At 72.2% G+C, this 54891-nt stretch carries 57 protein-coding genes (2 of these 57 running past the window's edge); 34 read left to right on the top strand and 23 right to left on the bottom strand.

The genetic code is table 11. The features are described from left to right. From ACZ52R_RS08385 to ACZ52R_RS08315, 15 genes are all read left to right on the top strand, one after another. Positions 1-945, top strand: the 3' portion of a protein-coding gene (locus ACZ52R_RS08385) for an NADH-quinone oxidoreductase subunit D (RefSeq protein WP_465616551.1). Its footprint begins 387 nt before the window's first position; only the last 945 of its 1332 coding nucleotides appear in the window; its start codon lies off the left edge, out of view; its stop codon occupies positions 943-945. Between the two features lie 17 nt (positions 946-962). After that, positions 963-1832, top strand: coding sequence for an NADH-quinone oxidoreductase subunit NuoE (gene nuoE / locus ACZ52R_RS08380; protein WP_465616888.1), 870 nt, complete (start codon positions 963-965; stop codon positions 1830-1832). After that, entirely contained in the window at positions 1832-3193 is a 1362-nt protein-coding gene (gene nuoF, locus ACZ52R_RS08375) for an NADH-quinone oxidoreductase subunit NuoF (protein ID WP_360494498.1), read from the top strand. Before nuoE ends, nuoF begins: the two co-directional genes overlap by 1 nt. Then, positions 3190-5760 carry an NADH-quinone oxidoreductase subunit G gene (locus ACZ52R_RS08370; protein ID WP_465753169.1) on the top strand — a complete coding sequence of 857 codons (2571 nt, stop codon included), beginning with the start codon at positions 3190-3192 and terminating at the stop codon, positions 5758-5760. Before nuoF ends, ACZ52R_RS08370 begins: the two co-directional genes overlap by 4 nt. Further along, the gene (gene nuoH / locus ACZ52R_RS08365) at positions 5757-7085 is read left to right on the top strand and encodes an NADH-quinone oxidoreductase subunit NuoH (protein ID WP_360494495.1); all 1329 of its coding nucleotides are present in this window, start codon (positions 5757-5759) and stop codon (positions 7083-7085) included. Before ACZ52R_RS08370 ends, nuoH begins: the two co-directional genes overlap by 4 nt. A gap of 6 nt (positions 7086-7091) precedes the next feature. After that, positions 7092-7721: an NADH-quinone oxidoreductase subunit NuoI gene (gene nuoI / locus ACZ52R_RS08360; RefSeq protein ID WP_360494492.1), complete on the top strand. Its 630-nt coding sequence runs from the start codon at positions 7092-7094 to the stop codon at positions 7719-7721. Continuing rightward, entirely contained in the window at positions 7718-8650 is a 933-nt protein-coding gene (locus ACZ52R_RS08355; RefSeq protein ID WP_465661392.1) for an NADH-quinone oxidoreductase subunit J, read from the top strand. The genes nuoI and ACZ52R_RS08355 overlap by 4 nt, the downstream gene beginning before the upstream one ends. Then, positions 8647-8946 (top strand): NADH-quinone oxidoreductase subunit NuoK, encoded by a 300-nt coding sequence (gene nuoK / locus ACZ52R_RS08350; RefSeq protein ID WP_030235394.1) that lies wholly within the window; start codon positions 8647-8649, stop codon positions 8944-8946. Before ACZ52R_RS08355 ends, nuoK begins: the two co-directional genes overlap by 4 nt. A 14-nt stretch (positions 8947-8960) precedes the next feature. Next, complete coding sequence (nuoL, locus tag ACZ52R_RS08345; RefSeq protein ID WP_360494486.1) at positions 8961-10874, top strand: NADH-quinone oxidoreductase subunit L; 1914 nt, start codon at positions 8961-8963, stop codon at positions 10872-10874. A gap of 34 nt (positions 10875-10908) precedes the next feature. Beyond that, positions 10909-12528, top strand: a complete 1620-nt coding sequence (locus ACZ52R_RS08340) for an NADH-quinone oxidoreductase subunit M (protein WP_360494483.1) — start codon at positions 10909-10911, stop codon at positions 12526-12528. After that, entirely contained in the window at positions 12525-14162 is a 1638-nt protein-coding gene (gene nuoN, locus ACZ52R_RS08335; protein ID WP_360494480.1) for an NADH-quinone oxidoreductase subunit NuoN, read from the top strand. The genes ACZ52R_RS08340 and nuoN overlap by 4 nt, the downstream gene beginning before the upstream one ends. A 311-nt stretch (positions 14163-14473) precedes the next feature. Beyond that, entirely contained in the window at positions 14474-15484 is a 1011-nt protein-coding gene (locus ACZ52R_RS08330; RefSeq protein ID WP_360494477.1) for a polyprenyl synthetase family protein, read from the top strand. Positions 15485-15642: 158 nt separating this feature from the next. Then, positions 15643-16305: a response regulator transcription factor gene (locus ACZ52R_RS08325; protein WP_360494474.1), complete on the top strand. Its 663-nt coding sequence runs from the start codon at positions 15643-15645 to the stop codon at positions 16303-16305. 233 nt (positions 16306-16538) lie between these two features. After that, positions 16539-18536, top strand: coding sequence for a 2-oxoacid:acceptor oxidoreductase subunit alpha (locus ACZ52R_RS08320; protein ID WP_465753168.1), 1998 nt, complete (start codon positions 16539-16541; stop codon positions 18534-18536). Further along, entirely contained in the window at positions 18533-19597 is a 1065-nt protein-coding gene (locus ACZ52R_RS08315) for a 2-oxoacid:ferredoxin oxidoreductase subunit beta (RefSeq protein WP_465661387.1), read from the top strand. The genes ACZ52R_RS08320 and ACZ52R_RS08315 overlap by 4 nt, the downstream gene beginning before the upstream one ends. A gap of 83 nt (positions 19598-19680) precedes the next feature. Here ACZ52R_RS08315 and ACZ52R_RS08310 read toward each other — a convergent pair whose 3' ends face one another. Further along, positions 19681-20061 carry a VOC family protein gene (locus ACZ52R_RS08310; RefSeq protein WP_465616564.1) on the bottom strand — a complete coding sequence of 127 codons (381 nt, stop codon included), beginning with the start codon at positions 20059-20061 and terminating at the stop codon, positions 19681-19683. A 190-nt stretch (positions 20062-20251) separates the two neighbouring features. On the opposite strand from ACZ52R_RS08310, the gene ACZ52R_RS08305 reads away from it, so the two are divergent. Genes ACZ52R_RS08305 through ACZ52R_RS08290 form a run of 4 tightly spaced genes read left to right on the top strand, consistent with a single transcriptional unit; the run spans position 20252 to position 22009 of the window. After that, positions 20252-20548, top strand: coding sequence for a type VII secretion target (locus ACZ52R_RS08305; RefSeq protein ID WP_360494465.1), 297 nt, complete (start codon positions 20252-20254; stop codon positions 20546-20548). A 24-nt stretch (positions 20549-20572) separates the two neighbouring features. Beyond that, positions 20573-20890 carry a hypothetical protein gene (locus ACZ52R_RS08300; protein ID WP_465616567.1) on the top strand — a complete coding sequence of 106 codons (318 nt, stop codon included), beginning with the start codon at positions 20573-20575 and terminating at the stop codon, positions 20888-20890. Continuing rightward, complete coding sequence (locus ACZ52R_RS08295; protein WP_465616569.1) at positions 20887-21513, top strand: hypothetical protein; 627 nt, start codon at positions 20887-20889, stop codon at positions 21511-21513. Before ACZ52R_RS08300 ends, ACZ52R_RS08295 begins: the two co-directional genes overlap by 4 nt. A 13-nt stretch (positions 21514-21526) precedes the next feature. Next, entirely contained in the window at positions 21527-22009 is a 483-nt protein-coding gene (locus tag ACZ52R_RS08290) for a hypothetical protein (protein WP_465753166.1), read from the top strand. A gap of 49 nt (positions 22010-22058) precedes the next feature. On the opposite strand, the gene ACZ52R_RS08285 is transcribed toward ACZ52R_RS08290, so the two are convergent. Together ACZ52R_RS08285 and ACZ52R_RS08280 are read right to left on the bottom strand one after the other, a co-directional pair. Beyond that, positions 22059-23708 (bottom strand): LCP family protein, encoded by a 1650-nt coding sequence (locus tag ACZ52R_RS08285; protein WP_465753164.1) that lies wholly within the window; start codon positions 23706-23708, stop codon positions 22059-22061. Then, positions 23701-24051: a DUF6542 domain-containing protein gene (locus tag ACZ52R_RS08280; protein ID WP_360494450.1), complete on the bottom strand. Its 351-nt coding sequence runs from the start codon at positions 24049-24051 to the stop codon at positions 23701-23703. The genes ACZ52R_RS08285 and ACZ52R_RS08280 overlap by 8 nt, the downstream gene beginning before the upstream one ends. 526 nt (positions 24052-24577) lie before the next feature. Between ACZ52R_RS08280 and ACZ52R_RS08275 the strand changes: the two genes are divergently transcribed. Next, positions 24578-25222, top strand: coding sequence for a TetR/AcrR family transcriptional regulator (locus tag ACZ52R_RS08275; protein WP_465616575.1), 645 nt, complete (start codon positions 24578-24580; stop codon positions 25220-25222). A 67-nt stretch (positions 25223-25289) separates the two neighbouring features. Here ACZ52R_RS08275 and ACZ52R_RS08270 read toward each other — a convergent pair whose 3' ends face one another. Both ACZ52R_RS08270 and ACZ52R_RS08265 read right to left on the bottom strand, forming a co-directional pair. Beyond that, positions 25290-26012: a hypothetical protein gene (locus ACZ52R_RS08270; RefSeq protein ID WP_360494444.1), complete on the bottom strand. Its 723-nt coding sequence runs from the start codon at positions 26010-26012 to the stop codon at positions 25290-25292. 250 nt (positions 26013-26262) lie between these two features. Then, positions 26263-26793: a GNAT family N-acetyltransferase gene (locus tag ACZ52R_RS08265; RefSeq protein ID WP_360494441.1), complete on the bottom strand. Its 531-nt coding sequence runs from the start codon at positions 26791-26793 to the stop codon at positions 26263-26265. Between the two features lie 91 nt (positions 26794-26884). Between ACZ52R_RS08265 and ACZ52R_RS08260 the strand changes: the two genes are divergently transcribed. Beyond that, positions 26885-27097, top strand: coding sequence for a nucleotidyltransferase domain-containing protein (locus ACZ52R_RS08260; RefSeq protein WP_465616578.1), 213 nt, complete (start codon positions 26885-26887; stop codon positions 27095-27097). Positions 27098-27171: 74 nt separating this feature from the next. On the opposite strand, the gene ACZ52R_RS08255 is transcribed toward ACZ52R_RS08260, so the two are convergent. Continuing rightward, entirely contained in the window at positions 27172-28056 is an 885-nt protein-coding gene (locus ACZ52R_RS08255; protein ID WP_465616580.1) for a CAP domain-containing protein, read from the bottom strand. 140 nt (positions 28057-28196) lie between these two features. Next, the gene (locus ACZ52R_RS08250; protein WP_465753162.1) at positions 28197-31124 is read right to left on the bottom strand and encodes an AfsR/SARP family transcriptional regulator; all 2928 of its coding nucleotides are present in this window, start codon (positions 31122-31124) and stop codon (positions 28197-28199) included. 128 nt (positions 31125-31252) lie between these two features. Here ACZ52R_RS08250 and ACZ52R_RS08245 point away from each other — a divergent pair, with 128 nt between their 5' ends. After that, positions 31253-32677, top strand: coding sequence for an AfsR/SARP family transcriptional regulator (locus ACZ52R_RS08245; protein ID WP_465753160.1), 1425 nt, complete (start codon positions 31253-31255; stop codon positions 32675-32677). 7 nt (positions 32678-32684) lie between these two features. On the opposite strand, the gene ACZ52R_RS08240 is transcribed toward ACZ52R_RS08245, so the two are convergent. The 4 genes from ACZ52R_RS08240 to ACZ52R_RS08225 all read right to left on the bottom strand — a co-directional run bounded on the left by ACZ52R_RS08240 (position 32685) and on the right by ACZ52R_RS08225 (position 34711). Next, positions 32685-33164, bottom strand: a complete 480-nt coding sequence (locus ACZ52R_RS08240) for a hypothetical protein (protein ID WP_465661376.1) — start codon at positions 33162-33164, stop codon at positions 32685-32687. Between the two features lie 155 nt (positions 33165-33319). Next, entirely contained in the window at positions 33320-33520 is a 201-nt protein-coding gene (locus tag ACZ52R_RS08235) for a DUF397 domain-containing protein (RefSeq protein ID WP_465753158.1), read from the bottom strand. 26 nt (positions 33521-33546) lie between these two features. Next, entirely contained in the window at positions 33547-33747 is a 201-nt protein-coding gene (locus ACZ52R_RS08230) for a DUF397 domain-containing protein (protein WP_465661372.1), read from the bottom strand. Between the two features lie 10 nt (positions 33748-33757). Continuing rightward, positions 33758-34711: a helix-turn-helix domain-containing protein gene (locus ACZ52R_RS08225; protein ID WP_465753156.1), complete on the bottom strand. Its 954-nt coding sequence runs from the start codon at positions 34709-34711 to the stop codon at positions 33758-33760. Between the two features lie 113 nt (positions 34712-34824). Here ACZ52R_RS08225 and ACZ52R_RS08220 point away from each other — a divergent pair, with 113 nt between their 5' ends. The 6 genes from ACZ52R_RS08220 to ACZ52R_RS08195 all read left to right on the top strand — a co-directional run bounded on the left by ACZ52R_RS08220 (position 34825) and on the right by ACZ52R_RS08195 (position 37358). Then, the gene (locus ACZ52R_RS08220) at positions 34825-35193 is read left to right on the top strand and encodes an ATP-binding protein (RefSeq protein WP_465753155.1); all 369 of its coding nucleotides are present in this window, start codon (positions 34825-34827) and stop codon (positions 35191-35193) included. Next, positions 35190-35450 (top strand): hypothetical protein, encoded by a 261-nt coding sequence (locus ACZ52R_RS08215; RefSeq protein WP_360494414.1) that lies wholly within the window; start codon positions 35190-35192, stop codon positions 35448-35450. Before ACZ52R_RS08220 ends, ACZ52R_RS08215 begins: the two co-directional genes overlap by 4 nt. A gap of 105 nt (positions 35451-35555) precedes the next feature. Further along, on the top strand, positions 35556-35837 hold the full coding sequence (locus ACZ52R_RS08210) for a hypothetical protein (RefSeq protein ID WP_465753153.1): 282 nt from the start codon (positions 35556-35558) through the stop codon (positions 35835-35837). A 17-nt stretch (positions 35838-35854) separates the two neighbouring features. Next, a complete protein-coding gene (locus ACZ52R_RS08205) occupies positions 35855-36304 on the top strand; it encodes a hypothetical protein (protein WP_465753152.1) in 450 nt (149 codons plus the stop codon). Positions 36305-36327: 23 nt separating this feature from the next. Next, positions 36328-36696 carry a hypothetical protein gene (locus tag ACZ52R_RS08200; protein ID WP_465753150.1) on the top strand — a complete coding sequence of 123 codons (369 nt, stop codon included), beginning with the start codon at positions 36328-36330 and terminating at the stop codon, positions 36694-36696. Further along, positions 36693-37358 (top strand): hypothetical protein, encoded by a 666-nt coding sequence (locus ACZ52R_RS08195; protein ID WP_465661364.1) that lies wholly within the window; start codon positions 36693-36695, stop codon positions 37356-37358. The genes ACZ52R_RS08200 and ACZ52R_RS08195 overlap by 4 nt, the downstream gene beginning before the upstream one ends. Positions 37359-37398: 40 nt before the next feature. Here ACZ52R_RS08195 and ACZ52R_RS08190 read toward each other — a convergent pair whose 3' ends face one another. The 4 genes from ACZ52R_RS08190 to ACZ52R_RS08175 all read right to left on the bottom strand — a co-directional run bounded on the left by ACZ52R_RS08190 (position 37399) and on the right by ACZ52R_RS08175 (position 39895). Then, positions 37399-38070: a DsbA family oxidoreductase gene (locus tag ACZ52R_RS08190; protein ID WP_465753148.1), complete on the bottom strand. Its 672-nt coding sequence runs from the start codon at positions 38068-38070 to the stop codon at positions 37399-37401. 125 nt (positions 38071-38195) lie between these two features. Beyond that, a complete protein-coding gene (locus tag ACZ52R_RS08185; RefSeq protein WP_465753146.1) occupies positions 38196-38927 on the bottom strand; it encodes a DUF6215 domain-containing protein in 732 nt (243 codons plus the stop codon). 186 nt (positions 38928-39113) lie between these two features. Further along, a complete protein-coding gene (locus tag ACZ52R_RS08180; RefSeq protein WP_465661361.1) occupies positions 39114-39626 on the bottom strand; it encodes a hypothetical protein in 513 nt (170 codons plus the stop codon). A gap of 116 nt (positions 39627-39742) precedes the next feature. Then, positions 39743-39895, bottom strand: coding sequence for a hypothetical protein (locus ACZ52R_RS08175; RefSeq protein ID WP_465616601.1), 153 nt, complete (start codon positions 39893-39895; stop codon positions 39743-39745). Here ACZ52R_RS08175 and ACZ52R_RS08170 point away from each other — a divergent pair. After that, positions 39884-41854, top strand: coding sequence for a tetratricopeptide repeat protein (locus ACZ52R_RS08170; RefSeq protein ID WP_465753144.1), 1971 nt, complete (start codon positions 39884-39886; stop codon positions 41852-41854). The two genes, ACZ52R_RS08175 and ACZ52R_RS08170, sit on opposite strands and share 12 nt — an antisense overlap. Here the strand turns inward: ACZ52R_RS08170 and ACZ52R_RS08165 are convergent. Beyond that, positions 41851-42045 carry a DUF6011 domain-containing protein gene (locus tag ACZ52R_RS08165; protein ID WP_360494385.1) on the bottom strand — a complete coding sequence of 65 codons (195 nt, stop codon included), beginning with the start codon at positions 42043-42045 and terminating at the stop codon, positions 41851-41853. The two genes, ACZ52R_RS08170 and ACZ52R_RS08165, sit on opposite strands and share 4 nt — an antisense overlap. Before the next feature lie 122 nt (positions 42046-42167). Between ACZ52R_RS08165 and ACZ52R_RS08160 the strand changes: the two genes are divergently transcribed. Further along, positions 42168-42935, top strand: coding sequence for a TetR/AcrR family transcriptional regulator (locus ACZ52R_RS08160; protein WP_465616605.1), 768 nt, complete (start codon positions 42168-42170; stop codon positions 42933-42935). A gap of 42 nt (positions 42936-42977) precedes the next feature. On the opposite strand, the gene ACZ52R_RS08155 is transcribed toward ACZ52R_RS08160, so the two are convergent. Further along, positions 42978-43373: a winged helix-turn-helix transcriptional regulator gene (locus tag ACZ52R_RS08155; RefSeq protein WP_465616607.1), complete on the bottom strand. Its 396-nt coding sequence runs from the start codon at positions 43371-43373 to the stop codon at positions 42978-42980. A gap of 101 nt (positions 43374-43474) precedes the next feature. On the opposite strand from ACZ52R_RS08155, the gene ACZ52R_RS08150 reads away from it, so the two are divergent. Next, complete coding sequence (locus ACZ52R_RS08150) at positions 43475-44329, top strand: SDR family oxidoreductase (protein ID WP_465616609.1); 855 nt, start codon at positions 43475-43477, stop codon at positions 44327-44329. Between the two features lie 138 nt (positions 44330-44467). Then, positions 44468-45445 carry an EamA family transporter RarD gene (gene rarD, locus ACZ52R_RS08145; protein WP_465616611.1) on the top strand — a complete coding sequence of 326 codons (978 nt, stop codon included), beginning with the start codon at positions 44468-44470 and terminating at the stop codon, positions 45443-45445. A gap of 54 nt (positions 45446-45499) precedes the next feature. On the opposite strand, the gene ACZ52R_RS08140 is transcribed toward rarD, so the two are convergent. The 3 genes from ACZ52R_RS08140 to ACZ52R_RS08130 are packed head-to-tail and all read right to left on the bottom strand — an operon-like array spanning position 45500 to position 48734. Further along, positions 45500-46408 carry an ABC transporter permease gene (locus tag ACZ52R_RS08140; RefSeq protein WP_465753142.1) on the bottom strand — a complete coding sequence of 303 codons (909 nt, stop codon included), beginning with the start codon at positions 46406-46408 and terminating at the stop codon, positions 45500-45502. Further along, on the bottom strand, positions 46395-47477 hold the full coding sequence (locus ACZ52R_RS08135) for an ABC transporter ATP-binding protein (RefSeq protein WP_465753140.1): 1083 nt from the start codon (positions 47475-47477) through the stop codon (positions 46395-46397). Before ACZ52R_RS08135 ends, ACZ52R_RS08140 begins: the two co-directional genes overlap by 14 nt. A 3-nt stretch (positions 47478-47480) precedes the next feature. Further along, a complete protein-coding gene (locus ACZ52R_RS08130) occupies positions 47481-48734 on the bottom strand; it encodes a LolA family protein (RefSeq protein WP_465616617.1) in 1254 nt (417 codons plus the stop codon). A gap of 181 nt (positions 48735-48915) precedes the next feature. Here ACZ52R_RS08130 and ACZ52R_RS08125 point away from each other — a divergent pair, with 181 nt between their 5' ends. Together ACZ52R_RS08125 and ACZ52R_RS08120 are read left to right on the top strand one after the other, a co-directional pair. Continuing rightward, positions 48916-51522 (top strand): bifunctional FO biosynthesis protein CofGH, encoded by a 2607-nt coding sequence (locus tag ACZ52R_RS08125; protein WP_465753138.1) that lies wholly within the window; start codon positions 48916-48918, stop codon positions 51520-51522. A gap of 139 nt (positions 51523-51661) precedes the next feature. Then, a complete protein-coding gene (locus ACZ52R_RS08120) occupies positions 51662-52777 on the top strand; it encodes an ADP-ribosylglycohydrolase family protein (protein WP_465753137.1) in 1116 nt (371 codons plus the stop codon). 33 nt (positions 52778-52810) lie between these two features. Here the strand turns inward: ACZ52R_RS08120 and ACZ52R_RS08115 are convergent, their stop codons facing one another. The 3 genes from ACZ52R_RS08115 to ACZ52R_RS08105 form a co-directional block, all read right to left on the bottom strand. Continuing rightward, complete coding sequence (locus tag ACZ52R_RS08115) at positions 52811-53026, bottom strand: DUF397 domain-containing protein (RefSeq protein WP_465616623.1); 216 nt, start codon at positions 53024-53026, stop codon at positions 52811-52813. Next, positions 53023-53886: a helix-turn-helix domain-containing protein gene (locus ACZ52R_RS08110; RefSeq protein WP_465616625.1), complete on the bottom strand. Its 864-nt coding sequence runs from the start codon at positions 53884-53886 to the stop codon at positions 53023-53025. Before ACZ52R_RS08110 ends, ACZ52R_RS08115 begins: the two co-directional genes overlap by 4 nt. A gap of 539 nt (positions 53887-54425) precedes the next feature. Further along, positions 54426-54891 carry the 3' portion of a GOLPH3/VPS74 family protein gene (locus ACZ52R_RS08105; protein ID WP_360494350.1) on the bottom strand. The gene runs 299 nt beyond the window's last position, so the window shows 466 of its 765 coding nt (coding positions 300-765); the start codon falls outside the window, past its right edge — the gene reads right to left on this strand; its stop codon occupies positions 54426-54428.

The following is a 54891-nucleotide window of genomic DNA, read 5'->3' as shown; positions in this document are numbered from 1 at the left end:
CGGGCCAACGTCGTCCGCGTGATGATGATGGAGCTCAACCGGATCGCCTCGCACCTGGTCTGCCTGGCCACCGGCGGCATGGAGATCGGCTCCACCACTCTGATGATCTACGGCTTCCGGGACCGCGAGCTGATCCTGGACGTCTTCGAGCTGGTCACCGGCCTGCGTATGAACCACGCGTACGTGCGCCCCGGCGGCCTCGCCCAGGACCTGCCGCCCGGCGCCGTCGACCAGATCCGCGAGGCGGTCAAGGTCTTCCGCTCCCGGATGCACGAGTACGACAAACTCGCCACCGGCAACCCGGTGTTCAAGGCCCGGCTGGTCGACGTCGGCTTCCTGGACCTGCCCGGGTGCCTGGCCCTCGGCGCCACCGGCCCGATCCTGCGCGCCACCGGCCTGCCGCACGACCTGCGCAAGACCGACCCGTACTGCGGCTACGAGGACTACGACTTCGAGGTCGCGGTCGCCGACAGCGCGGACTCCTACGGGCGCTTCCTGATCCGCCTGGAGGAGATGAAGCAGTCGCTGCGGATCGTCGAGCAGTGCCTGGACCGGCTGCGCCCGGGGCCGGTGATGGTGGCCGACAGGAAGATCGCCTGGCCCGCCCAACTGGCCGTCGGCCCGGACGGGATGGGCAACTCCCTCGACCACATCCGCAAGATCATGGGCACCTCGATGGAGGCCCTGATCCACCACTTCAAGCTGGTCACCGAGGGCTTCCGGGTCCCGGTCGGCCAGGCGTACGCGGCGGTCGAGTCACCCAAGGGCGAGCTGGGCGTGCACGTGGTCAGCGACGGCGGGACGCGCCCGTACCGGGTCCACTTCCGGGACCCGTCGTTCACCAATCTGCAGACGATGGCGGCGATGTGCGAGGGCGGCCAGGTGGCCGACGTGATCGTCGCGGTGGCCGGGATCGACCCGGTGATGGGAGGCGTGGACCGGTGACCAACGTCGAACTCGGACTGCCGGCGCTGCCGGCCGCACCGTACCCCGAGGAGGTGCACGCCCGGCTGGCCTCCGACGCCGCCGAGCTGATCGCCCGCTACCCGCAGTCCCGCTCGGCGCTGCTGCCGCTGCTGCACCTGGTGCAGGCGGAGGAGGGCTTCGTCAGCCGGACCGGGATCCGGTTCTGCGCCGAGCAGTTGGACCTCACCACCGCCGAGGTCACCGCCGTCGCGACCTTCTACACCATGTACCGGCGGCGCCCGGCCGGGAAGTACCACGTCGGGGTCTGCACCAACACCCTGTGCGCGGTGCTCGGCGGCGACCAGATCTTCGCCGAGCTCCAGGAGCACCTGGGCATCGGCAACAACGAGACCACCGAGGACGGCGAGGTCTCGATCGAGCACATCGAGTGCAACGCGGCCTGCGACTACGCGCCCGTGGTGATGGTCAACTGGGAGTTCTTCGACAACCAGTCCCCGGAGAGCGCCCGGCAGCTGGTCGACGACCTGCGCGCCGGTCGTGAGGTCCGGCCCACCCGCGGCGCCCGGCTGTGCGGTTTCAAGGAGACCGCCCGGATCCTGGCCGGTTTCCCGGACGAGCGCCCGGGCGCCAACGACGAGTCCGGCGCCGGCGGGGCACCCTCCCTGGCCGGTCTGCGGCTGGCCCGCGGCGAGGCCCTGCCCGGCACCCCCGGCACCAGGGTCGTCTCACCCCGCCACGAACCGCCCCGCGAGGAACCGCCGCACACCGAGGCGTCCCGCGAGGAACCGCCGCACACCGAGGCGTCCCGCGAGGAACCGCCGCACACCGGCGAGTCCCGCGACGAGCTGCCGCACACCGACGCGCCCCGCACCGAGGGCACCGGCCAGGAAGGGAGCGAGGCGTGATGACCTCCGCCGAGCCGGCCGAGAAGCTGCTCACCCCCGTCCTGTCCGACTCCTGGGACGACAGCCGTCCCTGGACGCTCGACACCTACCGCCGCCACCACGGCTACGAGGGCCTCAAGGCCGCCCTCGCCATGCCCCCGGACGACGTGATCGCCCTGGTCAAGGACTCCGGTCTGCGCGGCCGCGGCGGCGCCGGCTTCCCCACCGGCATGAAGTGGCAGTTCATCCCGCAGAACGACGGCAAGCCGCACTACCTGGTGGTCAACGCCGACGAGTCCGAGCCGGGCACCTGCAAGGACATCCCGCTGCTGTTCGCGAACCCGCACTCCCTCATCGAGGGAATGATCATCGCCTCCTACGCGATCCGCTGCGACCACGCGTTCATCTACCTGCGCGGCGAGGTCGTCCCGGTGCTGCGCCGGCTGCACGCGGCGGTCGCCGAGGCGTACCGGGCGGGCCTGCTCGGCCGGAACATCCTCGGCTCCGGCGTCGACCTCGACATCACCGTGCACGCCGGCGCCGGCGCGTACATCTGCGGCGAGGAGACGGCGCTGCTGGACTCGCTGGAGGGCCGCCGCGGCCAGCCCCGGCTGCGGCCCCCGTTCCCGGCGATCGCCGGCCTGTACGCCTGCCCGACGGTGGTCAACAACGTCGAGTCGATCGCCTCGGTGCCGCCGATCCTGGCCCGCGGCAAGGAGTGGTTCAAGGGCCTGGGCACCGAGAAGTCCCCCGGCTTCACGCTCTATTCGCTCTCCGGGCACGTCACCAACCCCGGCCAGTACGAGGCCCCGCTGGGCGTCACGCTGCGCCAGCTGCTCGACCTCAGCGGTGGCATCCGCGCCGGGCACCGGCTGAAGTTCTGGACCCCGGGCGGCTCGTCCACCCCGATGTTCACCGACGAGCACCTCGACGTCCCGCTGGACTACGAGGGCGTCGGCGCGGCCGGCTCGATGCTCGGCACCAAGGCGCTGCAGGTCTTCGACGAGACCACCTGCGTGGTGCGGGCGGTCACCCGCTGGACGGAGTTCTACGCCCACGAGTCCTGCGGCAAGTGCACCCCCTGCCGGGAGGGCACCTACTGGCTGGTCCAGCTGCTCAAGCGGGTCGAGGCGGGCGAGGGTGTCGAGGGGGACCTGGAGAAGCTCCTCGACATCGCGGACAACATCAACGGCAAGTCCTTCTGCGCGCTGGGCGACGGTGCGGCCAGTCCGATCGTCTCCTCACTGCAGCACTTCCGGGCCGAGTACGAGCAGCACCTGGCCGAGCGCCGCTGCCCGTTCGACCCGGCCGCCTCCACCGTCTGGGCCGACGGCCCCCGCCCCGGCCACCAGTCCGCCACCGAAAGGGAGGTGCACGCGTGACGATCACAGAGCCAACCGCCTCCACGGGAGACAAGCCCGCGGTCGAACTGGTCACGCTCACCATCGACGGCGTCGAAGTGCAGGTCCCCAAGGGGACGTTGGTGATCCGGGCGGCCGAGACCGTCGGCACCCAGATCCCGCGCTTCTGCGACCACCCGCTGCTCGACCCGGCCGGCGCCTGCCGCCAGTGCATCGTCGAGATCGAGGGCCAGCGCAAGCCGGTCGCCTCCTGCACGATCCCGGTGGCCGAGGGCATGGTGGTGCGCACCCAGCTCAGCTCGCCGGTGGCGGAGAAGGCGCAGCGCGGCGTGATGGAGCTGCTGCTGATCAACCACCCGCTGGACTGCCCGGTCTGCGACAAGGGCGGCGAGTGCCCGCTGCAGAACCAGGCGATGAGCAGCGGCGCCGCCGACTCCCGCTTCGAGGGCATGAAGCGCACCTACGAGAAGCCGGTGCCGATCAGCAGCCAGGTGCTGCTGGACCGCGAGCGCTGCGTGCTGTGCGCTCGTTGCACCCGTTTCTCGCAGCAGATCGCCGGGGACCCGTTCATCGACCTGGTGGAGCGCGGGGCGCTGCAGCAGGTCGGCACCGGTGAGGGGGACGACTTCGAGTCGTACTTCTCCGGGAACACCATCCAGATCTGCCCGGTGGGTGCGCTGACCTCGGCGGCCTACCGGTTCCGCTCGCGCCCCTTCGACCTGGTGTCCTCGCCGAGCGTGTGCGAGCACTGCTCGGCGGGCTGCGCGCAGCGCACCGACCACCGGCGCGGAAAGGTGCTGCGCCGGCTGGCGGGCGAGGACCCGGCGGTGAACGAGGAGTGGAACTGCGACAAGGGCCGTTTCGCCTTCCGGTACGCCCAGCAGCGGGACCGGCTGACCACCCCGCTGGTGCGGGTGGACGGCGAACTGGTGCCGGCCTCCTGGCCGGAGGCGCTGGCGAAGGCCGCCGAGGGCCTGCGCGGCGCCCGGACGGGCGTGCTGGCCGGCGGCCGGGTCACGGTCGAGGACGCGTACGCGTACGCCAAGTTCGCGCGGGTGGTGCTGGGCACCAACGACGTGGACTTCCGGGTCCGCCCGCACAGTGGCGAGGAGGCGGAATTCCTGGCCGCGGCCGTGGCCGGGCGGGGCATCGACGTGGACGGCGACGGCCTGACCTACGAGCTGTTGGAGCAGGCGCCGGCGGTGCTGCTGGCGGGCTTCGAGCCGGAGGAGGAGTCGCCGATCGTCTTCCTGCGGCTGCGCAAGGCGGTCCGCGGCCGCGGCCAGAAGGTGTTCTCGGTGGCCGCGTTCGGCTCCCGGGGCCTGGCCAAGCTGCGCGGCGCGCTGCTGCCGGCCGCGCCGGGCACCGAGCCGGAGTGGCTCGCGGCGCTGGCGGCGGACGAGCCGCTGAGCGACGACGCGGGCCGGGCGGCCGAACTGCTGCGCACGCCCGGCGCGGTGATCATGGTGGGCGAGCGGCTGGCCGCCGTGCCGGGCGCGTTGACGGCGGTGCTGCGGCTGGCGCACGCGACCGGCGCGCGGCTGGCGTGGGTGCCGCGCCGCGCGGGTGAGCGCGGGGCCGTGGAGGCGGGTGCGCTGCCGGGCTTGCTGCCCGGTGGCCGTCCGCTGGCCGCTCCGGGGGCGCGGGCCGAGGCGGCCGCGCTGTGGGGGGTGGCGGAGCTGCCCTCCAAGCCGGGCCGGTCCACCGACCAGATGCTGGCGGCGGCCGCGCAGGGCGAGTTGGACGCGCTGCTGGTCGGCGGCGTGGACCCGGACGACCTGCCAGACCCGGCGCTGGCCGACGAGGCGCTGGCGGCGGTCCCGTTCGTGGTGTCGCTGGAGCTGCGGCCCTCCGCGGTGACGGCGCGGGCGGACGTGGTGCTGCCGGTGGCGGCGGTGGCGGAGAAGGCCGGCACCTTCCTGGACTGGGAGGGCCGGGTGCGGATGTTCGAGGCGGCGCTCAAACCGGACCAGCAGATGGGCCGGCACCTGGAGTCGGACCTGCGGGTGCTGAGCATGCTGGCGCACGCGCTGGGCCACCGGCTGGGCCTGCCCGACGTGCGGGCGGCGCGGCTGGAGCTGGACGGTTTCACCCCCTGGGAGGGCGACCGCGCGGCGGACCCGGCGGCGCACCCGGGCCTGCTGCCCCGTCCGGCCACCGGCCAGGCGGTGCTGGCGGGTTGGCGTTACCTGCTGGACAACGGCGTGCTGCAGCAGGGCGATCCGCACCTGGCGGGCACCCGGCACCGGGCGGTGGCCCGGATCTCCGCCGAGACGGCGAAGGAGGTCGGCGCCGAGGCGGCCGCCGGGCTGCGGCTGACCGGCCCGGCCGGCTCGCTGACCCTGCCGCTGGAGGTCACCGACTCGATCCCGGACCGTACGGTCTGGATCCCGCTCGACTCCACGCCGGGCGGCGCCCACCGCGCGCTCGGCACCACTGTCGGCCACCTGGTCACGATCGCCGCGGCCGAGGTCGAACCCGAGCCGGCGGCACAGGCTCAGGCGGCACAGGCTTCGGTGGCGCAGGCCCCGGCCGACACGGCCGCGGACGAAGCCGACACGACCGCGGGCGAAGGGGAGGACCGATGACTCCGCAGCCGTACGAGACGCTCCACTTCTTCGGCCAGGACCCGTGGTGGCTGGTCCTGCTGAAGGCGGTGTTCTGCTTCGCCTTCCTGGTCCTGACGGTGCTGATCGCGATCGTCTGGGAGCGCAAGGTGGTGGCCTGGATGCAGCTGCGCATCGGGCCGAACCGGCACGGGCCGTGGGGCCTGCTGCAGTCCCTGGCGGACGGCGTGAAGCTGGCGCTGAAGGAAGACCTGGTGGTCAAGGGCTCGGACAAGGTGGTCTACATCCTGGCCCCGATCGTCTGTGCCATCCCGGCCTTCATGGCCTTCGCGGTGATCCCGTTCGGCCCGGCCGGCAACGAGGTGTCGATCTTCGGCACCCGGACGCCGCTGCAGCTGACCGACCTCCCGGTGGCCCTGCTGTACATCCTGGCGACGGCCTCGGTGGGCATCTACGGCATCGTGCTGGCCGGCTGGTCCTCCGGTTCGACGTACCCGCTGCTGGGCGGGCTGCGCTCGTCCGCGCAGATGATCAGCTACGAGATCGCGATGGGCCTGTCCTTCGCGGCGGTGTTCATCTACTCGGGCTCGATGTCGACCTCGGAGATCGTGGCGCACCAGCAGACGACCTGGTTCGCGGCGCTGCTGCCGGTGTCGTTCATCGTCTACATCATCTCGATGGTCGGGGAGACCAACCGGGCGCCGTTCGACCTCCCGGAGGCCGAGGGCGAGCTGGTCGGCGGCTTCAACACCGAGTACTCCTCGCTGAAGTTCGCGATGTTCATGCTGGCCGAGTACGTGAACATGGTGACGGTCTCGGCGGTGGCCTCGACCCTCTTCCTGGGCGGCTGGCGGGCCCCGTGGCCGGTCTCGACCTTCTGGGAGGGCGCCAACCACGGCTGGTGGCCGATGCTGTGGATCACGCTGAAGATCCAGCTGCTGCTGTTCTTCTTCATCTGGCTGCGCGGCACGCTGCCCCGGCTCCGCTACGACCAGTTCATGAAGCTGGGCTGGAAGGTGCTGATCCCGGTCTCGCTGGTGTGGCTGGTGCTGATCGCGAGCGTGCGGGCGCTGCGCAACGAGGGCTACGGCTTCGGCGAGGTGGTGCTGTACGTGGGCGCCCCGGTCGGGGCGGTCCTGTTGCTGGCGCTGCTGTGGGACTTCCTGAGGAAGCAGCCGGAGCCCGAAGAGGCCCCGCCGAAGGGCGAGTTCGACCCGATGGAGGGCGGCTACCCGGTCCCACCGCTGCCGGGCCAGGTGCTCCCGCCGGTACCGCGCAGGCGTAGCCGCGCCCCGAAGCAACTCCAGGACGCCCTCAACGGGGCCGACCATTCCGAAGGGAGCTGAACCGCGATGTCGTCCGACAAGTCCGACCAGTCTGACCAGTCCGACCGTACGGACCGGCCCGAGCGGGCCGACCGGCCGTCGATCCTCGGTCCGGCCGCCGGCTTCGGCGTGACCTTCAAGGCCATGTTCAAGAAGCGGCTCACCGAGCAGTACCCGGAGCAGAAGAAGCCCACCGCTCCGCGCTTCCACGGCCGCCACCAGCTGAACCGGCACCCGGACGGCCTGGAGAAGTGCGTCGGCTGCGAGCTGTGCGCGTGGGCGTGCCCGGCCGACGCGATCTACGTGGAGGGCGCGGACAACCGGGACGAGGAGCGCTACTCGCCGGGCGAGCGCTACGGCGCGGTCTACCAGATCAACTACGCCCGCTGCATCCTGTGCGGGCTGTGCATCGAGGCCTGCCCGACCCGCGCGCTCACCATGACCAACGAGTACGAGCTGGCCGACTCCTCCCGGCGGGACCTGATCTTCACCAAGGAGCAGCTGCTGGTGGGCCTGTCCGAGGGCATGGTCGACACCCCGCACGCGATCTTCCCGGGCACCGACGAGGGCGCGTACTACCGGGGCGAGATCACCGCGGCCGCGCCGGGGACGGTGCAGCAGGAGCGCACCGACCGGGAGAAGGAGGCGCAGCAGTGAACGGGTCCCTGATCCTCGAAACCGGTAGGACCCTGGCGGCGACGGGGACGACCTCCACCGGCGAGGCCGTCCAGTTCTGGGTGCTCGCGGTGATCGCGGTCGGCGGCGCGCTCGGCATGCTGCTGATGAGGAAGGCCGTGCACAGCGCGCTGTGCCTGGCGGCCACCATGATGGCGCTGGCGGTCTGTTACATGGCCCAGGGCGCGGTGTTCCTGGGCGTGGTGCAGATCGTGGTCTACACCGGCGCGATCATGATGCTGTTCCTGTTCGTGGTGATGCTGGTCGGCGTCACCAGCGAGGACTCCCTCAAGGAGCAGCTGAAGGGCCAGCGGTTCGCCGCGGTGCTGTGCGGGCTGGGCTTCGGCGTGCTGCTGATCGCCGGGATCGCCAACGCCAAGCTGGACCACTTCACCGGGCTGGCCGAGGCGAACGCCGAGGGCAACGTTCCGGGCCTGGCCCGGCTGATCTTCACCCGCTACGTGTGGGCCTTCGAGGTCACCGGCGCGCTGCTGATCACCGCGGCTATCGGCGCGATGGTGCTGACCCACCGCGAGCACGTGAAGGCGCCGAAGACGCAGCGCGAGTTGGCGGCGCAGCGAGTCATGGACAACATCCAGCTGCCGCCGCTGCCGGCGCCGGGCGTGTACGCGCGGCACAACGCGGTGAACGTGCCGGGTCTGCTGCCGGACGGCACGATCGCGGAGGACTCGGTGATGGCGACGCTGCGCGAGCGCGGCCAGATCCGGGACGTCAGCCAGGCGATGGTGCAGCGGATGGCGGAGCTGGAGAACAGCACGGCGGACTGGCTGGGCCGTCCGTCCTCCGAGCGGCCGGTGGTGACCGGTCCGCGCAAGTCGCTGGAGCCGGTGCCCAACCACGAGGCGGCGAACGGCGAGAACGGCCGGACGGACCAGGAGGGCGCGGAGTGAACCCGGTCAACTATCTGTACCTGTCGGCCCTGTTGTTCACCATCGGCGCGTCCGGGGTGCTGATCCGGCGCAATGCGATCGTGCTGTTCATGTGCGTGGAGCTGATGCTGAACGCCTCGAACCTGGCGCTGGTGACCTTCTCCCGGATGCACGGGACCCTGGACGGTCAGATCATCGCGTTCTTCACGATGGTGGTCGCGGCGGCCGAGGTCGTGGTCGGCCTCGCCATCATCGTCTCCATCTTCCGGACCAGGCACTCCGCTTCGGTCGACGACAGCAACCTGATGAAGCTGTAGGCGGAGGGCCCTCGGTGAACTCTCTCATTCCGCTGCTGGTGGCGGCTCCGCTGGCCGGCGCCGCCCTGCTGCTGCTCGGCGGCCGGGCGCTGGACCGGTTCGGCCACTGGCTGGCCACCGCGCTCGCGGCGCTCTCGTTCGGCTTCGGCCTGGCGCTCTTCTCCGACATGCTCGGCCGTGACGCCGAGCACCGGGCGGTCACCAAGCACCTGTTCAGCTGGATCTCGGTGAACGGCTTCCAGGCCGACATGACCTTCCAGCTCGACCAGTTGTCGATGACCTTCGTCCTGCTGATCACCGGCGTCGGCACGCTGATCCACCTCTACTCGGTCGGCTACATGGCGCACGACGAGCGCCGGCGCCGCTTCTTCGCGTACCTGAACCTGTTCCTGGCCGCCATGCTGCTGCTGGTGGTCGCCGACAACTACCTGGTGCTGTACTTCGGTTGGGAGGGCGTGGGCCTGGCCTCGTACCTGCTGATCGGCTTCTGGCAGCACAAGCCGAGCGCGGCGACGGCGGCCAAGAAGGCGTTCATCGTCAACCGGGTCGGCGACATGGGCCTGTCCATCGCGATCATGCTGATGTTCGCCGAGTTCGGCTCCTTCGCCTTCGGCCCGATCCTCGGTTCGGAAGGCGCAGTCGGCGGCGCGCACCAGGCGAGCGAGGGCAAGCTGACGGCGATCGGCCTGATGCTGCTGCTGGCAGCCTGCGGCAAGTCGGCCCAGGTGCCGCTGCAGTCCTGGCTCGGCGACGCCATGGAGGGCCCGACCCCGGTGTCGGCGCTGATCCACGCGGCCACCATGGTGACCGCCGGCGTCTACCTGATCACCCGCTCCTCGGCGATCTTCGACCTGGCGCCGGACGCCCAGACCGCCGTGGTGGTGGTCGGTGCGGTCACGCTGCTGTTCGGTGCGATCGTCGGTTGCGCCAAGGACGACATCAAGAAGGCGCTGGCCGGCTCGACCATGTCGCAGATCGGCTACATGGTGCTGGCGGCCGGGCTCGGCCCGATCGGCTACGCCTTCGCGATCATGCACCTGGTGACCCACGGCTTCTTCAAGGCCGGGCTGTTCCTCGGCGCCGGGTCGGTCATGCACGGCATGAACGACGAGGTGAACATGCGTCACTACGGTGGCCTGCGCAAGTACATGCCGGTCACCTTCGTCACCTTCGGCCTCGGCTACCTGGCGATCATCGGCTTCCCGGGCCTGTCCGGGTTCTTCTCCAAGGACAAGATCATCGAGGCGGCCTTCGCCAAGGGCGGCACCGAGGGCTGGATCCTCGGCCTGTGCACCCTGGTCGGCGCCGCCGTCACCGCGTTCTACATGACCCGGGTGATGGTGCTGACCTTCTTCGGCGAGAAGCGCTGGCAGCCGGACGAGGACGGCAACGCCCCGCACCCGCACGAGTCGCCGAAGACCATGACGATCCCGATGATCCTGCTGGCCTTCGGCTCGGTCTTCGCGGGCGGGCTGTTCGCCTACAACGACTCGTTCCTGAAGTGGCTGGAGCCGGTCACCGGGTACGCGGAGGGCAACTCGCCGCTCACCCCGCTGACCGTCACCCTGCTGACCACGGCCTGCATGCTGGCCGGCGTCGCCCTCGCGTACCTGATGTACGGGCGCGCGCCGGTCCCGGTGGTGCCGCCGGTCGGCTCCCCGCTCACCCGGGCCGCCCGCCGCGACCTGCTGCAGGACGACTTCAACCACGCCGTGCTGGTACGGCCGGGCTCGGCCCTCGCCGCGACCCTGGTCTTCTTCGACAGCCGCGGCTTGGACGGCCTCGTCAACGGCCTGGCCGCCACGATCGGCGGCCTGTCCGGCCGGCTGCGGCGGGTCCAGAACGGCTACGTCCGCTCGTACGCGCTCTCCATGTTCGGCGGCACGCTGGTGCTGGTCGCCATGACTCTCCTGATGAGGTCCGTGTAATGACTCGTCCTGATACTCGTTGGGGGGTCCCGTCATGAGCGTGTTGTTGAGTGCCACCTGTGCCGTCCCGGCAGCCGGGGCGGTGCTGACCGCGGCCCTGCCCGCCGGGTCGACCGAGGCCCGGCGCAAGACCACCAAGGCCGTCGCCCTGGGCGTCTCGGCCGTCACCCTGGTGCTGGCCGCCGTGGCGGCGACCCGGTTCGACCCGCACGGCGACCGCTACCAGCTGACCGAGTCGTACAGCTGGATCCGTTCCTTCGGCATCACCTTCTCGCTCGGCGTGGACGGCATCGGCGCCGTCCTCGCCCTGCTCACCGCGGTCCTGGTGCCGATGGTGATGCTCGCCTCCTGGCACGACGCCGATCCGGGACCGGCCAAGCCCGACGGCACCTTCGAGAACAGGCGCCGCACCCAGGCCTTCTTCGCCCTGATCCTGGCGGTGGAGGCGATGGTGATCGTCTCCTTCTACGCCACCGACGTCTTCGTGTTCTACGTGTTCTTCGAAGCCATGCTGATCCCGATGTACTTCCTGATCGGCGGCTTCGGCGACCGGGCCGGCGGCCCCGATTCGTCGCGTCAGCGCTCGTACGCGGCCGTGAAGTTCCTGCTTTACAACCTGCTCGGCGGCCTGGTGATGCTGGCCGCCGTGATCGGCCTGTACGTGATCGCGCAGGACCAGGGCTTCGGCACCTTCGACCTGCAGACCCTCACCTCGGCGATCGCCGACGGGAGGCTGCAGCTGTCCGGCACCGCCGAGAAGGGGCTGTTCCTGGGCTTCTTCTTCGCCTTCGCGGTGAAGGCCCCGCTGTGGCCGCTGCACACCTGGCTGCCGAACGCGATGGGCGAGAGCACCGCCGGCACCGCGGTGCTGATCACCGCGGTGGTGGACAAGGTCGGCACCTTCGCGATGCTGCGCTTCTGCCTCGGGCTGTTCCCGCACGCCTCGAAGACCTTCGCTCCGGCGATCCTGGTCCTCGCGCTGATCGGGATCGTCTACGGCGCGCTGCTGGCGGTCGGCCAGAAGGACATCAAGCGGCTGGTCGCCTACGCCTCGATCTCGCACTTCGGCTTCATCATCATGGGCATCTTCGCCCTGACCAGCCAGGGTCAGAGCGGCGCGACCCTCTACATGGTCAACCACGGCCTCTCCACGGCGGCGTGGATGCTGGTGGCCGGTTTCCTGATCTCCCGCCGCGGCTCGCGGCTGATCGCCGACTACGGCGGTGTGCAGAAGGTCGCCCCGGTGCTCGCCGGGACCTTCCTGATCGGCAGCCTGGCCACCCTGTCGCTGCCCGGCCTGGCCCCGTTCGTCAGCGAGTTCCTGGTGCTGGTGGGCACCTTCACCCGCTACCCGGTGATCGGGATCATCGCGACCTTCGGCATCGTGCTGGCCGCGCTGTACGCCCTGCTGCTGTACCAGCGCACCATGACCGGCCCGGTGAAGGAGGGCGTGCGGGCGATCCCCGACCTCAAGGCCCGCGAACTCGCCGTGGTCGCCCCGCTGGTGGCGCTGACCGTCCTGTTCGGCGTCTACCCCAAGCCGCTCACCGACCTGGTCAACCCCTCGGTGAACGCGACGCTCTCGCAGGTCCACGAGACCGACCCGGCACCGGCCCACCCGGTCGCCGCCACCCCAGGAGGTGAGCAGAAGTGAACGCCACCGCAGTGCTCGCCGCCGCCGGCGGCAACACCCCCAGCATCCCGGCGCCGCACATCGAGTACGGTCAACTCTCCCCGATGCTCGTGGTGTTCGGCGCCGCCGTGGCCGGCATCCTGGTGGAGGCCTTCGTGCCCCGCCGGTACCGGCACTGGACGCAGGTGACGCTCGCCCTGGCCGGGCTGGTCGGCGCCTTCGTCGCCGTGGTGGTGCTGGCCGTGCAGAGCCACGGCTTCACCCGGATCGACCTGCTGGCCATGGAGTCGGTCGCGCTGGACGGCCCGGCACTGTTCCTCCAGGGCGTGATCCTGCTGGCCTCGGTGGTCGCGGTGCTCACCTACGCCGAGCGGAAGCTGGAGCCCAAGGCCGGCGGCCTGCCCGCCGACGCCTTCGCCGCCCAGGCCGCCGCCACCCCCGGCGGCGAGCAGGAGCGGGCCGCGGTCCGGGCCGGCTTCGCCACCAGTGAGGTCTTCCCGCTCACCATGTTCGCGGTCGGCGGCATGCTGCTGTTCCCCGCCGCGAACGACCTGCTGACCATGTTCGTGGCGCTGGAGGTCTTCTCCCTGCCGCTGTACCTGCTGTGCGCCCTGGCCCGGCGCCGTCGGCTGCTCTCCCAGGAGGCGGCGGTCAAGTACTTCCTGCTCGGCTCCTTCGCCTCGGCGTTCTTCCTGTTCGGCACCGCGCTGCTGTACGGCTACGCCGGCAGCGTGAAGCTCGGCGACATCGGGGACGTCATCTCCGGCAAGGCGATGACCACCCCCGCGCAGCTGAGCAGCACCCAGAGCGACGTGCTGGTACTGACCGGCCTGGCGATGCTGGCGGTCGGTCTGCTGTTCAAGGTCGCCGCGGTGCCCTTCCACTCCTGGACCCCGGACGTCTACCAGGGCGCGCCGACCCCGGTGACCGGCTTCATGGCGGCGGCCACCAAGGTCGCGGCCTTCGGGGCCTTCCTGCGGCTGTTCTACGTGGCCTTCCCGGGCCTGCGGCTGGACTGGCGGCCGGTGATGTGGGGCGTGGCCATCCTCACCATGGTGGTGGGCGCGGTGCTGGCGGTGACCCAGCAGGACGTGAAGCGGCTGCTGGCGTACTCCTCGATCGCGCACGCCGGCTTCATCCTGACCGGTGTGATCGCCGTCAACAAGCAGGGCATCTCCTCGGTGTTGTTCTACCTGCTGGCGTACTCCTTCGTGACGCTCGGCGCGTTCGCGGTGGTCACCCTGGTGCGCGACTCCAAGGGCGAGGCGACCCACCTGTCCAGCTGGGCCGGGCTGGGGCGGCGCTCGCCGCTGGTGGCCGCGGTGTTCGCGCTGTTCCTGCTGGCCTTCGCCGGGATCCCGCTGACCTCCGGCTTCACCGGGAAGTTCGCGGTCTTCCAGGCCGCGGCGAGCGGCGGGGCGACACCGCTGGTGATCGTCGGTGTGCTGAGCTCGGCGGTGGCCGCGTTCTTCTACATCCGGGTCATCGTGCTGATGTTCTTCTCGGACCCGCAGCCCGGCGGGCCCACGGTGGCGATCCCGAGCGCCTTCACGGCGACCGCGATCGGGATGGGGGTCGTGGTCACGCTGGGCCTCGGTCTGCTGCCGCAGTACTTCCTCGACCTCGCGTCGAAGGCCTCACTGTTCGTGCGCTGACCCTCCGAGCCCACCGCTCCCGACCAGGGCCCGTCCGGGCCGCGCCCCGCCCGCGCGGCCCGGACGGGTCTTTGTCGCCCGCCGGCGCCGGAGCGGCCCCGGCGACTCTCCCGCCTTTATTTCCACCCGAATTCACCCCCACCGCCGCACGGCCCGCACAGCCGCCCTGACCAGGGCATCCGGCCCGATCCTGACAGGATCCGCACGCCCGTGCAGTGATCCACTCGCGACCGGATACCCTGCCTGTATGGCCAGCGGCGGCACTCAGGGACCAGGCCGCTAGATCGACCAGGGACAGAGGAGTGGTCTTCGTGACCGTCGTGGAACCCTTCGGGCTCAGCGTGCAGGACCGCGACCTGACCCGGGACATCCAGGTCGGCCTGGACGCGGTGGAGGCGGCGCTCGGCGAGGCCGTCAAGAGCGACGTCCCCTTCATCACCGTCACCGCCAGTCACCTCCTCGAGGCCGGCGGCAAGCGCTTCCGTCCGCTGCTCCTCCTGCTGGCCGCCCAGTTCGGCGACCCGGGCGCACCCGGCGTGGTGCCGGCCGCCGTCGTCGTCGAGCTGACCCACCTGGCCACGCTGTACCACGACGACGTCATGGACGAGGCCCCGGTGCGCCGAGGCGCCCCCAGCGCCAACTCCCGCTGGGACAACTCGGTCGCCATCCTCACCGGCGACTTCCTGTTCTCCCGCGCCTCCCAGGTGCTGGCCGACCTCGGCCCGGAGGCCGTGCGGATGCAGGCCGAGGCCTTCGAGCGGCTGGTCACCGGCCAGATCCTGGAGACCCGCGGCCCCGGCCCGGAGATGGACCCCCTGCTGCACTACCTGGACGTGCTGGAGGGCAAGACCGGCTCACTGATCGCCGTCTCCTGCCGGATAGGAGCGCTGATGGCCGGCGCCGAGCCCGCGCTGGTGGACACCCTCGGCGAGTTCGGCGAGCGGATCGGCATCGCCTTCCAGCTGGCCGACGACGTGCTCGACATCTCCAGCGACGGCCACGAGTCCGGCAAGACCCCCGGCATCGACCTGCGCGAGGGCGTGCCGACCCTGCCGACCCTGCTGCTGCAGCAGATGCCGGCCGACCCGGCGGACCCGGACGACACCCGGCTGCGCGAACTGCTCACCCAGGACCTCTCGGACGACGAGCCGCACGCCGAGGCGCTGCGCCTGATGCGGGCCCACCCCGCGCTGGAGCGCGCCCGCGCCGAGACGCTGCGCCGGGCCGAGGAGGCCCGGGCGCTGCTCGCCCCGCTGCCGGACTGCCCGGCGAAGGCGGCCCTGGAAGGGCTCTGCGACGCGGTGGCCATCCGCACCATGTGACGCGGCTTCCCGGCATCATCGGCCCGGTCCTCGGCGGAAGCCGCGGCCCGGGCCGATCGGGTTTCCGGGCCGCGCGACCGGCTTTCCGGGCCGGGCACGACCGGCCCCCGGGATGGGGGAGACTGGCCTGTGTCAGCTCACCCAGCCGGAAGGTCGCCATGCGTCGCGTCGTCATCGCCGAGGACTCCGTACTGCTGCGGGAGGGACTGACCCGGCTGCTCACCGATCGCGGTCTGGAGGTGGTCGCGGGTGTCGGGGACGGCGAGGCCCTGGTGAAGACCATCCACGACCTGGCCGCTGCCGACGCGCTGCCCGACGTCGTGGTCTCCGACGTGCGGATGCCTCCGAGCCACACCGACGAGGGCCTGCGCGCCTGTGTCGAGCTGCGCGGCCGCTACCCGCAGCTGAACGTGCTCGTGCTGTCGCAGTTCGTGGAGGAACGTTACGCCTCGGAGCTGCTGGCCGGATCCACCCGGGGTGTCGGCTACCTGCTGAAGGACCGGGTCGCCGAGGTGCGCGAGTTCGCGGACGCCGTGGTCCGGGTCGCCGAGGGCGGCACCGCGCTGGACCCCGAGGTGGTGCAGCAACTGCTCAGCCGCAGCCGCAAGGGCGATGTGCTGGCCAACCTCACGCCGCGCGAGCGCGAGGTGCTCGGACTGATGGCCGAGGGCCGCACCAACGCCGCGGTGGCCAAGCAGCTGGTGGTCTCCGACGGAGCCGTGGAGAAGCACGTCAGCAACATCTTCCTCAAGTTGGGCCTGGCCCAGAGCCCGGAGGACCACCGCCGGGTACTGGCCGTACTGACGTACCTCAACTCCTAGCCGGGAGCCCCGACTGCCGCCGGAGCGCCGGGTACGGCCGCCGGATTCGGAATGATCTCCGGCGGTCGGACGTTCTTGCTCGTGTGCGGTACGGACGCGGGTCGGTGATTTCCCGCCGCACGCGGGAGTTCCGTCCTTGGCCGACTCCACCCGCATAGGATGCGGGAGGTGCACCAGGCGGACGGGGCACGGGGCCGCGCCCGCGGGTGGTGTGCCCTAGGAGGTCCGCGGCAGTGACCAGTCAGGTCGATCAGTCAGAGGCAGTGGACGGCTCGGACGGCGACGAGGCCCGTGCCGGGAGCGGCGAGGCGCGCCCCGGCCCGAGCGTGCCCGCCGGCCCACCCGCCTCGGGCGGCCCGGCACCCGGCCGAGCCAAGCCGATCCGCAGACTCGACCGGGTGATCATCCGTTTCGCCGGCGACTCCGGGGACGGCATGCAGCTCACCGGTGACCGGTTCACCTCGGAGACGGCGTCCTTCGGCAACGACCTGTCCACGCTGCCGAACTTCCCCGCCGAGATCCGTGCCCCCGCCGGCACCCTCCCGGGCGTGTCGTCCTTCCAGCTGCACTTCGCCGACCACGACATCCTGACCCCGGGCGACGCCCCGAACGTGCTGGTCGCGATGAACCCGGCCGCGCTGAAGGCGAACCTGCCGGACCTGCCGCGCGGCGCGGAGATCATCGTCAACACCGACGAGTTCACCAAGCGCGCGCTGGCGAAGGTCGGTTACCCGGCCGACCCGCTCACCGACGGGTCGCTGGACGGCTTCCACCTGCACAAGGTGCCGCTGACCACGCTGACCGTGGAGGCGCTCAAGGACAGCGGTCTGGCGCGCAAGGACGCGGAGCGGGCGAAGAACATGTTCGCCCTGGGCCTGCTGTCCTGGATGTACCACCGGCCCACGCACGGCACCGAGTCGTTCCTGCGCAGCAAGTTCGCGAAGAAGCCGCAGATCGCCGAGGCGAACATCCACGCCTTCCGGGCCGGCTGGAACTTCGGCGAGACCACCGAGACCTTCGCGGTCTCCTACGAGGTGTCGCCGGCCAAGCTCCCGGCCGGGCGCTACCGCAACATCTCCGGCAACCTCGCCCTGTCCTACGGGCTGATCGCCGCCGGACAGCGCTCGGGCCTGCCGCTGTACCTGGGCTCGTACCCGATCACCCCGGCCTCGGACATCCTGCACGAGCTGAGCAAGCACAAGAACTTCGGGGTGCGCACCTTCCAGGCGGAGGACGAGATCGCCGGGATCGGTGCCGCGCTCGGCGCCGCCTTCGGCGGGGCGCTCGGCGTGACCACCACCTCCGGGCCCGGCGTGGCGCTCAAGAGCGAGACGATCGGCCTGGCGGTCTCGCTCGAACTGCCGCTGCTGGTCGTGGACATCCAGCGCGGCGGCCCGTCCACCGGTCTGCCGACCAAGACCGAGCAGGCGGACCTGCTGCAGGCCATGTTCGGCCGCAATGGCGAGGCGCCGGTGCCGATCGTGGCCCCGGCCACGCCCGCGGAGTGCTTCGACGCGGCGCTGGAGGCGGCCCGGATCGCGGTCACCTACCGCACCCCGGTCTTCCTGCTGTCCGACGGCTACCTGGCCAACGGCTCGGAGCCCTGGCGGATCCCCGACGTCGACGAACTGCCCGAGATCGACCCGCAGTTCGCGACCGGCCCGAACCGCGAGGACGGCGCCTTCTGGCCGTACCTGCGGGACCCGCGGACGCTGGCCAGGCCCTGGGCCCTGCCCGGCACGCCCGGCCTGGAGCACCGGATCGGCGGCATCGAGAAGCAGGACGGCACCGGGAACATCTCCTACGACCCGGCCAACCACGACTTCATGGTCCGCACCCGGCAGGCCAAGGTCGACGGCATCACCGTCAAGCCGGTCGAGGTGGACGACCCGACCGGCGACGCCCGGGTGCTGGTCCTCGGCTGGGGCTCGACGTACGGGCCGATCACCGCGGCGGTGCGCCGGGTGCGAGCGGACGGTGGCGAGGTCGCCCAGGCGCACCTGCGCAACCTCAACCCCTTCCCGGCCAACCTGGGCGCGGTGCTGAGGAGTTACGAGAAGGTCATCGTGCCCGAGATGAACCTCGGGCAGCTCGCCCTGCTGCTGCGGGCGAAGTACCTGGTGGACGCCGAGTCCTACAACCAGGTGCGCGGACTGCCCTTCAAGGCGGCCCAGTTGGCGGACGTGTTGTGGGCCGCGATCGGCACCCTGGACGAGGAGGACCACCGATGAGCGAGCGGAGCGAGCGAGGCTTCCCGTCCCTGCGGCTGGTGCCCAAGGACGAAGCGCCGCAGAGCGCACGGGACTTCAAGACCGACCAGGAGGTGCGCTGGTGCCCCGGCTGCGGGGACTACGCGATCCTGGCGGCGGTGCAGGCCTTCATGCCGGAGCTCGGCATCAGACGGGAGAACACGGTCTTCGTCTCGGGCATCGGCTGCTCCTCGCGTTTCCCGTACTACATGAACACTTACGGGGTGCACTCGATCCACGGGCGGGCGCCGGCCATCGCGACCGGGCTGGCCACCGCGCGCCAGGACCTCAGCGTGTGGGTGGTGACGGGTGACGGTGACGCGCTGTCGATCGGCGGCAACCACCTGATCCACGCCCTGCGGCGGAACGTCAATCTGAAGATCCTGCTGTTCAACAACCGGATCTACGGCCTCACCAAGGGCCAGTACTCGCCGACCAGCGAACTCGGCAAGATCACCAAGTCCACGCCGATGGGCTCGCTGGACGCACCGTTCAACCCGCTGTCGCTGGCGCTCGGCGCCGAGGCCACCTTCGTCGCGCGCACCATCGACTCCGACCGCCGGCACCTGCAGTCGGTGCTGCGGGCGGCGGCCGAGCACGAGGGCACGGCGCTGGTCGAGATCTACCAGAACTGCAACATCTTCAACGACGGCGCCTTCGAGGTGCTGAAGGAGCCCGGCACCCGGGACGAGGCGCTGATCCGGCTGGAGCACGGGCAGCCGATCCGCTTCGGCGCAGAGGGCGCCAACGGCGTGTTCCGGGGCCCGGACGGCGAACTGTTCACCGCGCCGGTCACGGCGGCGAACGAGACGGACGTGCTGGTCCACGACGCGCACGCGGCCGGCCCGGCCACCGCCTTCGCGCTCTCCCGGATCGCCGACGCGGACACCCTGCACCACACGCCGATCGGTGTGCTGCGCAGCGTCGAGCGGCCCGTCTACGACGAGTTGATGGCGAGCCAGCTGGCCACCGCCGCCGCCCACCGCGGCCCGGGCGACCTGGCCGCGCTGCTGGCGGGCAACGACACCTGGACGGTGGACTGACCGTCCCCGGTACGCGTCGGCGCCCCTCGTCCCGGCCGGGACGAGGGGCGCCCGTTGTTCCCGGTTACTGCTTGGTTTCGCGGTTACTGCTTGGCCCACTCGACCAGTTCGATCACGACCCCGTTCGGGTCGGCGACCTGGAACAGCTTCTCGCCCCACGGCTCCTCACGCAGCGGCAGGGTGATCGCGACCCCCTCCTCGCGCAGCCGCCGCTCCTCGGCGGCGATGTCCTCGACGACGAACGCCAGGATCACGCCGTCCGCGACCCGGTGGCGCTGGTCCTCCGGCAGGACCTCCAGGCCGCGCCGCAGGTAGACGACGTTGACCCCGCCGCCCGGGTGATTGAGCGAGACGAAGCCGTCGGCCGACATCTCCTCGCCGTAGCCGAAGTGCTCCCGGAGGAACGCGGCGGAGGCGGTGACGTCCTCGACGGTCAGGGCGACGGTGGTGGCGGTGATCTGCAAGGCGGGAACCCTCTCGTCGACTTCTGAGGCATCCGTACGATTACCCCGTACGCAGTACACTATACATAGTACGGAGAATCGCGCCAGGGGCGTGCCGACTGATCGCGTCCATGTTCGAGAAAGTCCGGCGGCGAACCGCCCGGTCCCGTTAGGGTCGGGACATCGCATCGAGCATTGGGGGGTCGATCCGATGTCGGGAGCCGGATTCGAGGTCTCGCCGGAGCAGTTGAGGTCCTCGGCGGCCAACGCTTCGTCCATCGCCGCCGGTCTGGCCACACCGGTCCAGACCGCCGGAACCGCCTCGGGGGCTGCCGAGACAGCCTTGGGCGGCTGGCAGGTGGCAGGGCAGCTGGCCGCCGTGGTGACCGCGTGGACCCAGGGCGTGGAGAAGATCCGCAGCGCGCTCGGCACGGACGAGGAGTCGCTCCGCCAAGCGGCCGACAACTACGGCAAGACCGACAACGGGAACGCCGGGGCGCTCCAGTAGCACAACAGGGGGAGGGGGGCTCCCGTGGTGGATTTCACGCGCCTGCGCGACGTGAAACTGGAGTCGGTGACGGAGACCGGCAAGGACTGGCAGGCTGTCGCCAAGGCGTTCGACCAAGCGTGGCAGCACATCGAGGAGTCGGTGCTCAAGCCGCTCGGGACCTGGACCGGCCCCGCCGCGACCGGCGCCCGGTACGTGACCGACACGAACGACCGAATGGACTGGATCCGCAAGGACATGCTGCCCAAGTGCCAGCAGCTGCTGGCGAATCCGGTGCAGGCGAAGACGCTCATCGACACTCCGTTGCTCGACCGGGCCGACGAGTACGAGATCGTGCCGTGACGGGGGCGTGGCGGATCCGGATCCTTGCGGTGCTGCTCTGCCTGGTTCTGCTGGCGGCCGGGTGCTACTTGGTGGGCGGGAGGACGCGTGCCGTCCACTGGGACCTCCGGAACTCGCACCGGGGTGCCGATCTCGGGGTCAAACTCAATCCGCACAGCGGCCACGACTTCGAGAACCTGGGCCCGGTGGACATCGACCTGCCTGGCGGTCAGCGCTTCCACGCTGCCACGATGAGCCTCATCGTGGCAGCTACCCACGATGACGCGGAGAACATCGACGAGCTCGTCTGTTGGGACTCCGACCTCTCGCTGGACGAGGCGTACAAGAGGGCCATGGACATCGCCCGGCAGTTCGGCTTGAAGTCCGACGGGATCACCGAGTTCCGTCAGAAGGTCCTCGACGGCCTGGCAAGGGGCGACCGGGTAGGTCTCGACGGGCAACACGGAGACTCCGACTTCCCGTTGCTGACTCCGGCCGGACCGCTCTTCGGGGTCGGCCTCAAGTACGAGACCGTCAACAACGGACAGCCCGTGACCCTGGAGGTCAACATCGCCTGGGGTGAGAACCTGAGACTCACGCTCCAGGACCAGGCCACCCAGTCCGCCACCCCGACCGCGCCCTGACCCGGAGGCCCTGTTGTCGTACGAGCAGCCCGTTCAGCCGACGGCCGTCACCTGGAACCTCCGCAGCAGCCATGGCCGCAGCGATGTCGGCTGGCCCGAGAACGTGCGGCGCCGCTGGCGCATCCCCACCGTGGCCGCGACCATCGCGCTGCCGGGCGGGCGCTGGTTCACCGGCAGGGTCGAGCTGTTGGCCACCGCGGAGAGCGAGGTGCTCGACCTGGTCAGCGTGACCTTTCCGGCCGCCACGGTGGATGACGCCTACCGGCTGTCGGGCGAGCTGGCACTGTGCTGGGAGCTGCCGGTCGCGCCGCTGGAGGGCTGGTACCGCGAGGTGCGGGCGGGGCTGGCGGCCGGGCGGCCGATCAACGAGTTCGGGTTGAGCATCCGCGGTCCGCGGCTGGAGGAGCCGTCCGGGCCGACGGTGAACCTGGTGTTCGTCTTCGCACCCCGCGGCCCGCGGCCGGTGCGGCCCGCGCTGTACTTCGAGTGGTCCTGAGCGGTGCCCCGCCGGGGTCGGCGGGGCACCGGACGATTGGCGGGGCGGGTCAGTAGACGCAGGGGATGCCGCCGTCGGACTGGGCGTCGACGCCGGGGCCCTGCATCGGCAGGTTGGCGGCCGGGTCGGACGCGGAGCCGGTCGGGGCGGCGGGCTTGTCGGCGTCGACGCCGGTGAAGCCGGTGCCGAGGGTGACCACGACGTGGTCCGCGCCGGCGGAGGCGGACTCGGTGGCGGTCACGCCGTAGCGGGCGGCGATCTGGTCGGCGGCGTCCTTGGCGCCCTTGCCGTAGGTGACGGTGGTGGTCTTCGGCTTGGTGCCCGCCGGGCCGGTCCGGCCCTCCTTGAAGCCCATCGCGACCAGGGCCTTGGATTCGGCGGTGGAGGAGACTCCGGTGGCCGAGGAGGCGTTGAAGACGTCCACGGTGACGGCCTTGGCGGCGGTCGACGTCGGGCTCGCGGTCGGCTGGGTGGCCGTGGGCGCGGGGGTGGCGCCGGTCGGGTCGGCCGGGGCGACGGGGGCGGCAGCGGCGTCGGCGTAGCCGAACAGCTGCTTGACCACCTTCTGGACCTTCGCCGGGGTCACCAGGTTGACGTCCTGGCCGTTCCGGGTGCCGAAGCCGTCGAAGGTCAGGGTGTTGAACTCGACGTTGCCGCCGGTCAGGGCCGGGGCCTGCTGGGCGAAGTCGAGGATGTTCCACTGGTTGTCGATGACGAGGTCCTTCTGTATGACGCCCATCAGCTCCTGCATCTTGCCGAGGTCGCCGACGATGCCCTTCTGCTTCAGGTTGTGCACGACGGCGGAGATGAAGGCCTGCTGGCGGTGGGTTCGGGCGAAGTCGCCGGAGTTGCCGTCGGGGCCGTCGAGGTTGTGGCGCTGGCGGACGAAGGAGAGCGCCTGGGAGGCGTTGAGGGTGTTGATGCCCTTCTTGAAGTCGGCGCCGGAGCCCTGGCCCTCCATGGCCGGGTCCTTGGTGTCGTGGGTGAGACAGACCTGGATCGGCTCGACCGCCTTGGCGATGTCGTAGAAGCCCATCAGGTTGACCTCGGCGATGTGGTCGATGGGCTGGTCGAGGAACTTCTGCACGGTGCGGATGGTGGCCGCGCGGCCGATGTCGCGGCCCGCCTTCTCCAGGTCGGCGCCCTTGAGGCCCTTGGCCCGCAGGCCCGGATCGGCCTTGTCCTTGGCCGCGCCGTAGGCCTCCTTGATCTTGGCCATGCCCAGCTGGGAGCCGTCGGCGTTGTAGGTCATGACGTAGTCGTCGCGCGGTATGGAGACGGCCTGCACCTTGCCGCCGTTCGCGGGGATGTGCAGCAGGATCAGCGAGTTGGTGTTGTAGCCGCCGATGTCGGAGCTGTGGCCGGCGTGCAGCTCGTCCTGGACGAACTGCGGGGGCAGGTCCGAGCCGTCCATGTTCTTGCGGCTGTCCAGGCCGATCAGCAGCAGGTTGACCGAGTTGTCGAGGTGCTTGGGGGCGTCCTTCTTCGTCTCGGCGATGACGTTGGAGGTGGTCATCCCGTCGGTGAGCTGCTTGTACTCGTACCAGACCACCCCGCTGGCGGCGAACACCGCCAGTCCGACGGTGCAGGCCACCACCCGGCCCGCGATCAGCAGCGGGGACCGGGTGCGGGCCGGGGCTCCGGCGGCCCGGCGGGCGGCGGCGCGGCCGCCCTCCTGCTGCTCGCTGTTCTCAGCCACGGTGCCTCCTCCGGTCCCGGACCACCCGGACCACGATCACCAGGAGAGCCGCTGCCGCGGCCTCAGCCATCACGGGAAAGCCGTGCACCACCCATTTCGCGGCGCCGGTGGCCAGCCCCCTGCCCTGGTAGAGCTCGCGGTTGGCGGCCAGCTCGGCGGCGGCCGTCACGCCCAGGATGACCGGCGGGGAGGCCGCGAGCACCCACCACCAGCCGTTGCGGGTGCTCAGTGCGGCGGCCAGGCCGGTGCCCAGCACCGCGGTCAGCGAGAACGCCAGTCCCATGCCCGGGCCGGAGAGTTCGCTGATCGCCGCGCCCACCACCGGCAGCCCGACCGCGGCCACCGCCGGCAGGGGGGGCCCGCCGGAGAAGGGGCGCTTCGGGCGGGCCGCGGGCCTGTCGGTCTGTCGGTCAGTCGGTCTGACGGTCGACCCGTCCGCCGGCCTGTCCGCCGCCCGTCGCCGTGCACCCTGATCGGCTGTCCGTCCCCCGTCGGGCGACCGTCCCCGGTCGGCTGCCCGCCCCTGGTCGGCTGCCCGCCCCCGGTCCGGCGACCGTCCTCGCTGCCCCGCCACGCACCCACCCCCGGTGTTCCCGTGTTCCGTGCGCCACGTCGGCGCCCGCGCCGGTTGCCTGTCCGTACGTTCGTTCGTGGCGCTGCCATTTCTGGACGCTGGAGCCGGTCGGCCGGTTCCCGTGCGTGGCCGCGGAGCCCGTGATCGGGGCCGGGTACTTACGCAATGCGTCTACACGGGTGTAGATCTTACTCGGCGTGGCGCGCGCGTTCGATGGCGAGCCCGGCTCGGTGCGAGGCAAATACACTGCACCGAGTAGTTTATTAGCGCAGGCGGAGCAGTGGAGGAGCGGACCGTGGCGACGACGGGTGGAGCGGGACGACCGGAGAAGCGCAGGGCGATCACGCAGGCCGCGACGGTGGTGTTCGGGCGCGAGGGCTACGTGCGGGCCAGCATGGACGCGATCGCGGCCGAGGCCGGGGTGTCCAAGCGCACGGTCTACAACCACTTCGCCGACAAGGAGACCCTCTTCCTGTCGGTGGCGCTGCAGAACTCCGCGGAACTGACCGAGAAGATCCGGGACTTGATGGCGAAGTACCTCGACCGGGTGGTGGACCTGCGCCAGGACCTGGTCGACTTCGCGGTCGAGCGGGCACGCGCGGTGCTGTCCGCCGGGGAGCACGGGGCGCTCGGCCGGGCGATCCGCGCCGAGGTGGCCAACATCCCGGCGGACGTTCTGGAGGCCTGGCTGGAGGCCGGCCCGATCGCCTCGCTGCGCGACCTCGCGACGCACTTCGAGGCGCTCTCGGAACGCGGACTGCTGGCCGTCGAGGACGCCGCGCTGGCCGCCGAGCAGTACACGCTGCTGACCTTCCACGGCATCGCCGAGCGCTCCTTCTGGGGCGCCGTCCCGGTGGCGGACGAAGAGGTCGAGCGGATCGCGGCGGTCGGCGTCGACGCCTTCCTGCGGATCCACGGCGGCCCGGCGGCCCGGGGCTGAATCCCGGGCGGGGCCGAACCCCGGGCGGGGGCGGCACAGTGCCGCCCCCGCCCGGAGTCCGTACGGATCACTTCCAGTTGACGCCCTTGCCGAGGGTGTACGGGTCGCCCCAGTACTCGGCGCCCGCGACCTTGGAGGCCTCCGGGGACAACGCCACCGCGCAGGAGGTGGCCGACTGGCCGTTGGTGAAGCCCTTGGGCAGCGACTCGCTCTTGCACTTGGCGAAGGCCCCGATGATCATCAGGTCCTGCGCCTCGGTGCCGTCCGCCAGCAGGCCCTTCATGTGGTCGACGCTGGTGAAGGACAGGTCGGTGCTGCCGGCGTTGGTGACGCTGTAGTGGATGTAGTACGGCACCAGGCCCTTGGCCTTGTCGCCCAGGTTGAGCGAGGTGAGGTCGGCCGGATCGCCCTTCTCGATCGAGGTGACCGCGAGCGCGATGGTGCCCTTGGTGCTGCCCGAGCTGAACGGGATCGTGACGGCGTTGCCGACCTTGACCGTGGTGCCGCCGGCCGGGGTGCCGCCCGCCGGTGCGGGCGCGGCAGCCGAAGCGGAGGCCGCGCCGCCCGCCGGGGCGGAGGTCGGGGCGGCCGGGGTGATGGCGCCGCCACCCGGCGACGGGGCGACGGTGCCCGGCGCGGACGACGCGGCCGGTGCGGACGGCGCAGCCGGCGGGGTCGTCGCGGTGTCGGACGACGACGCGTCGTCGTTGCAGGCGGTCATGGTCAGCGCGCCGACCGCGGTCAGCGCGGCCAGGGCGAGGGCGCGGCGACTGCTGCGGATGGGCTTCATGTGACGTCCCCCGTCATTGCGGACCGCCGTCGGCGGTCCTCCTGAGGGATGTTCATAGCGCAGTCCGGAGGTCGGGTGCCATGACTTCGGCCTCCCTTTGACCGGTCTGTGACGAGTCTCTCGCGGGTCCGTGACAAGGGATATCGAGTCGTGATCGGCCGGGTGGGGTCGGGTGGGGTCGGGCGGGGTCGGGCGGGGCAGGGCAGGCCGTCGGGGAGCGGCGGGCGGGGAGCCGCAGTGGGCCGTCGGATCACGGTGTCCATTCGCCGGCGAGCAGGCCGAGGACGGTCTGGTCGACGAACGCCCCGTCGGCCCAGTGGCCGGCGCGCAGGGTGCCCTCGACGGTGAATCCGGCGCGTCGGGCGGCGCCCAGCATCGGCTCGTTGTCGGCGAGCGTCTCCATCTGCAGCCGCTGGAGGCCGAGCGTGCGGAAGCCGTAGCGGCAGAGCGTGCGCAGGGTGTCGGTGGCGAGCCCCCGGCCGCGGTGTCCGGGGCGCAGGGCGATGCCGAGGTGGCCGCTGCGGTTGTGGGAGTCGATGCCCCAGACCAGGGCCTCGCCCGCGAGTTCGCCGGTGTCCCGCTCGACGACGGAGAAGCAGGCGGCGTCGTCGGCGGGCGCGCCGACGAGGTAGGGGGAGTGCGGGGAGTCGGGCGGGAGAGGCCGCCAGGGGCGGTTGTCGGCTCGGGTGCGGGTGGCGACGTCGTCGTACAACTCGGCCTGGAGAACGGGTATGTCGCTCTGCAGCCGGGCGCGGAGGGTGACACGGGAGCCTTGTAGCATGTCACATTGTCTACCAGGGGCGGGCGGTGGGCGCCTTCGGTTTTCCGTTCGGATCCGGAGCCGGGGCCGGTGACCTGCGATTCTTGCCCGCATGAGTGAACGGATGATCGATCAGGCCCGTCGGCTGGTGGCCGACCGATTCCCGGACGCGCTCGCCGCGCTGCTGGCCGGGTCCGCGGCGGCCGGGACCGCCACCGCCACCAGCGACCTCGACCTCGCGGTCCTGGTCGCGGACGGGCGACGGTGGCGAAGCCGAGCCGCTCGTAGTGCCGGATCGCCGGGGCGTTGTCGGTGCGGACGTTGAGGCCCAGGTGGTCGGTGCCTCCCCAGGGGTTCCGGGCCCGGCCCTCCCGACGGGGACCGGGCCCGGTGGGCGGGTCAGACCTGGCCGAAGGTCTGGACGTAGCGCCCTCGGGTGCCGTGCTGGCGAACCGCGGAGCCGACACCGATGTGGTTGAAGCGCGGGTCGAGGATGGTGTCGCGGTGGTGGGGGCTGTTCATCCACATCCGCATCGCCTCCGGGACGTTGTCGGCCGCGGCGACGTTCTCCGCGGAGAAGCGGAAGGCGAAGCCGGCGGCGCGCACCCGGCGCCACGGTGTGCTGCCGTCGGTGCCGTGGTCCTGGGTGAGGTCGTGTGCCGTCATGTCGTCGGCGTGGCGTTGGGCGGCGGCGTTCAACCGCTCGTCCAGGCAGAGCGGTTGGGCGCCGGCGCGGGCGCGTTCGGTGTTGACGGCGGTCAGCATCTCGGTGTGGACGTCACCGTCGGCGGGCTGCGGACGCCGCGCCGTCCGCCACCGGCCGCCGGCGGTCCGGCCGGCGGGGATGAGCTGCCAGCGCTGGGCCGGGTCGGTGTGGTTCTGCCGGGCCAGGGTGAGCGGGGAGCCGGGGGTGGACGCGGTGAGGAAGAGGTCGCCCTCGTCGGAGTTCAGCGTGCGGATGCGGAGCCAGTCGTCGCCGACGACTTCCAGGCACCAGCGCTGGTCGGGCTGACCGTCCAGGTCGGCCAGTGAGGTCCGGCGGGTGGTGTGGTCGTAGTGCATGACCATGGCCTGGCCGGGGGCGTACCGTCCCCGGGTCAGCTGGGTCTCCACCACCCAGTTGCCGTCCATGGACCAGAAGACCCAGCCCTGGGCGGTGGTGCCGTTGCGCTCCCGGGACTGGATCGGAGCGCCCGGGTCGGTGCGGCCGGAGTGCAGGTCGGCGACCGTTCCGTTCGCCGACCGGAGCGTCCACACCTGGCCGTTCCGTACGAGCGTGGGCATGTGTCGTGCCTCTCGTCGGTGGTGTCGCCCCGGGCCGCGACCGTTGCGGCGGCGGCCCGGGGCCTGACGGGAGAGATGTTCCGGGAACGCGGTAGACGGCCGGTCAACGCGCGTAGCCGGTGGTCGTGCCGATGCCGTACCTACTCCGTCAGTAGCCCCCTGACCTGCGCTGCCTCCTCCTCCAGCCCCAGCCGCTCGTACACCTCCAGGGAGTCCGTCAGGCAGGCCCGGGCCTGGCGCGGGCGGCCGAGGCCGGTGAGCGCGGTGCCGAGGGTGCGCAGCAGGGCGGCTTCCAGGGCGGCGCTGGTGCGGCGGGCGAGGGGGAGGACGGCTTCGGCGGCGTCGACGGCGAGCAGCCAGCGGCCGGCCTCGGCGTGGATGCGGGCGGCGAGGTCGCCGGCCGCGGCGGCGAAGACGGTGACCTGGAGGGCGGTGAACTCCTCGCGGGCGCCGACGGCGTGGTCGAGGGCCGCCTCCGGGTCGCCGCACAGGCGCAGCACCCGGGCGAGGTAGTAACGGCCGATCGCGGCGGAGACCGGGCCGGAGGCGCTCATCAGGCTGGCGCTGCGTTCGGCGGCGTCCCGGGCCTCGTCGAGGCGCCCGGTCTGGGCGGCGCTGAACGCGAACTCGCCGAGCGCGCTGCCCTCGGCGCGCTGGGCGCCGAGGCGGTGGAACAGGTCGGCGGCGCGTCCGGCGTGCTCGGCGGCCTCGGCGTAGCGGCCGTGCATGCGGGCGTTGCTGCCGAGGGTGATCAGGGCCTTGGCGAGGACGCGTTCGGTTCTCTCCTCCCGCCCGGACAGGGCGACGGCCCGGCGGATCTCCTCCTGGGATTCGGCGTAGCGGTTGATGTGCCAGAGCATGCTGCCGCGCAGGTAGCGGGCGAGGGCGAGCGGTCCGTGCTCGCCTCGGTCGGCGGCCTGTCGGGCGATGCGTTCGGCGAGGTCGACGATGACGCCGGTCTGGGTGCGTTCGGGGAGCACGGCGCCCATCCGGTCGGCGAGTTCGGCGGCGCGGTCGAGCGGCAGGGCCGGGTCGTCGCAGCCGAGCGCGATGGCGGCGGCGTGCACCTCGGCCTGGTCGCGCATCCAGCGCACGGCTTCCGCGCCGTCGGCGATGGCGCGGCCGGGGGAGGCCACGGCCGCGCCGAGCAGGCTGAGTTCGGCCGGTTCGGCCTTGCGGGCGGCGAGGTCGGCGTTGCGGGCGGTGGCGAGGCAGAAGTCGAGCAGCCGGTCGGTGGCGGCGGTGCGGTCGGCGGGGGTGTCCTCGTCGGCGAGGCGGTCGCGGGCGTAGGCGCGGACGAGGTCGTGGTAGCCGTAGCGGCCGAACCGGGGGGAGTGCAGCAGGTTGAGGTCGACGAGTTCTTCGAGGAGCCGGTCGGCCTCGTCCTCGGTGCGGCCGAGCAGGGCGGCGGCGCAGGGCAGCGGCAGGTCGGGGGCGTCGGGCAGGGACAGCAGGCGGAAGGCGCGCGCGAGTTCCGGGTCCAGGCGGTGGTAGGAGAGCGCGAAGGTGGCTTCCACCGTCCGTTCGCCGTCGCTGAGTTCGGCCAGCCGGTGCTCGTGGCGCAGCCCGTCGGCGAGTGCCGCGAGGGTGAGCGAGGGGTCGGCGGCGAGCCGGGAGGCGACGATGCGGACGGCGAGCGGCAGCAGCCCGCAGGCCCGGACGACGTCCTCGGCGGCTTCGGGTTCGGCGGCGACGCGTTCGGCGCCGACGATGCGGACGAGCAGTTCCAGCGCCTGTTCGGGCGACAGGGTGTCCAGGCGCATCTGGTGGGCCCCGGCGAGACCGGCCAGCCGGTGGCGGCTGGTGATGAGGACGGCGCAGCCGGCCGAGCCGGGCAGCAGCGGTTCGACGTGGCCTGACTCGGCGGCGTTGTCGAGGACGACCAGGACGCGCCGCCCGGCCAGCGCCGAACGGTAGAGGGCGCTGCGTTCGCCGCTGTCCGGCGGGATGTCGGCGGGGTCGACGCCGAGGGCGCGCAGGAATCCGGCGAGCACGGTGCCCGGGTCGGGCGGGGTGCGGTCGGCGCCGCGCAGGTCGGCGAAGAGCTGCCCGTCGGGGAAGTGCACGCGCATCTGCCGGGCGACGTGCACGGCGAGGGTGGTCTTGCCGACGCCGCCCATGCCGTCCAGGGCTGAGACCGCGACGGCGCGCCCGCCGGCGCCGGAGAGGCGGTCCGCGAGGGTTTCCACCTCTTCGACGCGTCCGGTGAAGTCGGGCAGGCCGGAGGGGAGTTGGTCGGGCGCCTGCCAGGCGTCGGGGCCGGCGCCGGCGGCGGGCTCGGGGACGGCTCCGGCCGGCAGCAGGGTGGCGTCCTCGCGCAGGATGCGCAGCTGGATCTCGGCCGGGCCCCGTTCGTCCGGCGGCAGCGACGGACGGGAGTCCTCGAACACGGCGAGCGCTTCGGCCTTGCGGCCCGACTGGTAGAGGGCGCGCATCAGGACGGCGGTGAGCCGGGGCCGCCCGGTGTGCTCCAGGGCGAGCGCCTCGGCCTCCGCCGTCAGGTCGGTGCGGTCGCCGAGTTCGGCGTCCAGCTCCAGCTGGGTCTCCTTGGCCGAGATCCGCTGCTCGGTGAGGCGGGCCCGGACGGCTTCGGCGTGCGGCCCGGGCAGCCCGGCGAGCGGCTCGCCGACCCACAGCCGCTGGGCGCTCCGCACCACCTCCCGGACCTCCCGGGGCGGGGCCTGCCGGTCGCGCAGCCGTTCGGCCTCGGCCAGCAGCGCCTCCCAGGCGGCCGCGTCCACCTCGGCCCCGGGCACCCTGAGCGCGTAGCCGTCGCCGACCCGCACCAGCGGCAGCCGCTCCGGATCGTCCCCGGTGTACGGCCGGAACGCGCTGCGCAGCCGGGAGACGGCGAGCTGGACGGCCTTGCGCGGTTCGGCGGGCTCGGCCCCGCCCCACACCCCCTCGACCAGGACCGGAACGGCCACCGTCCGCCCGGCGGCGGCCAGCAGCACGGCGAGCACCGCCCGCTGCTGCGGCCGGCCCAACTCCAGCTCCTGCTCCCCGTACCAGGCCCGCAGCGGCCCCAGCATTCCGAACCGAAGCCCGGATCCCCGTGTGTCATCCATGTCCCGTCCCGAATGTCGTTCCGCGCCGGGATTTCGCCACTTCCGTCCGGACAGCGGCGCCCCCATCCCTGGCGGCCTATGCTCTGTCACAGATTGTGCACCGGATTCTGGGATTCGAGAGGTGGGCTGTGCGGCTCGAATTCCACGTGCTGGGGCCGCTGCGCGCCCGGTGCGACGGCCGTGAGATCGACCTCGGCCGACCGCAGCAGCGGGCCGTGCTCGCCGCGCTGCTGCTCGCCCCGGGGCAGCTGGTTCCGACGGAGCGGCTGGTCGAAGGCCTGTGGGGGGAGGACGACACCCGCTGGCCGAAGGATCCGGCCGGGCAGATCGGCACCCATGTGCACCGGCTGCGCCGTGCCCTCGGCGAGTCCGGGCTGCTCGTCGCGGCGGCCGGCGGCTACCGGCTGGCGGTGCCCCGCGAGGCCGTGGACCTCTTCCGCTACGAGGGTGCGGTGGCCGAAGCCGTCGCGCTGCGTCACCAGGACCCGGTCCGGGCGAGGGAGTTGCTGGTGGCGGCCCTCGGGTCGTGGGAAGGCGACCGCGCGCTGGACGGCGCGCCGGGCGCCTTCGCCGAACGGACCCGGGAACGGCTGGCGGCCGGTCGCTTCGCGGCCGTGAAGGCCCTGCTCGACCTGGACCTGGCACTCGGGCGGCACGCCGGCGCGGTGGAGTCGCTGGCCGAACTCGCGGCCGCCCACCCGCAGGACGAGGAGGTGCACCGGCTGCACCTGCTGGCGCTGCACCGCTGCGGCCGGACGGCCGAGGCACTGGCCGGGTACGAGGCCCTGCGGGAACGGCTGGACCGGGAACTGGGACTCGAACCGGCCCCGGCCGTCGTGGAACTGGCCGAGAAGATCCGGCGCGGGGAGGCCCCCGTGCTGCTGCGACGGCTGCCACGCCCGTGCCAACTGCCCTCGGACATCCCGGACCTGGTCGGCCGGGCGGCGCTGGTCCGGGCGGGAGAGCAGGCGCTGCGGGCAGGCGGGGCACCGGTGCTCGGGCTGGCGGGCCCCGCGGGCAGCGGGGCGTCGGCCCTGGCGGTGCACATCGCGCACGTCGTCCAGGACGCCTTCCCGGACGGGCAGCTGTACGCGAGCGGCGGCGAGGCGGACGTGGTGCTCGCCGGGTTCCTGCGCGCATTGGGCGAACGGCCCGGCTCCTCGTCCGGCCTCGACGAACTGACCGCGCGCTACCGCGGGGCGCTCGCCGGACGCCGGGTGCTGGTGCTGCTCGACGGGGTGCCCGACCCCGCGCCGCTGCTGCCCGAAGTGCCGGGCTGCGCGGCGGTCGTGGCAGGCGCGGAACCGGGCGCACTGCCCGGGAACGACGTCGTACGGCTGGCGGTGGGACCGCTGGAGCCGCACGACGCCTACGAGCTGCTGGCCCGGATCGCCGGCACCGAGCGGATCCGGCAGGAGGCGGACGCGGTCGCCGAGCTGGCCGCCCTCTGCGGAAACCTGCCGGTCCTGCTGAGGGCGGCCGCGGAACGGCTCGCGGCCCGACCGCGGTGGTCGGTCGCCGACCTGGTCAGGTGGTACACCGAGCGCGGCTGAGGGCGGCCTAGTACGGGTCGGAGCTGCGGAGCGTGGCCGTGATGATGCCTGACAGAGGGGGCTGGACGAAGGTGACCACGAGCCCGCCCCTGTCGGCGACCCCCAGGGTGGCGAGCTCGTTCGGGTTGTCCTTGAACGTGTTGCTGGCCCAGCAGACCCGGTTGTTGGCGCCGTAGACGACGACGTTCCCGTCGCCCTGCATGATCGTCTTCTGGCCGCAGCCCAAGGACCCCGGAGCGGACCACACCGGGTACGGGGCCGACGGGTAGCCCCGGTACAGGACGAGGTTGCCGTCGCCCTGCATGATCAGCCGGGTGTCGCCGTTGCTGAGATAGTCGGCCTGGTAGAGGATCCCAGGCTCGGAAATCGACGGGCCGTACCCGGTGGCGGCCTGCGCGGTTCCTGCCGACACCATCGTCCCGACCAGCGCCATCACCCCGGCCGCCATGCCGATTGCTGCGCGCCGCAACGTCTTCGTCGCCTTCATGCCCCGTACTACCTCTCTCCAGCGTCGGCGCCCGCGATCGCGTCGGGCGCCCCGTGGAGACGATCATGGGCGATGGCGGTAGACAAACGATAAACAGATCGTTGGAGCGCCCCGCCCGCCCGCCGAAGCGGCGAGCGGGCGGGGGGGAGTGCGGGTCAGATGAGGTGGTCGAACTCGCCGGCCTTGGCTCCGAGGATGAGGGCGCGGAGCGTGGCGGTCGAGGTGGAGATGATGACGGAAGGGTCGTCGGACTCGCGGAGGTGGCGAAGTTCGTCGGCGCCAGCGGCCAGCTCAATGCAGTTGCTGCCGGTATCTCCGCCGCTGTATGACGACTTCTGCCAGTCGAGGTCGGTCATCTCGGGCCTCTCAAGGGCGGTTGGACTCAGGTGAGGTGGTCGAACTCGCCGGCCTTGGCTCCGAGGATGAGGGCGCGGAGCGTGGCGGTCGAGGTGGAGATGATGACGGAAGGGTCGTCCGACTCGCGGAGGTGGCGAAGGTCGTCGGCGCCGGCTGCGAGTTCAACGCAGCTACCGCCCTCGTTCGAGCCGCTGAACGATGACTTTTGCCAACGGAGTTCGGACATCGGATGCCTTTCAAGCTTGCAACAAGTAGAGAAGATGTCGAATGAGTCCCCACGAGTCGCGCGAGGAAAGCGTGGTCGAGGACTGGTCGACAGGCGGCAAGGCCAGCTCGCTCAGCTGGTTGAAGGTCCTTCGGTAGGTCTCGATCGAATGCTGGTCGCCAAGATACTCGGTGTGGCTTGGGTGATCCACGATGACTGTGGAGAGCTCTGGCGATCCAGGGTCCACCAGCACGAACTGGCTGGTGTAGGGCGGCTTCTTCACGGCGGTGAAGGGCAAGACCTGAATGCTGACGTTCGGTAGCTCTGAAATCTCCAGCAGGTGCACAAGCTGTTCCCTCATGGCGGTATCGCCGGGGAATCGCATGCGCAACGCTGTCTCATGGATGACGAATCGGAACTCGCGGCGTGGCAAGTCTGTGAGAATGTGCTGCCGTTGCTTCCGGAACGCGGTTTCGGCTTCGACATCCAACTTGCGATGCTGGTCCGCATCTTCGTAGATCGCCTCGACGTAGGCGGGTACCTGGAGAAGCCCCGGAATATAGAACGTCTCGAAGTTGTCGAGCTGGGCTGCTCCATGCTCTGCCTCTGCCAGATCATGCAGCAGGGTTGGAACGCGGTCCGCGAAGTCGCTCCACCAGCCTTTCCCGTTGCTCCGCCCCAGATCGGCGAGCTTCGCGCGGAAGACCGGGTCGCCGCAGCCGTACGCGTCGAGCCAGATCTCGAGGCGTTCGGGGTTGAGGGTGATCCGACCGGCCTCGGTGTGGCTCACCGCCGGACCCTTCATCCCCACAAGCGCGCCGGCTTCCGGTGCAGACAACCCTGCTGCAGCGCGCAGGCGTTGCAGCTCCTCGCCGAAGCGCCGTTGCCGTTGGCTGATCGGCCCCTTGTATGCCACTGGCGGTCCCTCCTTGTCGGTGCAGTGTTTCGCATGGGGCGAGCGGTTTGCCACCGCGATCTGATGCATGGTTGCTAGTTCGATTGCACAGATGGCATCCCGTCCCCTACCGTCAGTGTTGCATCGATCACACGGTGAAGCGTCGCCTTCGTCGATTCCCCTCCTCTCCCCTGGGGTCTCTCATGCGTGCCTGCAATCCTCCCGACTGGTCCACCGCTCGGGCCGAGCTCTCTGACCTCCTCACCACCGCCGGGTGGTCGCCCTCCCTCATCGGCGATGCCGAACTCGCCCTTCACGAGCTCTTCGTGAACGCCTGGTGGCATGCCGGCAGCCCGGCTCCCCTCGTCACCCTCGTCCTCTCCAGCCGCTGCCTCCGGGTCTCGGTCTGCGACGACAGCCCCGTTCTCCCCGGCGAGCCCTGTGTCCCCGCCGACCCGCTCGCCCTCTCCGGTCGCGGTCTGTTCCTCGTCCGCGCTCTCACCCACCGGTTCGGCGCCGACCCCCGGAAGCTGGGCAAGGTCGTCTGGTTCGAACTGGAGGCCGCCGCGTGAACCGTCGACCGATGCAGCCCGCCGATCCCCGGATCCGGGCCTACACCGACGCCCACGTCCGCACGCTCCTCGCCGAACTCCACGAGCGTGGGAAGAAGTTCGGCCTGGTCTTCCCCTCCGCCACGATCGACCGCAATCTCGACGGCCGGGTCCTGGTCTGCTTCAACACCGCCCCGGCCTCCACCCTCCTCAACCTCCTGACCCTCCTCCTCGACGCCGACCGCGACCGCAACCGCGAGCGCTCGTGCGGTTCCTGATCGCCGCCGCTCTCCTCACCCTCCTCGCCCTGGCGATGGCCACCGTCGCCCTGGGCGTCATCACCGCACTCAACGTTGCAAGGACCGACGAAGAGGAGCCCTGACATGCCCGACCCGCTCGCGAACGCCCTCGCCGCGACGCAGTACGCCGTCGCCGCCGCGTTCAACGCGCTCGCCACCGATCTCGTCACCCCGCCCGTGCCCGACGACTTCGACTGGCCCGACCTCGAATCGTTCGTCTTCAACCTGGGCTTCGCCGCCGACGACTCCGACGCCGCCCTCAACCTCTACCGGCTGCTCTTCGCCGTGCAGCGCATCGCCTACCGCGAGGCGGCCGGCCGTAACTCCCCCTGGCTCGCGACCCGCCTCAACCCGCGCGGCCCGTAGGCCCGTAGCCTGGCCGGATGGACGAGTTCGCGACCCGCCTGCACGGCGCCTGGGAGTGGTGGGACGCCGCCATCGAGGACGCCCAGGAGGGCCGTTGGGTCCGTACCGCCGTCGAACGGCGGGTGATGGACGATCTCGCCGCCGCGACCGTCGGACACCCGTACCCGTCCGACGCGGACTCCTGGCACATCCGGCTCGGCCGCATCGCGTGCTGGGCGGGCGCGCTCCGGCTCGCCGCCCGGGCGGGCGGCTGGGAACTCGTGCCGGTCGTCGGAGTGACCCCGCCGCGACCGGCGGGGATGGCCGAACTGCTGTCCGCTGTCTACGCGGTGGGTGAGCAGGGCGAGGTCTGGCTGCGGCGGCTCCCCGTCGACGGGCCGCCGCCGCTCCGCGCGGTCGTCGGGTTCGAGGCCTTCGTCACCGGCCCGGGCTCGGTCGAGGACCTCCGCCAGTTCTTCTACGACTGAAACCCGCCCCGTAGCCTTCCGGTGTGACGAATCCCTGGCCCGACGAAGCCACGTTCGCCTGCGGCGAGCGGGTCGAACTGACCACTCCGGACCCGCCCCGCGCCGAACTCGGCCATCTGGGCGCGGAGATCGTGGGCACCCGGGGTGTGGTCCACGAATGCGTCATCGAGGCCGACGACCGCGACGGCGGCCGTGTCGGGTTCGTCTACTACGTCCGGACCGAGGACGGCAGCCCCTGGCGGCTGCGGCCGGAGTTCCTCGTGTCCCTCGACCGCCCCACCCCCCTTGCAACCCCCCTTGCACAGGAAGTCGGACCGGCCGACTTCCTGCTCCACGCCGACCGGATCACCGCAGGACGGCCCACCCCGCCCTCCGGTACGACAAGCCCGTGAAACTGAGAACGAAGATCCACCGGGTCCGCCTCGGCCGGGACGAGTACCGGGTGATCACCCCGGAGCGGCAGGCCACCGGCGCTTTCCTCTACGCCGACCCGTACGCCTGGTCCACGGAACTGCACCTCGACCGGCAGGGGGCCGAGGACCTCGCCACCCTCTGGGCCCTGGCCGCCCGCTCCCGGCGCTCGCTGATCCACCTGCCGCTGCGGGCCAACACCGGGCCGGGCGACCTGTGGCCCGTCCCGTCCGAGGACCGATTGGACCTCCTGCTCGTCCACCACAGCCTCGGCTTCCCGCCGTCCCGCTGGAAGGAGGTCCGCGCCCGCCTGGGCGCCGGGGTCCCGCACACCGTCGACCTCCCGGCCGGCGATTTCCCGCCCGAGGAGGCCATCGACTACGACCGCCACCACTTCGCGGGCTGGCGCGACGAACTCCGCTTCGCCGGTGCCGCCCACACGCTGGTGGTCACCGGCAGCCCGACCGCCTTCCGCTGGACGGGCTCCAGGCTCCACGCGCTCAGTCGGGAGGCGCGCGGTTGGCGGCCCGATGGGCACCACTGCCTCACGCTCACCCACGGGGGCTGGGGCCCTGGCCGTGCGGCCAGGGGCGTTCCGGGCAGTCTGCACATCTCCTACGCCCACGACTGGAACGCCGAGTGAGCAGGAAGTCGGCCCGTCTGACTTCCTGCTCACTCGCACCTCACCCCTTCGAGGGGAGCGGCATCAGTGGCACGGTGACCCGGCTCTCCCAGGCCTGCTCCAGGGCGCGGGTGAACGTTTCCGCAGGCTGCGCGCCCGAGACGCCCAGCCGCCGGTCCAGGACGAAGAACGGCACGCCCGTCGCCCCCATCGCGCTCGCCGTCGTCTCGTCCTCGCGAACCGCCTTCGCGTACGCCTCCGGATCGGCCAGCACGGCGGCCGCCGCCCCAGCGTCCAGCCCCGCCTCGACGGCCAGCTCGACCAGCCGCTCCTCCTCGAACGCCGAGCGCTCCTCGGCGAAGTTCGCCCGGTAGAGGGCGTCCAGCAGCTGAGCCTGTCGGCCGTGCTCCTTGGCGAAGTGCAGCAGGCGGTGCATGTCGAAGGAGTTCGCCGCGTCGCGCCCCTCGCTCAGGTACGGCAGCCCCTCGGCGCGCGCGTTCTCGGCGATCCGGGCCTCGGCCGCCTCGGCCTGTTCCAGGCTCATCCCGTACTTGGCGGCGAGCAGCGGCACGACCGGACGGGCCTCGTGCGGCGCGCGCGGGTCCAGCTCGAAGGAGCGGTGGACGACCTCGATCTCCTCGCGGTGCTCGAACCGCTCCAGCGCCTGCTCGAACCGCGCCTTGCCGATGTAGCACCACGGGCAGTTGATGTCACTCCAGATCTCGACGCGCACGGCGCTGCTCTCCTTCCACAGAGGTCCCGTCGCGCAGGGCTGCAGCGACTACCAGGGGGAACGCAACTCCCGAGCCTGAATATTTCTCGTGCTGAAATATTCAGGCTCGGACCTGTGCCGCAGGACTACGGGGCGGCGACCCAGCCCGGGAGGGTGGGCATCACCGTTTCGGCGACCCGGTTCAGGGTCGCGTCGTCGGGGGCCTGGCCGTCCTCGCGGAAGATGCTGAGCTCGAAGGCGCGGCCGCCGGGGGCCTTGGGGTCCTGCGCGACGACGAGGCTCCGCGTGACGGGGCCGGTCTTCCCGCCGGGCACGAGGACCAGTGCGTTGGACGAGTAGGTCACGGCGGGGTGGCCGAGCACGGCGGCCGGCTTGGCGAGGAACTGCGGCATGCCGATCATGTCCTCGACCGTGGTCGAGCTGTCCGTGATGGCCAGGGCGGTGTGCAGGAGGCGCACCTCCACCATGGGGTCCTTCCCGAGGGCGAGGGGCGCCGGGTGCGCGGTGGTGATGCGGTCCTCGGGCGTGCCCAGCAGGGCCGGGAGGTCGCGGCGGTTGATCGCGGCGCACAGCGCCGGGTACCCCGGCGGATCCGTGGGCCTGGGGGCGACGCACTCGACCGGCTTGTCCTCCGGCTTCGGCGGGGTGTCGAGGAACCCCAGCCCCCACAGGCCGGCCATGACACCGGCGACCAGCACGACCACGCCCGCCAGCTTGAGGCCGGTCCGGTCGTTGCCCGTCTCGGTGCTGTTGCCATTCTCGGCGTTGTCCGTGCTGCCGGCCTCATCCGCGTTGTCCGCGTTGTCGGCGTCGGCGTTGCCGGCCTCATCGACGATGCCTGGCGTGTCGGATTCCATCCCTGGATCCCCGTTCGAGAAGCTCGCCCCCGACCACCCGAGGACCCCATGAGCCGGGGTGATCGTAGCGCCGGCCCGGCGGGGAGATGCCGGCGGTCAGCTCTGTGACCTGCGAAGACGCGCCGTTCCGCGTCGGGGCTCGGAGGGGGCCAGTCAGGCACGCCTGCGGCGAACGGTAGGCGGCCGCTACAGGCAGATCCAGCAGTACAGCTGCTCGCCCGCCGCGCGCGCCCGGCGGGCGAGGCCTATCAACTCCTCGGCCAGGGGGTGGAGATCGGACGGATCGGCGCCGTCCCACTCCTCCGCCAGCGCCCACTGCGCGACGACCTCCGGTACCCGCTCGTCGGGCACCCCGGCGAGCGTGTCCCGGGCGGCGTTGCCCAGCTCGGTCACCCACGGGCCGCTCGCCCACGGGTCGTCCTCGCCGTCGGGCCCGCTCGGGCCGGGCGACGGCGTGGTCGGCCAGACCGGCGTCTCCGGCACCGCGTCGGGATGCCACTGCTCCCGCCGGATGGCAGCGACGAGTTGGCCGAGCACGACATCCGGGTCGATCCGCTTCGCCTCGACCCCGTCGAATCCGGCACCGAACCCGGCACCGGACCCGTCGTCGAAGTCGGGCCGCCCGCCGCCCGTGCGCTCCAGTGCCCGTACGACCGTCGCCGCGTCGGGGGCCCGGAAGTAGTCGGTCAGCACGCCCATCGCAGCCGTCCTCTCGTCGTCATACTCCTGTCGCTACTGAAGCAGACGCCACTGACATCGAGACAGGAGCCACTGTTCGGGGCCCTCTGCCTGCAGGGCTGTCGCCAAGTGGCAGGTCAGCAGGAGATGTTGCCGCTGCCGGCGTCGGTCTTCAGGACGCCGACGAACTTCTTCTCGAGGTCGATGCGATCGACCCGCCGGCCCGGGGCACCGGATAGCCTCGTCCGGAGCGCGACGAGGCAACCGGGGGGCAGGGCATGGGCGGTCACACCGAGGACGAGAGTGACGAGCGACTGGCAGCCGAGGGGGAGGTCGCGGTCGCCCGGCTGGCGATCGACTCCGGCGACCTCACGCACGCCGCCGACCACCTCTCCGACGCCATCCTCGCCGACCCGCAGCTGCCCGAACTGCACGAGGCGCTGGCCGAGCTGTGCGCCGCAGCCGGCGGCCCGGCGGCCGCGCGCGAGCTGTTCCCGCTGGACGGCGAGGTGTACCTCGGCACGGTCGCCTGCCGGGCCCACGTGGAGGCCGCCGCCGGGGACTGGGACACCGCCGTCGGCCTGCTCGCCTCCGCCATCCAGTACGAGCCGGCCCGCCCCTGGGCGCACACCGCCTGGCTGGCCCGCGAGGACCTGCCCGGCCTGGTCGACCCGGACACCGTCGCCCAGGCGGTGGCCCGTGCGGCCGGCGCGCTGCCCGACCCGCTCCCCACCGAACTGGCCGAAGCCGTCCGGCCCTTCGACGCCTTCGTACAGGCCGTGCTGGCCCGCCACGACGACCACGCGCTGCTGCTGGCGATGGCCTCCGGCCTGACCCGCCGCCTCGGCGCCACCGCCCACGCCGTCGACCTCGCCGCGCGGGCCCACCGCGCGGCCCCCGGCTACCTGCCCGCCGTGATGCTCGGCAACGCCCTGCGCGCCGACGGCCGCCCGGAGCGGGCGCTCGCCGTCTGGGAGGCCGAGCTGGAGCGGGTCGCACCGGACCGGGACAACTCCAGCAGCTACCTCGCCGTCGACGTCGCCGAGCTGTACGGCACCCTCGGCCGCCCCGCCGAGGGCCTGCCCTGGCTGGACCGGGTGCTCGCCACCGAGCCCGACCACACCAAGGCGGCCCCGGCCCGGTACGGGCTGCGCCACGCCCTGGACGGCGACCCGGTGCACCTGCTCGGCCTGGCCGACCACCACCGCGCCCACCCCGACCACGAGTACGCCCAGGACCTCCTGGCCCGGCTGAGCCACCGGGAGCCCTGGCTCGGCATGGTCCCCGGCACGTCCGAGGCCACCATCAACCTGCTGCACCAGGTCCTCGCGGCGCGCGACACCGACCGCGACACCGCGATCGACTGCGAGGTCTCCACCCTCGAACCGCCCAGCTCGCAGCTGGCCCTCCACCTCGCGCTGCCGCACTGCACCGTCGTCTACCAGTCCGTCGACGAGCCCGACCTCCGGCGGCCGCTGACCGCGACCGCCACCACCACCCGGATCTGGGCCTGGGAGGGCACCGACCCCCGGCCCGCCGTCGACCCGCCCGCGCCGGAGAGCGCCGAACTCGTCCGGGCCATCGCCGGGATCGTCTGGCCGAGCGTTCCCGCCGCCTACGACGAGGCCGTCCGCCTCGCCGGGCTGTCACTCGACGACCTGCTCGGCGTCCTCGCCCACCCGCCGCTGCCGCGCGAGGACGAACTCGGCCGGGCCCTGCTCGCCCACCAGCCCGAGCTGTGGGTGCGCGCCGTCCAGGCCTTCGCCTGCCTCGGCATCGCCCACCACCGCGCCGACCAGCCGTGGCCGGAGTCGGACCGCCGCCGGGTGCTGCTCGACCTGCTGCTCGGGCCGGAGGACTGGGTCGCCGAGGCGGCCGGCTTCGCGCTGGTCGCGATCGGCTGGACGCACCCGGAGGCCCGCGCCGACATCGCCGCGCAACTCCGACGGCGGCTGCACTACTGCGTCGACGCCCGGCGGGTGCGCGTGGTGACGATCCTGCGCTCGGTGTGCCGCCTGGTGCTCGCCGCCCCCTGGGTGTCGCCCGCCGACCGCGACCTCGCGCGGGCGGCCATCCGTGCCGAGGACGCCGCCGACGCCCCGGACCCCGTGCCGAACCCCGCGCCGGACCTCGAGTCGGCGCCCGAGCCCGAGCCGAAGCCCGAGCCCACCCCCGTGGCCCGACCCGAGCCCGAACCCGAACACGCGCCCAACCCCGGCCGCCTGCGCCGCCTCTTCGGCCGGGGCTAACCCACCCCGGGCAGCGGGTCCTGGTCGACGTCGAACCGCGCGACCCGCTCCGCCGGGTCGCGGCACTCCGGCCCCAGCCGCAGCATCCGCGACTCCGGGTCGTGCAGCGGCCGGTGGCAGCGGCGGCAGGTCACCCGGGTGCGAAGGGTCTGCGCGGTGTCCGTACCGGGGAGCGGCTCAGGGCTGGTCATGGAGAGACGGTAACGGCCGGCACCGCGAAGGACGCCCGTCGATGCGCGAAGCGATGCACGGAGCGATGCGTTGAGCAATGCGTGCAGCAATGCGTTGAGCGATGCGTGAAACGATGGCCCTCATGGCCACCGACCGCAGCAGCGCAGGAGACCCGGCGCGCACCCTCGCCCTGCTCTGGGGGCTCACCGCCGAGGAGAAGCCCGGTCGGCGCGGGCCCCGGCAGGCGCGCTCGACCGGTGAGATCGCCGCCGCCGCGATCGCCCTGGCCGACGCCGAGGGCGTGGACGCCGTCACCATGCGACGGATCGCCCAGGAGCTCGGGCTCTCCCCGATGGCGCTCTACACCTACGTGCCCGGCAAGGCCGAGCTGCTCGACCTGATGCTGGACACCGTCTACGCGACGATGCCCCGCAGCACCCCCGCCGACGACGGCTGGCGCGCCCGGGTCACCGCCGTCGCGGACGACAACCGCGCGCTGCACCGCGCCCACCCCTGGGTCGCCGCCGTCTCCACCAGCCGTCCGCCGCTCGGGCCCGGCCTGATGGCCAAGTACGAGTACGAGCTGCGCGCCTTCGAGGGCACCGGTCTGCCTGACGTCGAGCTGGACGCCGCGCTGACCCACCTGCTCGGCTTCGTCCAGACCTGTGCCCGGATGGCCGCCGACGAGCGCGCCGCCCGGCAGGACAGTGCGATGACCGACGAGCAGTGGTGGGCCGCCAACGCCGAGCTGCTCGCGAGGGTCTTCGACCCCGAGCGCTACCCGGTGGCGGCCCGGGTCGGTGCCGCCGCCGGCGAGGCGCACGGCGGCGCGTACAGCCCGGACCACGCCTACGCCTTCGGCCTGGCCCGCGTCCTGGACGGTTTGGCAGCCCTCGTCACCCAGCGGTAGGCCCCGTCACACGTTCACCCGACGGTAGGCCCCGTGACGCGCTCACCCGGCGGTGGCCCGCGCGTCGTACTCCTCGCGGGCCGTGACCACGGCCGGCACCCGCCGCTCCGACCAGTGGGCCAGCGCCGCGACCAGCTCCGCCGCCTCCCGCCCGAGCGGGGTGAGGCTGTAGTCGACGCGCGGCGGGATCACCGGGTGTGCCTCGCGCAGGACGAAGCCGTCCCGCTCCAGCGTCTGCAGGGTCTGGGCGAGCATCTTCTCGCTGACTCCCGAGACCTGACGGCGCAGCTCGCTGAACCGGTAGCCGCGCTGGTGCAGCGCGCCGAGGACGAGGACGCCCCAGCGGCTGGTGACGTGCTCCAGCACGCCCCGGGACGGGCACATCCGGTCGAACACGTCGGGCGGGGGGAGCTCCCTCAACTGCTCACTTACCTTCATGTCAGTACCCTACTTTGAAGTGCGTACTTTCGAAAGGTTAGTGCTGTCCCTAAGGTGAGTTCCGAGGCCAGAACCCCACCAATACCCCCTGAGGAGCCACCATGTACGTCGTCACCGGTGCCACCGGCCAGCTCGGCCGTCTCGTCGTCGAGGGCCTGCTGGCTGCGGTCCCCGCGAGCGAGGTGGCGGTCGCCGTCCGCTCCGCCGAGAAGGCCGCCGACCTGGCCGCGCGCGGTGTGGCCGTCCGCGTGGTCGACTACGACAAGCCGGAGACCCTGGCCGGCGCCTTCGCCGCCGGTGACCGGGTGCTGCTGATCTCGGGCAGTGAGGTCGGCCGCCGGATCCCGCAGCACCGGGCCGTCGTGGAGGCCGCCAAGGCCGCCGGGGTCGCGCTGCTCGCCTACACCAGCGCGCCGGGCGTGGCCACCTTCCGGCTGGCCGACGAGCACAGGGCGACGGAGGAGCTGATCCTCGCCTCCGGCCTGCCGTACGCGTTCCTGCGCAACGGCTGGTACACGGAGAACTACCTGGGTGACGCGGCCGGCACGGTGGCCCGGGGCGTGGTGCTCGGCAGCGCCGGCGAGGGCCGGATCGCCACCGCCCCGCGCCGGGACTACGCGGACGCGGCGGTCGCGGTCCTGACCGGCGAGGGCGACGGCCACGAGAACGCGGTGTACGAGCTGAGCGGCGACGCCGCCTGGAGCCTGCCCGAGCTGGCCGCCGAGCTGGCGAAGGCCTCCGGCAAGCCGGTCGGGCACCGGGACGTCGCCCCGGCCGAGCACCTGGCGGCCCTGGTCGGCGCGGGCCTGCCGGAGGGCTTCGCCGAGGTCCTGGTCGACGTGGACGCCGGCATCGCCCGGGGCGAGCTGGCCGGCACCCCGGGCGACCTGGCCCGCCTGATCGGCCGCCCGACCGTCCCGATGGCCGATTCCGTCCGTGCGGCGCTCGGCGCCTGACGGGCTGACCACCCGAAACGCCGAAATCGTCCAGCATGCAAACAATGTCATGACCAAAATCCGGAAACGGAGATGACATTCTGCCCTTCCGCCCGCTACCGTCACCAGGACCACACGCGCGCGGGAGGGCACTCGGCCATGCCACAGACAGACCAGCAGGACAACGGCCGAGGCCTCTGGTACGGCTTCGCGGCCTACGGCATCTGGGGGCTCTTCCCACTGTTCTGGCCGCTGCTGGAGCCGGGCGCCGCCGACGACATCCTGGCCAACCGGATGGTCTGGTCCCTGGTCGCGGTGGTCCTGCTGCTCGTCGTCCAGCGGCACTGGAGCTGGATACGCCCGCTGCTGCGCCAGCCCCGCCGGGTCGCCATGCTGGCCGGCGCGGCCACCGTGATCTCGATCAACTGGGGCGTCTACATCTGGGGCGTCAACGCCGGACACGTCGTCGAGACCAGCCTCGGCTACTTCATCAACCCCCTGGTCACCATCGCCTTCGGCGTCCTGGTGCTCAAGGAGCGGCTGCGCGTCGCGCAGTGGACGGCGGTGGGCGTCGGCGCGCTCGCCGTCGCGGTGCTGAGCGTCGCGTACGGGCAGCTGCCGTGGATCGCGCTGACCCTCGCGTTCTCCTTCGCCACCTACGGCCTGCTGAAGAAGAAGGTCGGGCTGAGCGGGCTGGAGAGCCTCGCGGCGGAGAGCGCCTTCATGTTCCCGTTCGCCCTGGGCTACCTGATCTACCTGCAGATCAGCGGGCGCGGCACCTTCGGACACACGGTGGCCGGCTCGTACGGCTGGGGGCACTCCGGGCTGCTGATGCTCAGCGGTGTGATCACCGCCATCCCGCTGCTGTTCTTCGGCGCGGCCGCCGTACGGGTGCCGCTGACCGTGCTCGGGCTGCTGCAGTACCTGGCGCCGGTGTTCCAGTTCCTGATCGGCGTCGCCGTCTTCCACGAGTCGATGCCGCCCGCCCGCTGGGCCGGCTTCGCCCTGGTCTGGGCCGCGCTCGCACTGCTCACCTGGGACGCGCTGCGCCAGGTGCGGGCCGACCGCGCGGCGCGGGCCGCGGCGGTCCTGCGGCCCGCACCGGCGGAGATGGCCAAGGCGACCGTCACGCCCTGAACGCCCTCACCCGCCGCAGCCTCACCCGCCGCAAGCCTCACCCGCGGTGAGCCGTCAGGCGCTGATGTCCCGGCTGCTGAAGCGCGACCAGGCCGCCGCGCCGAACACGGCGACGTAGGCGGCCTGCAGCCCGAGGTCCTTCAGCACGCCGTCCCAGTACATCGGCGCCCGCAGCAGGTCCGCGAAGTTCAGCCAGTAGTGGGTGAACAGGAACGGCCGGATCGCGTCCAGCTGCGGGAAGGCGTCCAGGATCTGGACGGTGATCACCAGTCCGACGGTGGCGGCCATCGCCGCGATGCCGCTGCCGGTGAGCGTGGAGACGAACAGCCCGATCGCCACCAGCCCGGCCAGCGAGGCGGCGACCACGCCGGCCACCAGCACCGCGCGCAGCAGCGCGTCGGCGAAGCCGATGGTGTCCCCGGAGATCAGCGTGACCTCGCCGAGCGGGAAGAGCGCGGCGCCGGTGGCCAGGGCCGCCGCCGCGACCGCCGCCGTCGCGGCCAGGCAGAACACCAGCGCGGCGGTGAACTTGGCGGCCAGCAGCCTGGTCCGCCCGGTCGGGGCGACCAGCAGGTAGCGCAGCGTCCCGGTGGCCGCCTCGCCCGCCACCGAGTCCCCGGCGACCACCCCGACCGTCATCGGTAGGAAGACCGGCAGCGCGACCGCCAGCGCGGTGAAGACCAGGAACAGCCCGTTCTGGGTGGTCTGCGCGATGAAGTTCGGACCGCCGCCGCCCTCGTGCGGACTGTCCGTGTTGAGCTTGACGACCACCCCGATCAGGACCGGCAGCACCGCCAGGATCGCCAGCAGCACCTTGGTCCGCAGCCGGCGGAAGGTCAGGTGCAGCTCGTTGCGGAACAGCGCCAGGAACCCGCCCGCCGTCTGCGGCCGCCGGCCGTTGACCACCGCTGCCCCGGTCCGCACCGTTGCCTCGGCCGGCGCCGTCGAATCAGCCCGCGACATCGAAGCCCTCCCCGGTCAGCGCCACGAAGGCGTCCTCCAACGTGCCCCGCTCCAGCCCGAAGCCGTGCACCCGCACCCCGGCCTCGACCAGCGCCGCGCACAGCTTGGGCAGCGCCTCGTCGTCCCGCTCGCCCAACTCGCCGTCCACCCGGCCCTCGCCGGGCACCAGGCCGGTGACCTGGTGGGTGGCCAGCACCTCGGCGGCCTGCGCCACGTCCGGGGTGCGGACCACCAGCCGGCCCTGCGCACGGGCGGCCAGTTCGGCGACGGTGCCCTGCACCACCAGCCGGCCCCGGGACATCACCGCCGCGTGCGTGCAGACCTGCTCGATCTCGTCCAACAGGTGCGAGGAGAGGAACACCGTGGTGCCCTCCGCCGCGACCTCCCGGACCAGCGCCCGGATCTCCCGCATGCCCTGCGGGTCCAGCCCGTTGGTCGGCTCGTCCAGCACCAGCAGCTCGCGCGGCTGCAGCAGCGCGGAGGCCAGGCCGAGGCGCTGCTTCATGCCGAGCGAGTACGCGCGGGCCTTCTTGCCCGCCGCCGCGCTCAGGCCGACCCGCTCCAGCGCCGCGTCGACCCGCTGCGGCCGGGTGCGGGGGTCGGCGGTCGGGTCGGCGGCGTCGAACCGGATCAGGTTGTCCCGCCCGGAGAGGAAGCCGTACAGCGCGGGGCCCTCGATCAGCGCGCCCACCCGGGGCAGCACGGAGGCGACGGACTGCGGCATCGACTCGCCGAGGACGCTGGCCACCCCCGAGGTGGGGGCGATCAGGCCCATCAGCATCCGGATGGTGGTGGTCTTGCCGGAGCCGTTGGGGCCCAGGAAGCCGAAGACGGAGCCGCGCGGCACGGCCAGGTCCAGGCCGTCCACGGCGAGCTGGCCGCCCCGGAAGCGCTTGGTCAGGCCGCGGGTTCTGATGACATCGTCGGTGGCGGAAACAGCGGGGGATGCGGATGCGGATGCGGATGCGAATGCGGAGGCGGGCGGAACGGGATCGGGGGCCGGGCGCGGCTCGGCGCCCGGACCCCCGGCCGACTCCGTAACGTCCCCCGTTACGGGAGTCTTGGTCATCCGTCAGTTCACCCCGGCGGCGTGCTGCAGGACCGGCAGGGTCACCGCGCCGGCGAAGACCCGGCCGTCGTCGGTGAGCAGGACGTTGACCACCTTGGTGCCGATCAGGGTGCCGCCGTCGACCTGCTTGCCGAGCGACTTCATCAGCCCCTGCGGGTTCACCGAACCGCGCCCGCCGCCGTGCTTGCCGTCGCCCTTTGCGGCGCCCTTTCCGGCGACCTGCCCGTCACCCTTCGGCGTCGCGCCCGGCCCGCTGGGCAGCTGCCCGGTGAGCACGGCCGTCCAGCCCTCGCCGATCACGTTCACGCCCTCGTGCGCCTTGGCGTCGGAGCCCGCCGCGGCCTTGCCCTCGGCCGCCGCCTCGTCCGCCTTCTTCTCCGTCACCTTGGCGCCCTTGGGCACGGTGAAGTCGAAGGTCTTGGCGGCCGGCTTGGCGAAGGAGACGTCGGTGAAGTGGACGTCCAGGACGGTGGTGCCGTCGGTGGACTTCACCGCCACCGCGAGCGGCACGCCATTGTCGGCGGCCACCGCGATCCGGACCTCGGCGACGGTCGAGCCGCTCTGGGTCGGCTTCACGCTCAGCTGGTAGGCCTTCTGCCCGGCCACGTTGGCCGTCCCGGCGACGGTGACCGAGGTGGTGCCGGCGCTCGCGGTCAGGAACTGCCGGGCGGCGTCCTGCGGGGTGGCCGGCAGCTGGGACAGCGGGGCCTCGGGGTGCCTGTCGCCGGCCCGGCCGGTCAGGTGCACCGCGCTGTTGGTCGAGCTGTCCCAGGCCCAGGACTGGTCGCCGTTGCGGACCACGGTGTAGCCGGCCATGCTCTCCATCATGTCCACCCGCTGGTGGGTCGGGCCGTCCACCGCGACCCGCAGCGTCCGGTCGCCGCCGAGCAGGCCGAGCAGCTTGGCCTGCGGGTCGGCCGACGCGCCCGCCCCGTCCCCGCCGTGCCCGGACGCCGCCGCGCCGAGGCCGCCGGCCGCGCCCAGCAGCTGGCTGGGCAGGCCGAGGTCGGTGGTGACCGAGACCGTCCCGGACAGGGACTGCGTCTCGGAACCGAGCGCCTTGGCGACCACCTGCTCCGCCGTCAGCGTCGGCAGGTCGGGCGGGGAGTCGGCGGCCAGCGCGGGCACCAGCCCGACCCCCGCGGCGATCACCGCGGCCACCGCCACCGGCACCCCGGCACGCACCAGCACGCGCCGCCGCGAGCGGTACGGCACGCCGCCGTCCAGCTCGTCCCCCGCCGCCGTCTCATTGGTCATGGCGTACTCAACTCCTCTGCGAACACGTTCGATTGACCTTGCCCCTCCATTAGAGGCCGCCACGCCGCCGCCGGCATCGCCCTGCAGGGCCAGATCGGGTTGGCCTTCGTGGGTATGCCGACCCTGAGACGGCCTCAGGGTTACTCATCCCGGGGTACCACCCCTGGCGTAGGGTCGCGACATGGACGGAACCGCCACGGACGCAAGCACCCCGCCGACCGCGAACGCGATGCGCCGCGCCCTGCGCCGCGCCCGGGACGGCGTCGCCCTCGACGTGACCGAGGCCGCCGTGCTGCTCCAGGCCAGAGGCGAGGACCTGCGCGACCTCTGCGCGAGCGCCGCCCGGGTACGCGACGCGGGCCTCGAAGCGGCCGGCCGACCCGGCGTCATCACCTACTCCAAGAGCGTCTTCATCCCGCTCACCCGGCTGTGCCGCGACAAGTGCCACTACTGCACCTTCGTCACCGTCCCCGGCAAGCTGCGCCGGGCCGGTCACGGGATGTTCATGTCCCCCGACGAGGTGCTGGACGTGGCCCGGCGCGGGGCCGAACTCGGCTGCAAGGAAGCCCTGATCACGCTCGGCGACAAGCCCGAGGACCGCTGGCCCGAGGCCCGCGAGTGGCTGGACGCGCACGGCTACGACGACACCATCGCGTACGTGCGGGCGATGTCGATCCGCATCCTGGAGGAGACCGGCCTGCTGCCGCACCTCAACCCCGGGGTGCTGAGCTGGACGGACTTCCAGCGGCTCAAGCCGGTCTCCGCCTCGATGGGCATGATGCTGGAGACCACCGCCACCCGGCTGTGGAGCGAGCCCGGCGGCCCGCACTTCGGCTCCCCGGACAAGGAGCCCGCCGTGCGCCTGCGGGTGCTGGAGGACGCCGGGCGCAGCTCCGTCCCGTTCACCAGCGGCCTGCTGATCGGCATCGGCGAGACGTACGAGGAGCGCGCCGACTCGCTGTTCGCGCTGCGCAAGGTCTCCCGCGCCTACCACGGCATCCAGGAGCTGATCCTGCAGAACTTCCGCGCCAAGCCGGACACGGCGATGCGCGGCATGCCGGACGCCGAACTGGACGAGCTGGTCGCCACCGTGGCGGTGGCCCGGCACCTGCTGGGCCCGGCCGCCTGCCTCCAGGCCCCGCCGAACCTGGTCGACGGCGAGTACGAGCGGCTGATCGAGGCCGGCATCGACGACTGGGGCGGGGTCTCCCCGCTCACCCCGGACCACGTGAACCCCGAGCGCCCCTGGCCGCAGATCGATCGCCTGGCCGAGCGCTCGGCGGCGGCCGGCTTCGAGCTGCGCGAGCGCCTCGCCGTCTACCCCGACTACGTGCGCGGCGGCGAGCCCTGGCTGGACCCGCGGGTGCTGCCGCACGTCCGCGCCCTGGCCGACCCGCGGACCGGCCTGGCGAACCCGGACGCGGTGGTCCGCGGCCTGCCCTGGCAGGAGCCCGAGGACCTGCCGGAGTCGTACGGGCGGACCGACCTGCACGCCACCATCGACACCGAGGGCCGCACCGGCGACCGCCGGGCCGACTTCGAGGACGTGTACGGCGACTGGGAGGTGCTGCGCGAGCAGGTGCTCGCGAAGGGCGCGCCCGAGCGCCTCGCCGGGGACCTGCGGGAGGCCCTGGCGGTGGCGGCCGACGACCCGGTGAAGCTGACCGACGACCAGGCGCTGGCCCTCTTCCACGCGGACGGCCCGGCCCTGGACGCGCTCTGCCGGATCGCCGACGACGTGCGCCGCGACGCCGTCGGGGACGACGTCACCTACTGCGTCACCCGGAACATCAACTTCACCAACGTCTGCTACACCGGCTGCCGCTTCTGCGCCTTCGCCCAGCGCCGCACCGACGCCGACGCCTACACCCTCTCGCTGGAGCAGGTCGCCGACCGGGCCGCGCAGGCCTGGGACGTGGGCGCCACCGAGGTCTGCATGCAGGGCGGCATCCACCCGGACCTGCCCGGCACCGCCTACTTCGACATCGCCCGCGCGGTGAAGGAGCGGGTGCCCGGCATCCACGTGCACGCCTTCTCGCCGATGGAGGTGGTCAACGGCGCGACCCGCACCGGCCTGTCGATCCGGGACTGGCTGCAGCGGGCCAAGGAGTCCGGCCTGGACACCATCCCGGGCACGGCCGCCGAGATCCTGGACGACGAGGTCCGCTGGGTGCTCACCAAGGGCAAGCTGCCCGCCGCGACCTGGGTCGAGGTGGTCACCACCGCGCACGAGCTGGGCATCCGCTCCTCGTCCACGATGATGTACGGGCACGTGGACACCCCGAAGCACTGGCTCGGCCACCTGCGGCTGCTCGCCGACATCCAGCAGCGCTCGCTCGCGTCCGACGGCACCGGCGGCTTCACCGAGTTCGTGACCCTGCCGTTCATCCACACCAACGCCCCGGTCTACCTGGCCGGCATCGCCCGGCCCGGCCCGACCGCCCGGGACAACCGCGCGGTGGTCGCGATGGCCCGGCTGCTGCTGCACCCGCACATCCCCAACATCCAGACCAGCTGGGTCAAGCTGGGCGCCGAGGGCGCGGCCGAGATGCTCCGCTCCGGCGCCAACGACCTGGGCGGCACGCTGATGGAGGAGACCATCTCGCGGATGGCCGGCTCGGCGTACGGGAGCTACAAGTCCGTGCGCGACCTCCAGGCGATCGCCGAGGCGGCGGGCCGTCCGCACCGCCAGCGCACCACCACCTACGGCGAGGTGCCGGCCGAGCGGCAGGCCGCGGCACTGGCCTCGGACGGGCACCTGCCGGAGCTGCTGCCGGTGCTGGACTGAACGACGGGACCCCCGGGGCGGGGGCACTGAAGTTCGAGGGAAGCCGCTGATCCGCTCGGGCCTTCGAATACAGTGCGAGGGCGCGCGACCGGCCGTGCGTCGCGCATCCCCCCGCCCCGACGAAAGGCGCCCCGTCGTGATGCCACTGTGGTCACGCGCCCAGCAGCAGGACTACCGCAGCCGGGTGCGGGGCTGCCTGCTCGGCGGGGCCATCGGCGACGCGCTCGGCGCCGGCGTCGAGTTCGAGGCGCTGGAGAAGATCCGGGCCCAGCACGGCCCGCAGGGCGTCACCGGCTACGTCCCCGCCTACGGGCGCACCGGCGCCGTCACCGACGACACCCAGCTCAGCCTGTTCACCGTCGACGGACTCATCCGCGCCCACATCCGGCGCGACACCGGCAGCTGGCACCCGCCCACCGACCTGCACCTGGCCTACCTGCGCTGGGTCGCCACCCAGCGCGACTGGGGCCCGGACGAGCGCCGCCCGGACCTGGGCTGGCTGGGCCGCGAGGAGTGGCTGTACGCCCAGCGCGCCCCCGGCCAGGGTTGCCTGTCGGGCCTCACCGGGGCCGACGCCGAGCGGCTCGGCACCCTGGAGCAGCCCAAGAACCCGCACTCCAAGGCCTGCGGCACGGTGGTGCGGGCGGCGCCGTTCGGGCTGCTCACCACCTGGGAGCCGAGCCTGGTGTTCCAGCTCGCGGTGGAGTGCTCGGTGCTCACCCACGGCCACCCCACCGGCTACCTCGCGGCGGGCGCGTTCGCGGTGATCATCCAGTCGGTGGCCCGCGGCGGCACCCTGGAGGAGGGCGTCCACCTCGCGCTCGCCCTGCTCTCCGAGCGGCAGGCGCACGAGGAGACCACCACCGCGCTGCGGGCGGCGCTGGACGCCGTCCGGGCCGGCGAGCCCTCCGCCGACCGGGTCGAGGCGCTGGGGGAGGGCTGGGTCGCCGAGGAGGCGCTGGCGATCGCGGTCTACTGCGCGCTGGTCGCCCACGACGTCCGCTCGGGCCTGCTGCTGGCCGTCAACCACTCCGGGGACAGCGACTCCACCGGCGCGATCTGCGGCAACCTGCTCGGGGCACTGCACGGGGACACCGCGCTGCCGCCGGGCCTGGTGGCAGCCGTCGAGGGGCGCGCCGCGATCCTCGAACTCGCCGACGACTTCGTGCTGGAGCTGATGCACGGCCCCGAACTGCACGACCGGCGGACGGCGGAGGGCGCCGCCTGGGCCGCCCGCTACCCGGTGACGGGCTGAAGCGCCGCCCCCGCCCGGAACCGCGCGGGCGGGTCAGCCCGGGAGCTCGCCGAAGATGCCGGCCGCCGTCGCCGCGGCGAAGGCGTTCCAGGCCTCGGTCGAGAAACGCAGGTGCGGGCCCCGGGGATCCTTCGAGTCCCGGACGGCCACCTCCCCCGCGCCGGGGACGGCGATCTCCACGCAGGCGCCTTGGCCGCCGCTGTGACTGCTCTTGCGCCATCGGGTTCCGTGCTCGGACGGGGTGATCATTCGTGGAATTCCTTTTCGATGTCGGCTATCAGCGACCGGCTCTCCGCGACACCGAGTGCGGCCGCCCTCAGGTAGTCGTAGAGACCGGTATAGCGGCGCACATCAGCCTCCTTCTCCAGGTAGAGATCGCTCGTCACACCTTCGAAGTAGACAACCGTGGAATCGGCTGACTCAGGGAACTCCAGCAGGGAGAATGTCCCGGTCATGCCGGGATGCGCGCCGTGCGAGAACGGGATCACCTGGATGGTGATGTTCGGGCGCAGGCTGAGCTCCAGCATCTGCTGCAGCTGCCGGGCCATCACCTCCTTGCTGCCGACCTCGCGGCGCAGCACCGCCTCGTCTATGACGGTCCACAGGCTGCCCAGCTGGTCCTCGCCGTGGACGCGCTCCTGGCGCTTCATCCGGACCTGCACCCGGCGCTGCACTGCGGTCGCCTCGGTGTCCGGCTGGGTGCCCTCGACCACGGCCTGGGCGTACTGCTCGGTCTGCAGCAGGCCCGGGACGAAGGAGGACTCGTACGCGCGGATCGAGGAGGCCTCGGCCTCCAGCCCGATGTAGACGCTGTACGGGGTCGGCATGTCGTTGAAGTCGTGCCACCAGCCGCGCTGACGCGACTCCTTGGCCATCTCCATGAGGCTGGAGCGCATCTGCTCGTCGGTCACCTTGTACACGTCACAGAGGTCGCGCACGTCCCGCTGGCTGATGCTGCGGCGACCGTTCTCCAGCCGGCTGATCTTGGACTGGGAGACCATCAGCCGGCCGGCGACCTCTTCCGCCGTCATGCCGAGGCCTTCCCGGAGCTTGCGCAGCTCCGAGCCGAGGCGTCGACGGCGGACGGTGGGATTGACGTTGGCAGACACTTCGACCTCCGGCCGAACCTCTGGTGATCGTTGGAACGGCAGTCCTCGGAACACTTCGGACATTGGGACCAACCCCCCTGACTTGGAGCAGCATGTCACCTTGGGCCAGGTCGGCGCCGGGGAATCACAGCAGCGCGGTAGAACAGATCATCGGAAAAGCGCTTCTGTGAGACAGCGAAAGCCCCCAGGTGGTAATGCGGCTCGGCGACTCGGACAGATCGTGCGACAGATGTCCCCGAACCGCTCTCGCACGTGCCCCTGGCATGGGCGAGAGCGGGCCGCCGCGGGCTTCCGCGGGCTTCCGGGGACGGCAAGAGGGGCGGTCGCCGGGCGACTTGCGTCGCGGGGCGACCGCCCCTCGGTGCTTCTGGTGGTGCTTGTGACGCGGGTGGTGCGGGTGGTGCTCAAGGTGCCGGTGGTGCCGGTCGTGCGTCGGGTCGCTCAGCGCCTCTGGGAGGCGTGGGCGACGCGGCGCACGCTGTCGGGCATGCCCTCGGCGGTGTCGCTGACGGTGCCGTGGGCGACCGGTGCCTCCCCGGTCAGCGGACGCCGACCCGGGAGGCGGGAACCCGCCCGCCCGAACCCCGGCCCGCCGTACGGGAACCGGAGCGGCCGGTGGCCGGAGCGGCCCCGGACCCGGAGCCCGACCCAGCGCCCTGGGAAGAACGGTTCTGCTGCGTCGGCAGGCCGTTCTGCACGTCCATCACGGCGTGCGCGACCATCCCGCCGAGCGGGTCATACCGGATCAGGTCCCGCAACCGCGACCGCGAGGACCGGCCCTCGTTGCCCGGGTACAGGTGCTTGCCCAGACCCACGGAGTGGGCGAGCGCCGCGAGCGCGGCGGTCCGCGGGTCCGGCGGCACGCCGGTGCGGATCGCGGTGTCCAGCCGCTGCTTGATCGCGGCGTTGGTGCAGTCGTCGGACGCCTGGTACCGGATCGTCGGCAGCACCCCGCACACCTGGCCCGGCACGGCCGTCACCATGCCGCAGCGCTCCAGGTGCGCC

Source organism: Kitasatospora sp. NPDC034023 (assembly GCF_055575795.1).
This window is presented reverse-complemented; position numbering and strand designations above follow the sequence as displayed.

What these genes read in the sequence shown, in the direction of transcription:
- ACZ52R_RS08250 (WP_465753162.1), bottom strand. Translation starts at nt 31,124, where the DNA reads ATGGATGACACACGGGGATCCGGGCTTCGGTTCGGAATGCTGGGGCCG.
- nuoI (WP_360494492.1), top strand. Translation starts at nt 7,092, where the DNA reads ATGTCGTCCGACAAGTCCGACCAGTCTGACCAGTCCGACCGTACGGAC.
- ACZ52R_RS08270 (WP_360494444.1), bottom strand. Translation starts at nt 26,012, where the DNA reads ATGAAGCCCATCCGCAGCAGTCGCCGCGCCCTCGCCCTGGCCGCGCTG.
- ACZ52R_RS08155 (WP_465616607.1), bottom strand. Translation starts at nt 43,373, where the DNA reads ATGAAGGTAAGTGAGCAGTTGAGGGAGCTCCCCCCGCCCGACGTGTTC.
- ACZ52R_RS08160 (WP_465616605.1), top strand. Translation starts at nt 42,168, where the DNA reads ATGGCCACCGACCGCAGCAGCGCAGGAGACCCGGCGCGCACCCTCGCC.
- ACZ52R_RS08170 (WP_465753144.1), top strand. Translation starts at nt 39,884, where the DNA reads ATGGGCGGTCACACCGAGGACGAGAGTGACGAGCGACTGGCAGCCGAG.
- ACZ52R_RS08120 (WP_465753137.1), top strand. Translation starts at nt 51,662, where the DNA reads ATGCCACTGTGGTCACGCGCCCAGCAGCAGGACTACCGCAGCCGGGTG.
- ACZ52R_RS08210 (WP_465753153.1), top strand. Translation starts at nt 35,556, where the DNA reads ATGCCCGACCCGCTCGCGAACGCCCTCGCCGCGACGCAGTACGCCGTC.
- ACZ52R_RS08150 (WP_465616609.1), top strand. Translation starts at nt 43,475, where the DNA reads ATGTACGTCGTCACCGGTGCCACCGGCCAGCTCGGCCGTCTCGTCGTC.
- ACZ52R_RS08130 (WP_465616617.1), bottom strand. Translation starts at nt 48,734, where the DNA reads ATGACCAATGAGACGGCGGCGGGGGACGAGCTGGACGGCGGCGTGCCG.
- nuoF (WP_360494498.1), top strand. Translation starts at nt 1,832, where the DNA reads ATGACCTCCGCCGAGCCGGCCGAGAAGCTGCTCACCCCCGTCCTGTCC.
- ACZ52R_RS08135 (WP_465753140.1), bottom strand. Translation starts at nt 47,477, where the DNA reads ATGACCAAGACTCCCGTAACGGGGGACGTTACGGAGTCGGCCGGGGGT.
- ACZ52R_RS08220 (WP_465753155.1), top strand. Translation starts at nt 34,825, where the DNA reads ATGCGTGCCTGCAATCCTCCCGACTGGTCCACCGCTCGGGCCGAGCTC.
- ACZ52R_RS08255 (WP_465616580.1), bottom strand. Translation starts at nt 28,056, where the DNA reads ATGCCCACGCTCGTACGGAACGGCCAGGTGTGGACGCTCCGGTCGGCG.
- ACZ52R_RS08225 (WP_465753156.1), bottom strand. Translation starts at nt 34,711, where the DNA reads ATGCATCAGATCGCGGTGGCAAACCGCTCGCCCCATGCGAAACACTGC.
- ACZ52R_RS08235 (WP_465753158.1), bottom strand. Translation starts at nt 33,520, where the DNA reads ATGACCGACCTCGACTGGCAGAAGTCGTCATACAGCGGCGGAGATACC.
- ACZ52R_RS08125 (WP_465753138.1), top strand. Translation starts at nt 48,916, where the DNA reads ATGGACGGAACCGCCACGGACGCAAGCACCCCGCCGACCGCGAACGCG.
- rarD (WP_465616611.1), top strand. Translation starts at nt 44,468, where the DNA reads ATGCCACAGACAGACCAGCAGGACAACGGCCGAGGCCTCTGGTACGGC.
- ACZ52R_RS08230 (WP_465661372.1), bottom strand. Translation starts at nt 33,747, where the DNA reads ATGTCCGAACTCCGTTGGCAAAAGTCATCGTTCAGCGGCTCGAACGAG.
- ACZ52R_RS08115 (WP_465616623.1), bottom strand. Translation starts at nt 53,026, where the DNA reads ATGATCACCCCGTCCGAGCACGGAACCCGATGGCGCAAGAGCAGTCAC.
- ACZ52R_RS08305 (WP_360494465.1), top strand. Translation starts at nt 20,252, where the DNA reads ATGTCGGGAGCCGGATTCGAGGTCTCGCCGGAGCAGTTGAGGTCCTCG.
- ACZ52R_RS08240 (WP_465661376.1), bottom strand. Translation starts at nt 33,164, where the DNA reads ATGAAGGCGACGAAGACGTTGCGGCGCGCAGCAATCGGCATGGCGGCC.
- ACZ52R_RS08315 (WP_465661387.1), top strand. Translation starts at nt 18,533, where the DNA reads ATGAGCGAGCGGAGCGAGCGAGGCTTCCCGTCCCTGCGGCTGGTGCCC.
- nuoH (WP_360494495.1), top strand. Translation starts at nt 5,757, where the DNA reads ATGACTCCGCAGCCGTACGAGACGCTCCACTTCTTCGGCCAGGACCCG.
- ACZ52R_RS08265 (WP_360494441.1), bottom strand. Translation starts at nt 26,793, where the DNA reads ATGCTACAAGGCTCCCGTGTCACCCTCCGCGCCCGGCTGCAGAGCGAC.
- ACZ52R_RS08325 (WP_360494474.1), top strand. Translation starts at nt 15,643, where the DNA reads ATGCGTCGCGTCGTCATCGCCGAGGACTCCGTACTGCTGCGGGAGGGA.
- ACZ52R_RS08140 (WP_465753142.1), bottom strand. Translation starts at nt 46,408, where the DNA reads ATGTCGCGGGCTGATTCGACGGCGCCGGCCGAGGCAACGGTGCGGACC.
- ACZ52R_RS08205 (WP_465753152.1), top strand. Translation starts at nt 35,855, where the DNA reads ATGGACGAGTTCGCGACCCGCCTGCACGGCGCCTGGGAGTGGTGGGAC.
- ACZ52R_RS08180 (WP_465661361.1), bottom strand. Translation starts at nt 39,626, where the DNA reads ATGGGCGTGCTGACCGACTACTTCCGGGCCCCCGACGCGGCGACGGTC.
- ACZ52R_RS08260 (WP_465616578.1), top strand. Translation starts at nt 26,885, where the DNA reads ATGAGTGAACGGATGATCGATCAGGCCCGTCGGCTGGTGGCCGACCGA.
- ACZ52R_RS08165 (WP_360494385.1), bottom strand. Translation starts at nt 42,045, where the DNA reads ATGACCAGCCCTGAGCCGCTCCCCGGTACGGACACCGCGCAGACCCTT.
- ACZ52R_RS08340 (WP_360494483.1), top strand. Translation starts at nt 10,909, where the DNA reads ATGAGCGTGTTGTTGAGTGCCACCTGTGCCGTCCCGGCAGCCGGGGCG.
- ACZ52R_RS08185 (WP_465753146.1), bottom strand. Translation starts at nt 38,927, where the DNA reads ATGGAATCCGACACGCCAGGCATCGTCGATGAGGCCGGCAACGCCGAC.